The sequence below is a fragment of the Pseudomonas sp. 2822-15 genome (assembly GCF_002742515.1).
GTDB lineage: Bacteria > Pseudomonadota > Gammaproteobacteria > Pseudomonadales > Pseudomonadaceae > Aquipseudomonas > Aquipseudomonas salomonii.
Genome location: NZ_LJRY01000156.1, coordinates 394,673 through 449,215 on the forward strand (window position 1 = coordinate 394,673; position 54,543 = coordinate 449,215).

Consider the following 54,543-nt stretch of genomic DNA (forward strand, 5'->3'; position numbering starts at 1 on the left):
GACCGCCAGTGCCGACCTGCAGGCCAAGGCCAGCGGCCTGCTGGTGTTTACCCAGGACTGGAAGATTCTGCGCAAGTTGACCGCCGATGCCGCCAAGATCGAGCAGGAATACGTGGTGGAGGTCGAGGGCGACATGGTTGCCCATGGCCTCAACCGTCTGAACCACGGCCTGACCTACAAAGGCAAAGAGCTGCCGGCCGTCAAAGCCAGCTGGCAGAACGAAAACCGCCTGCGCTTTGCGCTGAAAAACCCGCAGCCGGGCGTAATCGCCCTGTTTTGCGAGGCGGTCGGCCTGAAAGTCATCGCCATCCGTCGCATCCGCATTGGCGGCGTGTCCATCGGCAAAGTGCCGGTCGGCCAATGGCGTTACCTGTCCGGCAAAGAAAAGTTCTAAGCCGCTCCCCTTTTCCCGGCACCGGCAACTTTGCGCGGTGCCCTCAGTTGAATACCAGGATTGCCCACCATGATTCACAACGACGTATTGCGCAGCGTGCGCTACATGCTCGACATCAGCGACAACAAGATGGTCGAGATCATCAAGCTCGGCGGCATGGACGTCACCAAGGAAGACCTGCTGACCTACCTCAAGAAAGACGAGGAAGAAGGTTTTGTGTTCTGCCCGGACGACGTCATGGCGCACTTCCTTGATGGCCTGGTGATCTTCAAGCGTGGCAAGGACGACAGCCGTCCGCCGCAGCCGATCGAAACTCCGGTGACCAACAACATCATCCTCAAGAAGCTGCGCGTGGCCTTCGAACTCAAGGAAGACGACATGCACGCCATCCTCAAGGCGGCTGAGTTCCCGGTGTCCAAGCCTGAGCTGAGCGCGCTGTTCCGCAAGTTCGGCCACACCAACTACCGCACCTGTGGCGACCAGTTGCTGCGCAATTTCCTCAAGGGCCTGACTCTGCGGGTTCGTGCGTAAGCCATGAGCTACTCGGTCTCGCCTGTCGGCTTCGTGCGTTCCTGCTTCAAGGAGAAGTTCGCCATCCCGCGCCAGCCGCAGTTGGCGCCGGCCGCCCGTGGCGTGCTGGAGCTGGTGGCGCCGTTCGACCAGGGCGAGGCGGTGCAGGGCCTGGAGCAGGTCAGCCACGTGTGGCTGCTGTTTTTGTTCCACCAGGCCCTGGAAGACAAGCCGCGCCTCAAAGTGCGGCCGCCGCGCCTGGGCGGCAACGCCTCAATGGGTGTGTTTGCCACTCGCGCTACACACCGGCCCAATGGTATTGGCCAGTCGGTGGTGAAGCTGGACAAGGTCGAGCCAGGCCGCTTGTGGGTGTCCGGGATCGATTTGCTCGATGGCACGCCGGTGTTGGATATCAAGCCGTATGTGCCCTATGCCGACATCATCGACACCGCTACCAACAGCATCGCCAGCAGTGCGCCGCAACTGATTGCCGTGCAGTGGCTGAAGGCCGCCCTGTTGCAGGCGCAAGGCCATGCGCAGCGCCTTGAGGAGCCGCTGGTGGCGTTGATCGAGCAGTGTTTGGCCCAGGACCCGCGGCCGGCGTATCAGACGCCAGGGCCTGAGCGTGAATACGGCGCGCAGTTCTGGGATGTGGATGTGCGCTGGCACTATCCAGAGGCGGGCCTGATTTGTGTGCTTGAAGTGGTTCCAGCCAGGTAAACGCCGAAAACAACTGTGGGAGCCGCTCATGTGGGAGCTGGCTTGCCTGCGATGCAGACACCTCGGTCGTTCAGTTGAACTGAGGTGATGCTTTCGCAGGCAAGCCAGCTCCCACACAAGCCGGCTCCCACATTTTTTTGAGCAGTGTTTACTTCTCGACGAACGCACGCTCGATCAAATAATCACCCGGCTCGCGCATGCGTGGCGAAACTTTCAGGCCGAAGCTGTTCAGCACTTCGCTGGTCTCGTCCAACATGCTCGGGCTGCCGCACAGCATGGCGCGGTCGTCCTCGGGGTTGATCGGCGGCAGGCCGATGTCGCTGAACAGCTTGCCGCTGCGCATCAGGTCAGTCAGGCGGCCTTCGTTTTCGAACGGCTCGCGGGTCACGGTCGGGTAGTAGATCAACTTGTCACGCAGCGCCTCGCCGAAGAATTCGTTCTGCGGCAGGTGCTCGGTGATGAATTCGCGGTAAGCGACTTCGTTGACGTAACGCACGCCGTGGCACAGGATCACTTTTTCGAAGCGCTCGTAGGTTTCCGGGTCTTGGATCACGCTCATGAACGGCGCCAGACCGGTACCGGTGCTGAGCAGGTACAGATGTTTGCCCGGCTTCAAATCGTCAAGCACCAGGGTGCCTGTCGGTTTTTTGCTGATGATGATCTCGTCGCCTTCCTTCAAGTGCTGCAATTGGGAAGTCAGCGGGCCATCGGGCACCTTGATGCTGAAGAACTCCAGATGCTCTTCCCAGTTCGGGCTGGCAATGGAGTAAGCGCGCATGAGTGGGCGGCCGTTGGGCTGTTGCAGGCCGATCATCACGAACTGACCGTTCTCGAAGCGCAGGCCCGGATCGCGGGTGCACTTGAAGCTGAACAGCGTGTCGTTCCAGTGATGAACACTGAGGACACGTTCGTGGTTCATGTTGCTCATGTACGGGGAACTCCTGGAAATGGGTCTGCGCCAACGATGAGATGCGCAATTGCACAGCATTCTAATGGCGGCGACAATATCTGTTAACTGGATTATTAAGATAAGGGTTATCGGTTATATCGATATGCGATTTACTCTACGTCAACTGCAAGTCTTCGTCGCCGTCGCCCAGCAGGAAAGCGTCTCACGCGCTGCTGGCCTTCTGGCCTTATCTCAATCCGCCGCCAGCACCTCGATCACCGAGCTGGAGCGTCAATCCAGCTGCCAATTATTCGACCGCGCGGGCAAACGCCTGAGCCTCAACGCCCTCGGCCATCAGCTATTGCCCCAGGCCGTGGCCCTGCTCGACCAGGCCAAGGAGATCGAAGACCTGCTCAACGGCAAGTCCGGCTTTGGCTCCCTGGCGGTCGGCGCCACCCTGACCATCGGCAACTACCTGGCGACCCTGCTGATCGGCAGCTTCATGCAGCAGCACCCTGAGAGCCAGGTGAAGCTGCATGTGCAGAATACTGCCAATATCGTGCACCAAGTGGCGCATTACGAAATTGACCTGGGTCTAATCGAAGGTGACTGCAGCCACCCGGACATCGAGGTACAAACCTGGGTCGAGGATGAGCTGGTGGTGTTCTGTGCGCCGCAGCATCCCTTGGCCAAGCGCGGTGTGGCGACCTTGGAAGAGCTGACCCATGAAGCATGGATCCTGCGCGAACAGGGCTCGGGCACGCGCCTGACCTTTGACCAGGCCATGCGCCATCACCGCAGCGCGCTGAATATCCGCCTGGAGCTGGAACACACCGAGGCGATCAAGCGTGCAGTGGAGTCAGGGTTGGGAATTGGCTGTATTTCCCGGCTGGCGCTACGCGATGCGTTCCGGCGTGGCAGTTTGGTGCCGGTGGAAACCCCGGACCTGGACCTGGCCCGGCAGTTTTATTTCATCTGGCATAAACAGAAGTACCAGACCTCGGCGATGCGCGAGTTTCTGGAACTGTGCCGCGCCTTCACCGCCGGGGTTCAGCGCAGCGACGAGATCGTGCTGCCGAACATTGCCTGAGGCTTAGACCAGGATCACGGCCCACACCAGGGTGATCATGGTCAGCGCTACGAATTGCGCGGCGCTGCCCATGTCCTTGGCGTTTTTCGACAGCGGGTGGCGGTCGAGGGAAATCCGGTCGATGGCCGCTTCCACTGCCGAGTTGAGCAACTCAACGATCAAGGCCAGCAAGCAGACCGCGATGAGCAAGGCGCGCTCGACCCGACTGACGTGCAGGAAGAAGCTCAACGGGATCAGGATCACGTTAAGCAACACCAACTGACGGAATGCCGCCTCGCCGGTGAATGCTGCGCGCAGGCCATCCAGGGAATAGCCCCCTGCGTTGAAGATACGTTTGATACCGGTTTGACCCTTGAAAGGCGACATAGATGTAGGCAACTGAACCAAAGAAGTGGGGAAACTAGATCACGCAAAGTCAAAAAAGCGTGAATCGGGCACAGCTTAATGCTGCGAAATTGACTCAAGTTGTTGCAGGAGCAGCGCCGCCTGAGTGCGAGTGCGCACGCCGAGCTTGCGGAAGATCGCCGTCACGTGGGCCTTGATGGTCGCTTCCGACACACTCAACTCATAGGCAATCTGCTTGTTCAACAAGCCTTCGCAGACCATGGTCAACACCCGAAATTGCTGAGGCGTCAGGCTGGCAAGGCCATCACGGGCGGCTTTGGCTTCGTCGGACACGTTGATTTCTTCAAACGCTTGCGGCGGCCACGACACATCGCCGTCCAGCACCTTGCGCACGGCGTTCTGGATATCTTCCATGGCGCTCGACTTGGGAATGAACCCGCTGGCACCAAACTCCTTGGAGCGCACCACCACATCGGCGTCTTCCTGGGCCGAGACCATGACTACCGGGATCTGCGGGTACTGCCCGCGCAACAGCACCAGCCCCGAGAAACCGTAGGCACCCGGCATGTTCAGGTCGAGCAGCACCAGGTCCCAGTCGGACTTTTCGTTGAGGCGGGTTTCCAGTTCGGCAATGCTGGCCACTTCGACCAGGTTCACGTCAGGGCCAAGGCCCAAGGTAACGGCCTGATGCAGCGCACTGCGAAACAGCGGATGGTCATCGGCTATCAGGATTTCGTATGTGGCCATCGATTAAATGATCCTGTTTTTTATGGGAGCCCTGATGGGTTCAGGGTTCGCCAGTACACAAGGCAACAGCCAGGCAGCCATCGCCACAGGGCACACTCAGCATCAAAAACACCTGAAACGACACTGAAAAGTCACGGTTACGCCCCAATCGGCGCCCAGCATGCCCAGCGTAGCCTAGGGGGTCAAGCACTACGCCCGTGGGCATTTTAGCCGGTCGCGGGTTTGCGGTGCCATCATGCAAACGTCGTCTGGTTATACCGCGGGGATATAAGGCGCAAGCCGCGTGTGCACGCTGTCCGCAGGGTCAACCGGCAATTGGAATTTAGCGGCCAGGTAATGCGTGCTGAACACATCGAGGTAGGCATCCAGCACTTCACTGGCCGCTGCGTCGCCGGCCAGTTCCAGGCACAGCGCCGCCACTTCGGCGGTACAGAAATGATCATCGCGCTTGGACCGGCGCAGCTTGTAGCGTGACAGCTGCTCAGGCGCCAGGCTCAACACCGGCAAGTGTTCCAGGTATGGGCTTTTGCGGAACATCTTGCGCGCCTCGCTCCAGGTGCCATCCAGCAGAATGAACAGCGGGCGCTTGCCGTCTTGCACCCTCACCTCACTGCACACTCGCTCAGGCACCACGAATTCGCCCGGAAACACGATATACGGTTGCCATTGCGGGTCGGCTAAAAAGCTCAGCAACTCAGGGGCCACTTCTGTGCGTGACCAGGCGAACGCGGTGGTGTCGTCGATCACATCGGCGATCAGCCAGCCGGTGTTGCTGGGTTTCATCGGTTCCACGTCATGCATCAACAGGCACATGGCCGAGCGGGCCTGCACTGTCGGGCGCCAGGCGCACAGGCAGTACTCGGGAATCACCCGGCAACCGGGGCAACGTTCGGCACGCGAACCCCGGTTGAGAAACGGCCGGACGGCGCGCGCCAGGCGCTGGGTACGCAAGCGGGAGACGGCGTGGCTCATCGGGCGCACCGCGAGCAGAGGTCAATCGACACAGAAAAAACTCGAACAAGACTAAGTGGCCGCAGTTTACCAGCGATACGCCTGGCTGTAGTGGCAAGCGGTCCCCTATAATTGCGCGCCACTGAACGCACAGCGCAGTGGCTGGTCTATGCACCAGTAACCGAATCAGGAGAGTTTCATGCTGCGTTCCATGCTGCGCCTTGTTGCCCCATCCGTCGCGCTTGCGCTGGTCCTGCCCCTGGGCGCCCACGCGGCGTCGTTGCTGGAGGCCCAAATGAACAGGAAGCTGCAAAGCGTCGCGGCCGAGAGCAACAAAGACCTGCCCCGGGAAATCGATGCAAAAACCCTGGAAGTGGCCTACACCGTTGAAGGCATGCAACTGATTGATCACCTCAGTGTGCTACCTGACCGTGCCGAACAGATGCGCGCCAACCCCAAGGCTGTGTATTTCCAGCTGGGTCAGAGCGTATGCCTGAACAAAGGCTATCGCGAGCTGATGGCCAAGGGCGCCGTGATGCGTTATGAAATCACCGAGAACAAGACCAACCGCCCGGTAGCATCGGTCAAGTTTGTGGAAGCCGATTGCCCGGCACCGGCGGCCGCCAAGAAGAAAAAGTAAACCGCTGCTCGATCTCTGTGCGCGACTGTCCGGTGGCGCACACCTCCCCCGCTGCATTTGCCCGGCAACGACTAAACTGCGTGATGAGTGACCAATAAGCGGTTGCCAGCCATGGGTTTTTCGGCTCATCATCAAGCCATCCCGGCAGCCCATCTACTGCGTTTTTCACGCGGTTCTGTAACATTCTCAGGGCAAAAGAGGGTTGCCCTCCTGCGACTTGCAGTGCAAAGGTTTCCAAATCACAAGGAACATACAGAGCCCGTTTTGCCGCCTGGCGAACACCGTGCAACGCCAAGGGCGTGCAGCGACACATGCAGTGTCGTGGCCGCGGACGAATCTCTCGCCGATGGCCCAGGTTCTGTGAAGAAGGAGAAGTTGAATGCCTTACGAACCGAATGACCGCCTGCTCCGGCATTTTGAAGCAAACGGCGCTGACCTCACCCAGCAGGTCGACGCACAACTCCAGCTGGTCGCTCCCAACAGCCCGAACATCCCTCTTTATCGCGATATGATCCTCACCGTGCTGCGCATGGCGCAGGACGACCGCAACCGCTGGAACGCCAAAATCACCTTGCAGGCGATCCGCGAGTTGGAGAATGCCTTCCGCGTACTGGAACAGTTCAAGGGCCGCCGTAAGGTGACCGTATTCGGCTCGGCACGCACGCCGCTCGAAAGCCCGTTATACGCCCTGGCCCGGGAAGTCGGGGCACTGCTGGCACAATCGGACCTGATGGTGATCACCGGCGGCGGCGGCGGCATCATGGCTGCCGCCCACGAAGGGGCTGGCCTGGAGCACAGCCTGGGTTTCAACATCACGCTGCCCTTTGAACAGCACGCCAACCCGACCATTGATGGCACTGACAACCTGCTGTCTTTCCACTTTTTCTTCACTCGCAAGCTGTTCTTCGTCAAGGAAGCCGACGCGCTGGTGCTGTGCCCAGGCGGTTTCGGCACCCTGGATGAAGCGCTGGAAGTCCTGACCCTGATCCAGACCGGCAAGAGCCCGCTGGTGCCGGTGGTGCTGCTGGATGCCCCCGGTGGCGGTTTCTGGCAAGGCGCGCTGGACTTTATCCGCAACCAGCTCGAGGCCAATCGCTATATCCTGCCCACCGACCTCAAGCTGGTTCGCCTGGTCTACAGCGCTGAAGAAGCGGTGGCGGAAATCAACCAGTTCTATGCCAACTTCCACTCCACCCGTTGGTTGAAGCGTGAGTTTGTGGTGCGCATGAACCACCGGCTCAGTGAACGGGCCTTGGCCCACTTGCAGACAGAGTTCGCCAGCCTGCGCCTGAGTGGTGAGTTTCAACAGCTTGCTTACACAGGCGAGGAACACGATGAGCCCAGGTTCAGCCATTTGACCCGCCTGGTGTTCAACTTCAATGGCCGTGATCAGGGCCGCCTGCGGGAATTGGTGGACTACATCAATTTGCCGGAGAACTGGGCCCAGGCTCAGGGGAAGACGCAGCAGCGGGTGGCGCCGGAGCCGGCGTGATTTTTTAGGCAAAAAAAAAGGCCCACTACTGTCGTAGTGGGCCTTTTGTTTTACCGAGGTCTGGCATCTCAGCAGCCAACACAATCCGATGTGGGAGCTGGCTCGCCTGCGATAGCGGTTTGCAAGCTAGCTTATAGGTTGCTGACCCACTGCTATCGCAGGCAAGCCAGCTCCCACATTTAGATTTTTACCAGCCTGAAGACTTAATCGTCCATGTCTCGGCCGCTGAGCAACCGACTGATCATGTCCATCGAAAACCCACGATAACTCAGGAAGCGACCTTGCTTTGCACGCTCCCTGGCATCAATCGGCAAATGGCCGGCAAACTTGCGCCGCCAGGTATCTTCCAACTGCGACTGCCAACTGATACCGCACTCACGCAGGGCAAGGTCGATATCGGCACGTTGCAGGCCACGCTGGCTCAGCTCTTCACGAATTCGCGCTGGGCCGTAGCCGGAGCGCGCGCGGTAGGAGACAAAGCTTTCAAGGTAACGGGCTTCGGAAAGCAGCCCCTCTTCCGTCAAACGGTCCAGGGCTGTTTCGATCATCTCGGGCTCTGCACCGCGCTGACGCAGTTTACGCGTCAGCTCGACTCGACCATGCTCGCGGCGAGCGAGCAGGTCCATCGCGGTGCGCCGAACGGCGACGAGTGTATCCAGTACCACAGTCATCGTTTGCTTCAGATATCAGTGTCAGCTTCTTCCACTTCTTCAACCGGCTCGCGGTTGGCAGCAGCTTTCACGTCCGGCGCTGGGGTCAGCAGCTTGTCGCGAATCTGCTTCTCAAGCGTGGCAGCAATATCCGGGTTGTCCGCCAGGAACTTGGCCGAGTTGGCCTTGCCCTGACCGATCTTGCTGCCGTTGTAGGCATACCAGGCACCGGACTTCTCGACGAAACCGTGCAGTACGCCCAGGTCGATCATCTCGCCGTTCAGGTAGATACCCTTGCCGTAGAGAATCTGGAACTCAGCCTGACGGAATGGCGGAGCCACCTTGTTCTTCACGACTTTAACGCGGGTTTCGCTACCCACCACCTCGTCACCTTCCTTCACCGCGCCGGTACGGCGGATGTCCAGACGGACCGAAGCATAGAACTTCAGCGCGTTACCACCGGTGGTGGTTTCCGGGCTGCCGAACATCACGCCGATCTTCATACGGATCTGGTTGATGAAGATCACCAGGCAGTTGGCGTTCTTGATGTTACCGGTGATTTTACGCAGCGCCTGGGACATCAGACGGGCTTGCAGGCCCACGTGCATGTCGCCCATTTCGCCTTCGATTTCAGCTTTCGGTACCAGGGCAGCCACGGAGTCGACCACGATCACGTCGATGGCGTTGGAGCGCACCAGCATGTCGGTGATTTCCAGGGCTTGCTCACCGGTGTCCGGCTGGGAAACCAGCAGGTCGTCAACGTTGACGCCCAGCTTGCCGGCGTATTCAGGGTCCAGGGCGTGCTCGGCGTCGACGAACGCACAGGTGGCGCCCATTTTTTGCGCCTGGGCAATCACCGACAGGGTCAGGGTGGTTTTACCGGAAGATTCAGGGCCGTAGATTTCAACGATACGGCCTTTTGGCAGGCCGCCAATGCCGAGTGCGATGTCCAGACCCAGAGAGCCAGTGGAAATAGCCGGGATCGCCTGACGGTCGTGATCGCCCATACGCATTACGGCACCCTTGCCGAATTGACGTTCGATCTGACCCAGGGCCGCAGCCAAGGCTTTCTTCTTGTTGTCGTCCATTAAAGTCCTCACGTAATCAATAAGGCCTGACGGCCAACACCTGTATAAGTAGACAGTATTGTTCCACAAAGATCCGGGATCGCCTACCCCTGATTTTCGATTTCTGCTGCAGCTCGTCGCAACAAGCCCTCCAGTGCGGCCTTTACCGTTTGTCGGCGGACCTCGTCGCGGTTACCGGGGAAGTGCGCCAGCTCGGCCGTCACCTCATCGCCCACGCCGAACGCCAGCCATACGGTGCCCACCGGTTTGTCCGGTGAACCGCCGTCTGGCCCCGCGACACCGCTGACCGCCACGGCAAAGCGCGACAGGCTTTTTTCCTGCGCGCCGCGCACCATCGCTTCCACCACTTCCTGGCTGACGGCGCCGACCTTGGCGAACAACGCCTCCGGTACGCCCAACTGCCGGGTCTTCTGCCGATTGGAGTAAGTGACATACCCGGCCTCAAACCACGCCGAACTGCCCGGTATGCGCGTGATGGCTTCGGCGATACCACCACCGGTGCACGACTCGGCAGTGGTGACGTGGGCATTGAGCACCTGCAAACGGCGACCCAGATCAGCGGCCAGTTGAGTGATTTCCTTCACGGTCGTCTCCAGGAATGGGCGGGGGTTTGCCTACCCTACAGGAGCCTATCGGCCATGCAAGTTGCAGAGTGCATCAAGACGCTAACGGCCGACGACGCGCACGCCACCTCAGGAAACGCCCAGCACCGCCTTCGCCCGTGCCCATAGTTGCAAACGCTCGTCCAGCCCGTTCAGCCCGCCATTGATGCGCCGGGTAATGGTGGTGAACTGGTCTTTGTCGGCGAGTTCATTCAAACCATTGCTCTGCCAGAACCAGGCAGCGGACTCACACGCCCATTGCGGCCGCTCCAGCAGTTGCGGTTGCTGCAACAGACGGTCGTCGCCAAACAACGCTTGGCTGCAGGCGAGGTAATTGCGCCGCCCCGTGATCTGGATAAGCCCCCTGCCCCGATACTTCTGGCCATCGCCGTCGGCCTCGGGGGTGTTGCCCAAACGCGCCGCCAGGGTGCCGGTGTCGTATTTGCTCAGGTATTGATCGCTGCCCAGTTCTCGCACATAGAGCAACTGGCCGGATTCGTGGCCGATTTGGGCAAGAAATGCGGCCATGCGCTCAGGTGTGATGATTTGGTGGTGTGACATGGCGGCGTTTAACGCAGAAATGAAAACGCCGGCTTTAAGCCGTGAGCGTGGTAAGACTTTAACTAACTGTTGCTCGGACAGGACCATGTTGCCCTCCTCGGCGCCTAGAAATGAAGATCGAGCTTTGAGTGCCACACGAACTCAGGCGTATTTTTCATTCAGTGCATACAAGATCGCGCAGGTTTCGCAATCCAGCACGCCATCAGGGTTTTCAGGCCGAAAGTGCAGTTGAAAAGCCCGTACCAGCGCACTGAAAAAACCATCGGAAATGGGCGTTTCAATGCCATAGCCATAGCGGGAAAACGCCTGAACCACTTGGTCACGCTCAGGAATTTCGCCACTGAATTGCTGGAGGTATTTGTCTTTGACTGAATCCTCGTACCAGGCGCCGATACCTGCCTGCGCAAGGTCTTTCCAGGGAAGCTTGGGGCCGGGGTCTGATTTGCGACCGACCGCAATATCGGAATGGCCTACCACGTTTTTCGGCGACATGTCCGGGTAACGTTGCAGGATGTTCCTCGCCAATTGCTTGAGGGCTCTGATTTGCGAAGCCTGGTAGTAAGGGAAGTTGAAAACGCCGTCGACATCCGTGGCCTGGTTAACAATCTCGATACCGATAGAGGTGTCGTTCAACCCTGAACGACCGGCCCACTGGCTGACACCTGCGTGCCACGCACGGTCCTCTTCCGCCACCAGACTGAAAATCTTCTGCCCTTTGAAGCCCGCCGCAATGTAGCTCGGATCGATTGGATCCGGGATCAGATAATGCGCACTTGCAGCCCCGGTGGTCAGCGATTTGACCGAGCCAGAAAAGTCCAACGCGGTGTAGTGCAACACCAGGAAACGTACACGTTTGCCGTAAGGTTTAAGCGTGCGATAAGTGTTGTAGTCAATCGTAAACATAGAGCCTCCCTTTTTCCTATCCATCCTTTAGCTATTACGCAGCACACGCGCCTTGAATTAACCGCACGCAAATACTGCGACCTGGCGCTCTCAGAGACGATGAAGTTCAATATAGTGTTCATGTGTATTCACCTATGGAGTCGAATGACTTGTCGCGGAAGATTCCGCTTTCATGTCGCTCAAAGGCGATTGCTCGAGGCTCGCGGGCTTCACATGATTCAACGTCCCGCATCGGGAACATTTGATCTGGAGCTCTGTAACCCCACCCGTGCGGGCGAGAAGTCTTTTGCAGTTACCGCATCTGAATTCTTTCAACACCTGCAAATTCCTTTTGCTGAATTACCCTTTCCGTGGGCAATAAAAAACCCGACACAATCGCCGGGTTTGTTAGCTGATTTTACTCAGTTGTCAGGATGCTCGCTCGCTACTGAATCAGCGGCGTCCACATCCGACATATCCTCTTCGAGAGGTGCATCGTCGTCAGGCGGCAGCGGGATCTTGTCCTCATCACGCCTTGGGTCATGCCCTGTCTCGTTATCAGTGCCGCGTGTGACTTCCTGCTGAGAAATATTGCCTGGCGCATTCTTATCGATGTCCATGCTGACTCTCCTTTTTTATGCTCGGGATATCCGCGCTTGAACATGGGAGGCTGGCACGTCATGGTCAGTGCCAATCAACGGACGAACGGCTTAAGGCAAACGTCCCCGTTCAATGGCGAGGCCTGGAATTAACGATTGATAGGTCCGAAGGTGAGCCCTTTCAGGAACCAGCGCTGCTCTGGTGTAATCGAGTCGGCCTGTTTTGCATTTTCGATTTCGGTAGCACCGATCTGCGCGTAGTAGGCGCATGCAATGCCGTCGACCACCATAAATGGCTTCGCCTCTTCGAGACTTCTGAGCAGCATGCTGAACCTCCAGACACGAAAAGCCCCAGCGAATGCCGAGGCCCTGAATAGGTCCCTCATCAGCGTGACAAGTCAGAGGCTCTGAGGGCTTGGGGAAAATCAGGCAATAAAAAGCCCAGCGCGACGGCTGGGCTCTATTACGCAAGGAGATAGAAGATCATGGAGTCCAGTAAGCAATCTTGCCGCCTGCACCAACAGCGATAAAATTGCCGTTGCCGTAGGCGACGCTCCGGATATCGGTTCCTGCGAAAGTGTTGGCTTGCTGAACCCAGCCGATCCCATCCTCGGAAACGGCTGTCTTGCCGCCGTCGCCGACAGCTACATACTTGCCATTACCGTAAGCAATGTCGCGGATGATGGTTCCACCGAAACTGGTATCTGCAACAGCAGTCCAGTTAAGCCCATCGGGTGAATATGCCATCTTGCCATCCGCACCAACGATAAACATTTTCCCGTTGCAAAGCTTCATGGAAAGGATGGTGCTAGTGCCGAAGGTGCTGGTTACGGTCGAGAATGATTGCGGATTACCCGTCGCCATCTTCACAGCGCTAAGCAGCTTCCCATTCGATCCCGCAACCAACACAAAAACGCCAATGACGTTGACGCAGTACACAGTCTCGTCAGAAGTGAAGGTCGTAGTGCGCTCCACCTGGCCTGACCAATCGCCATAACGGGAAAAGACTTTACCGTTAGACCCAACCAGTATCCAGGTCGCGTCGCTGCCGGAAATTGGCTGATAATACACAATGCCTTGCAAGTCTCCGGACGCGCGAACAGTTGCCGTAATGTTTGTCCAAGCCCTTTCAGGGCGTGCTGTGCTGCCGTAGGCCACATTGCCGGATTGAGAAACGGCTTGAAGCTGTGTCCCAAGACCGTTCCAGTACAGGTCATTGAGGACCTTTGCGCTATCAGAGGTGACGACGTCCTTAAGCTTGGTCCACGCTGTACCAGTTGCGTTTCCGCTGACAAGCTGAGTGGTTGTTGGAAGACCGTTGCCACCAGCCGCATAAAACTTGCCGTCCCCAAAAACCACGCGCCTAAGCATGCCGGTGTTATCCACCGGTTGCACTTGGGTCCAAAGATCTTGCAAGGTTTGAGACGCTGAGTTTGCGTTTTCCATTTTAAACTCCGTTACTGAGCTGATTTAAGTTCAGGCCTCTATATTGGGCGTATGGCGCTCATGGGCGATGGCTCGAGGCGCGTGGCCTTCACATGGTTCAACGTCCCGCAACGGGAACATTTGATCTGGAGTTCTGTAACCTCACCTATTCGAGCAAGGAGTTTTTTGCAGTTTCCGCATCGAAGCTCTCTCAACATAAGTTCCTCCAACATCGGTGAACTGCTGCTTCGAATGACTTACCTGTTCACGCCGACAACCCATTCGCTGTAATCGAACTGCGATACCCAGTCACCGGATCGCCAACATGCACCACCTGTTTCATCGACCACTGGCCCTGCATATACGAAGGCCAGGTTTCATCCAGCACCAGCAAGCCCTCAGCGGCCAGCAGCGGGTTGCCAGGGCAATCGATCACCAGTTTCAAGCCTTCGCGTCCCACACGACGCAGTTCGCCTTCAGCCACGGCACGCGCCTCGGCTTGGTTCTGGCAGCGCTGACGCAAGGTTTTGAACGGGGCCACCCCCACCTCGACTACCTGCTGTTTGCCACCTGCGGCATCCCACCAGGTCACGCGGCTGCCCATGTATTTGGAGCGAGACGTTTCGTCGAGCTTGGCAGTGATGAAGGCCTGGTCACCGGGGCGATTATCCTGGGTCACGGACAGCTTCACCTGCGGTAATAGTTGGCCGGAAAGCGATTTAACCTGCCCCGCCTCGGCCAGCACGTACAGCTCGTTGATTGGTTTGGTGACCGCGCTGTAGCGCTTGGCAAGGCGGGTGATGAACGCCATGTCGCTTTCATTGGACTGGTCGATATGGGCAATCGCAATGCCTTCCAGCGCAGGAGCCACACGCGGTGAAAACCCGTGGCGACTGACCAGTTGGCGAAACAGTGCGCCCAACGTGGTTGGCCCGTAACTGGCCGACCGGCGCTGACGATAACCGCTGGCGTCGAGCATGCTGAAAGGTGCGGCTGTCGCCACGATCATCAAGCGCATGGGAAACAGCACGGGCGTGCGCTGCGTGATCACGAACTCGCCTTTTTCCACCAGCGCTGACTCCTGAAAACCCACGCGCAAACCGATCTTGCCGCTCAGGCTGGGCAAACCTTCCAGCCCCTCGATATTGAGGGTCAACTCCAGCCGGTCAGACTCGATACCTGCGGCGTCGGTATGGCTCCAATGCATCAGGCGTTGATTAAGCAGCGCGGCATTAGCGCCATAAAACTCCACGATCGGCGTAAATCCCTGTGCCATGTCGCCTCCTTAATCCCACGCCAGAACAGGCCGCACAGCAGCCGGCCGCGCTTGCATTTCCGGCACGATGACCCACACGCCAGCCGGCAGCACCGGACCGTATTCGGCCAGTAAGGGGTTCAGACGCCAAAGGGTTTCTTCCGCCGCGTCGTCGCAACGCCCCACCTCGCGGTAGAGCAGCAGGTTGACCGAATCACCGGCAATACTTCGCACTCTACGCATTGACGAATTCCTCTAATTCCAGGGTCCAGGTCATGAGCATGGCGGTGCCGTCGTCGATCACATTGCTCTGGGTTTCCACAACTGAATTGATCCGCCACAGGCCCCAGTTGCGGCCAATGCCATCGACCAAAGGCAGAGGTGCCCGTGCGTTTTGCAGCGCGCGCAGTTCGTCCAATCGTTGCATGCCGACGGCGTACATCGCCGTGCCGCTGAACGTGAGTTTTTCCAGCTTTTGCCCGCTCTGCCGTGACAGAGGTTTGCTGGCAATAATCGCCAGGTCAGCCCAGCCACCGTCGGTACTGCGCAGCAACGAGGAATAGGCAAAGCCTCGGGACAAACCAAAAATAAAGTCGCCGAGGACCATTTGTTGTCGCATCAATCACCTCCTGAAGGGTCAGCCAGCGCCGCGTTGCGCCGAATGCCCAGAGCGTCGGTGACCATCGGCATGCACTGAAATTGCAGGGCCTGGATCACCTGATTGACGACTTGCTGGGCGTCGGCCGGGTTGACGCCGGTGATCTGGATGCTCGGGGCAAGGGTGACTTGCACGTTGTCCGTGCGCGCGGCATTGAGCTCTTTGCTCACCGCACCAGGCGCGGGCAGGCGATCATTTGTGCTGAACAATTTCTCGCCAAGCCAGGTGCCCGCCTCACTGCCGAGCAGGCCGCCAATTGCGCCACCGACGGCGGTGCCGACACCGGGAAAAATCAGCGTGCCGATGGCGGCACCGGCGGAGGCGCCGGCCCAGGCGCCACCGGCCGAGGTAAGGCCTGCACCGACAGCTTTGGCGTCACCGTTACGTACGCCCTGCACCACGTCCATAGCGGTGTCGACGTACCTCAGTGGGCCGAGGCGGCGGGCGGCGGACGACTCCAGCTTTGCCAACGCTCCCGATAACCCGGCCGTCAGGCCTTTGGACGTGCCACGCGCCACGGTCCGTTTTGCCGCAGGCGCCGCATAGGCAGTAAACGAACTCACCGGAGACCGGGTAGAGGCTTGCGCCGCTCGCTTGCTGTCGAACGCAAGCAGTGGTTGACCCATGACATTGACCGGGAGCGGGACCTTGGCAGCAGGGGCGGAACCTTGCGATTTGATATCGGCCGACGTTCTGACCAGGCTGGTTTTAACCTCACGTGATCTGGATTGTCGGGTCTTTTTACGCGCGCCGCGCGGCTTGCTTGCAGTGCCCTTGGGCCGCGCTTTGTCTTTCTTTCTGGTGGTCTCGCCGACGCTTTCAGGCATCTGCGCGGCGGCTGTTTCAAGTGGGCCACGAATATCCGCTGGCAGCGCTCCCGTGCAGCAGCACTCCTTGCCTTTGCCCGCATCCTTGTCTTTGCCTTTGTCTTCTTTAAGCCACTTGGCGGCGGTCGGGAAACGGTCGGCCACCGCATCCAGCGCGCGGCCGGAAATCCTGTCCTTGGCCTTGTCCCACAAACCGCTGAGCACTTCCTTACCGACGAACTTGGCGGCATCCGCGCCTAGCTCAAGGCCTTGGTCGGTCCAGGAGCGGGGAACGGGCTCAGGCTTCACCGGCTCGCCCGTGGCGGTTGCGGTGCTGGCATGGGTGGACTGGGTTGCCAGCGAACTTCCGGTAATAAACAGTGTGCTGGTGAGCGTCTCCAACGCCTCGCGCAAACGGACCTGCTCTTGTGTCAGCGTGTTGATGTCCACACTGACGGTAACCAACGCCGACGTCAGCTCAGGCTGCGGCGCAGGCTGGGGCACCGAATCCAGGCTGACAGGCGCGGCAAGGTCTGCACTAAAAGGTGCCAGCACACTGCCGAGGTCCGCATCGCCAAGCAGCCACAGCTTGTCTTCCTGGGCGAGCCGCGTTCCAAATTGACTCTGTTGCATCCCGCTTACTCCTGTTTAACGCCAAGGCGAGTGATCGCAATGTCGTAGCGGCGCAATGCTTTGCCGGCGTCCCAGTCGAGGATCTCCGCCTCATTGACCGAGTAAATCAGCGGCACCACATCGAGGATTACTTCGATGTCGCGCTGCGAAAGAAGTCCGCCGGTTGATTTAAAAAATCGTCGATGCGCTCCTGCAGTTGCGTCCAGTCGGGCACGGTCAGGCCGGCGAGATCGGGGATCATCAAACCGGTGCAATGCGCGGTGATGAACTCGGCGCGTTCTTTGTTGGTGGCGAGTTTTTTCATCACCTTGGTGGCGCGCAGGGCGGGCATTTCCAGAGACAGTTCGGTCAGGCTGCGACCGGCCGCCTCAAGGGCCAGCAACAGCTGAACAGGCTGGTCGTGGGTCGCTTCTTCAGGCTGATCGAGGAAGAACGACGCAGGGCGTGTCGACATGTCATGTACGTACTGAGCGATGCTCACGTAGTCCGGGCGCTTGAGCTGATCGAGTTCTTTTTCCGACAGGCCGGTGGCGAGTTTCGCCAGTTCAAAAAACTGGTCGTCCTCGTCATCACTGGCCCGGGCCAGCGCGGCTTTTTGCGCGGCGTAGAACAGCGGTTTGAGTTGAATCTGCCGGATCGTCGCGCCAGTGTCGGCGGTGATCGGAGACAGCAGAATGTGCAGCGGTGGCATCCAGGCCATGGGGGCAATTCCTTGTTAAGCATCTTTGAGATACAGCGCAGTCAATGTGGGAGCCGGGCTTGCCCGCGATGCAGGCGACTCGGTATGTCGGGTGCACCGAGGTGATGCCATCGCAGGCAAGCCAGCTCCCACATTGACCGTGCCCGCTTCGCCTTTAAGGCATCAGCACCGCACGGCGCGCATCGCCGAGAATATCGACGCCGTTGAGTACGAACTTCTGGGTGCGCACGTCGATGTCGATCACCGGAATGCCATTTTCCAGGCGGTTGTAGGTGCGGCAGGACAGCTCCAGGGTGGTGGTGACCTTGTCGCCCATCTTCAGCTTCGCCTCGGCCAGGGATTTCAATTTGCCGCCGACGGTGTGGTAGGTGAAGTAGGTTTTGCCGTCCTGGTCTTGTCCGGCTTCACGCACGTTGAGCAGGATGTCGTCACCCAGGCGCACGCCCAGGGCCAACATGATTTCCGGGCCGGCACCTTGCAGCACCAACGTGGCGCCGAGCACCTTGCCGCTCTTGGCCATTTCTTCGGCGATGAAGCGCCCGCCGGACATGGGCTCCATGTCGAACTCGATCTTCGGCGGGGTGAACTCCTCGACCGTCGCGGACAACGGCAGGCCTTGAAGGGTGGCGGCAATGGCCTGTCTTACACGGTTGGTAAACATTAGAGAACGTCCTCCAGGAACTGCTCGATGATTTCATCGCGGGCATTGAGTTGATAAATCATGTGTTCGTTCGGCGCGTAGCGGCCGTAGTCGATGACGATGAACCAGGTGCCGTTCTTGTACTTCTCGACACTGTTCAATTCCGGATGCAGGTACACGCTGCCGCCGGGGATGGTTTCATCGGCGACCAGGGTTTGCAGCCAGTCGTTGATGCGCTTGACCTCCTGGTCCATGAACGACTTGGTGAGGTTCTTGGCCATGGCTTTCTGGCCGGCCTTGACCAGCTTGCGGCTGATGGCATCTTCCAGGCCGACGTAGCTGATGAACTTGCCGGTGATGGAGCGGTTACCCAGCAGCGAAAAACCGCCGAGGATAGTGCGCGCGTAGTAGCTCACGCCGTAACGGTTGAGCAGGTCGCCTTCGGTGGAAGTGTCGAGGATGTTGTACTCGACCACGCGGGAAACGTCCTCGGCGAAGGTCACCTGGTTACCAGGGCTTTCCCATTGCTTGACCTTGGCCAACGCGGCGATGGCCAACGAGGATGGCGCCAGGAACACGTTTTTCTTCGCCGCCTTGGAATACACCGACGGCAGGTTGTGCACCAGCAGGCAACGGTCGAAGCCGAGGTCGGCACCGCCCAGTTCGCCGCTGTAGGTCACCTGGTCAGCGACCGAGACGTCCTTGCCGTCCAGCACCACACGGGCCTTGATGCGCTTGCCGAAAGCCGCGAACTCACCGGCCACGGCCTTGGTGCCGGTGAAGCCTGGCGCGCCGATGATGGTCAGGTCTTCCGGGACGCTGCTCAAAGCCGCCAGGCCCAGCTTGCGGCCGGTGGTTGGCTCGTTGCCGCCGATCACATTGTTGATCGTGTCAGCCGGGGTTGCGCCCTCCTCCACGATCACCACATAAACCGGCACTTTCACCACTTTGAGGATCTGGTACACCGCCTGAAACAGCGTGCCCGACTCGGCACCGGTAGGGTCCAGCAGCGCCTGGGTGGTGAAGCTGTTGATGCGAAACGGCGCGTTTTTCGGAATCGACGCGTGGGCATTCGGCGCGGTGCCGACCAGGCCGATAACGTTGTCGCCCAGGCCACCCATGGCCTCGGGGGATTCGGTGGCATTCACAGTGATGCCGTTGTGCTCGAAGTTCAAAACCTCAGCCATGATCAATCAGCCTTCTTGGGGGTGGAGTTGAGGACGCTGGTCAATTCCAGACGGCCGGCGGTGCGCAGGGCGGATGCTTCGACGTCAAGAAGATCAAGTTCTTCGCCGACGGTGGACCAGTGGCCACCTTCGGTGGGGAATGGGGTGAGGACGGTGTAGGTTTGGCGGTTGTGCACGGGTGGAATTCTCCGAGAGAGAAACGCCAAAGCCCCTGCGTGAGGGGCTTTGGGGAGGCGAAAAAAAACCGCTTTCGCGGTGGGTTATTTCAGAAAGGTGGGCATTACGGGCCAGTCAAGCTTAGAAGGTTCTGCCGCTTGCTCTGGGATGTCACGCAAAGCCTTACGATAGGCCGCTACTTCTGCTCGCTGCGCATCAAGGGCAGGATAGTCCGGCAACTGAGTGAAGTCGGTTGAGCGCAATAGTTGATCCCGACGAGCGCGAATGGCTGCCCATTCAATTTCAGGTGTCGGCACGGCTATACCCACAGATGAACTATCTTTGCTAGATATTTCAGACATGCTCTATCTCCTTAACTAAAAACGACGGTATCTGCCAGCGAAACTTTGGTTTTGAGATCACCCAAATTAAACAGACGACCATTACCCACTCGCATAGTGTCGATACGGACTGTCGTGTAATAAATATTAGGAATCAAAATTCGCATAACAATGTTTCCGTTCGCATCAACGTAAACAGCAGGTGTCATATTGCCAAAGGTTGAAACGTTGTGCAGCGTTCGATTGGGTTGATAGCAGTACCCAACCAACGTCTCATCTATAATTTTTGCCGTCCCGTAGCTGTAACCTTTGATATTAAACCAAAACATTTCTGCGTTAACATTAAGGTTCAACGGAATCTGAAAATGCATATATACATTGGTACTCGCGCCCAAGTCGGTAGACTTGAAATCGCCTATTGCCAATGCTTCATATACACCCCCAGTACCGTAAACATGGCCTTGAAGAATGGTACTGCGAATGGTGCCTGGATAATTCGGATCCCCCTCAACATCCTTTAGGCTGCGCCACTCGTTGAACTGGGACAAGGCCCCAGCCATCGTCGCATTGATACTACCGATCTTTCCATTGACCGCTGCGGTCAAGTTATTCGCCGCTGTCACCAGCGACGTAATAGTTGTTTCTAGACTCACGCTTAAAACTCCTTAACTGTTTATGCCCTAACGGCGAGATTCCAGCGACATCACACGAAACAGCAACTCAGTATGACGCGCCATGTTTTCGATATCTGCCGTCGCCAGCACTGCAATATCCTCCCCCAACAAAATATTGAGGTTGTCACTCCCCACCACAATCGTCACGCTGTCCGCCGGCAACGGCGAAATATCCAGCGTAAACTTTTGCAGCACCCGTGCCGCCGACGCTTTATAAGTCAGCAATTTCCCAGCCACGGAATACACCGCCAGCAAGGTCCCACTGGCGAGGTAAAAACCGAACTCGCCAATTTCATACTCGGCATCGCCGTCAAACAGTGCGGCCATCCTGAGTTGCCGGTCGCCAAGGTCCTCGTAATCCACAATGGCGACCCGTTGGCGCTCATCACGCAAAGCCACTTCTGTGCCGTCTGGGTTGTAGCGGCCGGTGCCAGCCCCGATATGGGTGATTTCGCCTTTCAAGCCTTGGTTCGTTGCCTGCAGCACTTCATCCAAACCCTTGGAGGTGAAGCGCACCAGGCGCGTAATATCATCTGTCATGGCTGCGCCCTGAGGTCGTAGTCGTTAATGGTGAAGTGCCGGGAAAAACCGACACTAGTAAGCCGAGCGGCTAACCCGAATTCAGGTAACACGCATTCCAGCTGCAGCTCGCCATCAGTCAGTGGTGTGTGGGCTGCGCTGCAGAAGGACGCATTGCCGTGTAGCTTCACGTCGGGCAAAGCACCCGGTTGGCTGTCGTCCAGAACACTCAGCCCCGGATCAGCCGCTGCAGCGAGTCGCAACCCCTGCGAGGTTTCATGCACGATGGTGATCGTCGCTCGGTCGCGTTCGCTTTGTGCCGCGTTGATACGGCGAATCAAACGATTGTGATCACCGCTGGACCAACTGCGCCCGATGATCGCCTGCACGTCGAAGGTATAGGGCATCTCCCTTGGTCGCTGCTGATACCAGGCGCTGATGTTGGTGGTGAACCCCAGCGATTCCACTGCATAACTCAACGCCTTGGGCGTACCTGCCTGACGCTGGATCTGCCAGGACAAGGCCACGGTCAGGCGCTTTTCGGTTTCGCTGGCGTCGGCGTCCCATTCACTGACGCCGCGGTCGGCGGCCAGGTAAGGCAGGAATTCGCCCGGGGTTTGCAGTGGGTTCATCAACGCCGGAAACGGTGGCGTGACCCGATCTAGCAATTGCCCAAATCCCAGGTCCAGCGCCTTTTCCAGCGGTGAACTGTTGGCTGGCAACAAACTCGCTTTGTGCTCACTCATAGCGTGCGCACCTCCACCTCGACACCTGTGCAATACGGGGCCTGGAAGGCGTTGCTGATAATGGGTTCGAGCGGTTCAACGATCTGTAACTGCGCGGCACCGGCGCTGTGAATCGCGTAGTCGATCCAACTGGGGTCTACCCGCCCTTCGAGGCGATGACAGGACTCTGCGTAATCTTGCAGCAGTTTCTGCGCCGCTACCTGAGTGAGCCCCGAGTCCGGACCGGCGTTGATCTTGGCGACCACACGGATTTTGTAACGCAGGATTTGCGCAGCTTGCACGCTGACCAGATCGGTCTCCGGCCTTACATCCGGCCGTGCGAAATGGCGGCGAACACCGTCAAGCAAATCCGCGGAGGGCGTGCCGTCGCCTTCGCGAGAAAGCACCGTGACCATCACTTCACCGGGCGCTGTTCGACGCGCGTTGCCGTCCTTGACCTGCGCGGCATAACCGTCGGGATCAAAGGTGTAGCTGACCGTCACCACACCGGGCGTCGCGCTTTGCACCTTCGCCGACGGCCGTTCACCCAGGGTAAAAACCTCTCGCCGATACTGCATGCGCGAGCCGGCTGCCGGGGCATGGGGTGCCAGGTAATAACGCAAGCGAGCGTCGTCGTCACTCTCCAACGTCGGCGGCACCGGCGGAAACGCCGCCGGGTCGCCTGGATCGAGCACTTGGCGTTCCAGGCCCATGTCCGCCAGGCGTGCATCCAGGTTGCTGCCGGTGGCCCACCACGCCAGCATCTGCTTGATACGGGCATTGTATTTGCGTTCGTGGGTTTGCAGCCTTACACAGAAGGCTTCCAGGGCCAGGGTCAGCAACTCGCTTTCGTTGTCGAGGCTGACCTTGAGTTTGGCCGCGCTTTGCGGTGCTCGGGTGGCGACGTAATCGACCACAAACGCCTTGAATTCGGCCAGCAGCGGCTCGAACTCATCCACCGCAATGATGGCCGGTTCCGCCAGTTGGTTCTGGCCGGGGATCAGCATGCTCATGTCACGACCTCGAAGGTTTGTTGGCGGTTTTTCCAGGTGCCGGCGAAGCGCAACAGCAGGCCGGCGCCCTGGCGGGTGGCGACGATGACCTGGGGTTGAAAATCGCCGATGCCGTTGTGGCTGTTGTAGAACGCTTGTGCGGCGTGGCTTTGGGCGAGGATCAGCAGGTCGTCGCCGAGGTTCTGGCCGAGCAGTTGCGGGATCAGCGAGCCATACAGCGGGCGTTTCTGCCGAGTGCCCACGGGGGTGGTGAGCGCTCGGGTAGCGCGCTGCACGAATTGCAGCCAGTCATCGACGGCTGCCCCGGTGTTTCGATCGATGCCGAGCATGGGATGTCCTTATCGTGGGCTGATGACGCGACCTTGGTGGTCCACCAGCGGGCCGCTGAAGTGCGCGCCGCCAGCGTCCAGTACCAGGCGGGTGCCGTCGATTTGCAGGGTGATGTTCTGGGCGTTCATGACCAGGCTGGCGGCGCCGACCTTGACGTCTACCTGTTCGCGCGAACCGCTGAACGTGGTGGGGCCGTTGACCCAATTGAACATGTGGCTGGCGTCGTCATAGTCGCTTTGGGTGCCGTCCTGATGGCGCCTTCGGGTCAATGTGGCAACGCTGGAGACGGGCGGAAATTGACTACTGTTGAGGCCGAACAAGGCCACAGACTGCCCACCGCCTTCGCCGCCGCCGTAGTTGAGCAACAGGCATTGTTCGCCCACGGACGGGATGCGCGTTTCGGTTTGCGAACCCGCGCTGGGGTTGAAAAAACGGATGGCCGGCGTGACTAAATCACCGTGGCTGACCTTGCAGGTATTGCTGGCGGCATCGACCGACTGACACGTGCCAATCCGACAAAAACTCTCGGCGCGTCGATACAGGTCTTCAAGTTGGGTTTCCATCTCCGCCAGGCGTTCGACAATCGGCCCCAGTTGCATGCGTAACAGCGCGTCGAACATGGGCTACTCCGCCAGTGGTTTGTATTGGTCGGGATCGTCGATGTTCGACACTTCCCAGGTGCGGGCAAACAGCGGCTGGCCGGTAGGATCTGTGAGTAACACCGGCCCGATGTAAAGGGTTTGGGTGAAGGAGACAGTCCAGGTGTCGTAGTCCGTTTCAGCGGTTGTTGAAGCAACCGGAGCGGCGACGATATTTATCGGCAAATCACACTGGGCCAAGGGCAGGCCCCAACGGTTATCCAGCACTTGGTCCATTAGCTGGCTGGCCAGGTCGCAGGCATCAAACGGCAGTGCACCCGGCGCCACCATGGCCCTGAGAGAAACGGTCAGGGCGTGCGCCTTGCGCCCTTCGCGAGAGCGAATGCCCGGGCCATTGCCTTCGACCGTGATCAACACGCCGGTTTTATCCAAGGCGCCCTGAAAATCCTGGTGATTGCCGACCTTCAAGTCGGGGAAGGCCGCGTGCAGCGCCGCGCCGATGGCGAGGGGCAGTTGGGAGGGTTTTTCGATAAGGATCATAGTAAGTAGCGTCCTTGCAACGGTTACTGCGGGTCTTGGCCGGAGCCTTGGTTGACCCCGATGCGCTTGGCCGCCCAGCGTTCATAAAGGCCGATGGCGACATCGGCACCGGCCATTGCGGTGAGGCAACCAATCGCGCCGGCGGTCCAGATCGACATGCCGGCGGCGTAGCACAGCATCAAGGCTGAAACCCCGCAGACCATGCACGCCCCGGAGCGCAAAGCCAGGCGGCGGATCAGCGACCAACCACGCGCGCCCTCCTTGTCGGCGCGCCACATTTCGCCGGAGACCCCGCCGATCACTGCCAATACGATGACCAGCCAGATAGGCATTTCCGCTAACGCTTGTTGTTCATTTGTCATGTCACGCCTCCTGGCTGAGCACTTAATAGTCCATTTTTCATTCACACATGCTTCGATAGGTCGGCATTCCAAAAAGCCCGGTTGCCCGGGCTTTTCAGTAATGATGTCCTCGAACGTTCGGCGCTACTGGCGCGGTACGGTTCTTTCCTCAATGTTTTTCCGACCACGATCCCTGTCTGCCGGATAACTGCTTCTGGTGCTTTACGCTGCACACCCGGGTCAGTTGCCAACCCTCTGAACCGTTAAGGCCGGTTCATCGCTGCCTGTTTTTTTAAAGCGGTGTAACTAAAGAGCGTCGGCATCCTTGCCGGTGTTGCCTGGCATCCCTGCCATCGCTTCGATGGCGTCCTTGCCGATGTTGCGTGGCTTCCTTGTCACTTTCCTTGGCAGCATCCTTGCCGCCGCCACCACCTTGCTGGCTGGCTTGAGATGGAGAATATGCATGTATGCATATACAGTCAATGCATAAATGCATTTATTTTCACTAATTGAATGCATCAGTGCATTGAGAGCCTGATGGACCAGGGGTTTACCGGTTTTTTAAGGCCGAAAAAAGCCCGCACGGGGGCGGGCTTTGTCTTACGCGAGGAGGTTAACGGGCGTACATGCCCCACCAGAACACATGGCCGAGGATGCTGATTTGCTCATCCTGAATGTCCTGGAAGCCGTAATCCTCGTCAGGGTGTTCATCGCGATTGAAACTGCGCAGGCGAATCCCGGAAGGCAGGCGATAGAGCTGTTTCACCCGCAATTGGCCATTGTGATTGATGGCATACAAGTCGCCGTCGACGATGTCGCCAATGCCGCTCTTGCCCGCATTCACCCCAACCGTCGCGCCATCGCGCAGCACCGGCAACATACTGTTGCCGCGCACCGTCACGCATTTGGCCTGGTCGAACTGCACCCCGTTGTGGCGAAGGCTGCGCTTGCCGAACCGCAGGCTGGCCTTCTCGCTTTCCTCGATGACGAATCTTCCTGATCCAGCAGCCAATTCAACCTCGCGCAGAAAGGGGATCGACACCTCGTCATCATTAACGGGCGTGTCGTCGTCCCACAGGCTTATGTCCTTGAGTTCCGAATGCATCGGGTCGCGCCCGTCATCGCGCAAAGCCCCCACCGCCGCCCGCCCGCGCAGGTGGTCGGTGCTGACGCGGAAGTACTCGGCGATACGCGAGATGTGCTTGTCCGACGGATCAACGATCTTGCCGCTGAGGATCCGGGAGAGTGTGGATTGAGGCACGCCGGTACGCCGGTGAAGCTCCGTGGGGGAGATCCGGTCGCGGTCCAGCAGCTCTCTTAAGACGGTTGAAACGTTGCGTTTTTGCATAACGGCGATAGTGCCGGGAGTTTTTTGGGTTGGCAAATGCTAAATTGCATAATTTATGCAGAACAAGGATGTGTTAAGTAAAGTTTCGGCCCGTCGCGATGTTTTAACCGAGTGATAGTCTTTGACATACCGCTGGAGCAGATGGGGATGCTTCTGATGGAACACACCGCATTTCACGACACCGACAGGATGACACCCGCAGAAATCGAGACTTCAGAAGAAGCACTGCGTTTTGCGCGCTCAAATAAAAAGTCAATTGCCAGACGCCTGACAGACAAAGCGATCTATCCGTCGGAGGAGTCGCCAGTTTCCGTCTTCATGGCAGGATCGCCCGGCGCGGGAAAAACAGAGGCATCGATTGCTCTTGTAAATCTATTCGCCGACACCCCAATTCTGCGAATCGACCCTGATGAACTTCGCAACGAATTTGCCGCTTACAAGGGGCCAAATTCGTGGCTTTTCCAAAGAGGGGTATCGATTTTGGTCGAAAAAATAATTGATCAAGCGTTGAATCAACGACAGTCCCTCCTACTCGACGGCACCTTTTCGAACCTCAAAGTCGCCAGAAGTAATGTTGAACGCTCATTGAAAAAAGGAAGATTCGTACAGATCTTATACGTATATCAAGACCCCATGCTCGCTTGGGATTTCGTGAAAGCTCGCGAGGAGGCCGAAGGCAGAAGAATTCATAAAGAGCATTTCATCGAGCAATACTTTGCAGCGCGTGACGTAGTGAATGCCCTTAAGCTAGAGTATCGAGGCGACGTTCACGTGGATTTGCTCATCAAGCACATCGACAACTCTGGACGGCTTTACAAAGCGGGCGTGGATAAGATTGACTACCATATCCCCGAGCAGCATACGCGGGCCGATCTAGAGGCCAGGCTCGGGCCACCATAAGGAGCGCATTGATGATTTCGATCAAGCTAGGCTTGTGCAAAGGCGCAAAAAGCTCTTTTGCCGACTTTATTCGTGACGCAAAATCCGATCAGAAAAAGCGCGTTTACAGCGAAGTTCTGACCGAGGCTACCAAGCAGCAGAATCTCGTGATGATGAAAGCAGAGGCGAAAAGAGCCTGATTGCTCCCCAAACCGCTTTCTGAAGCCCGGCACTGTGCTGGGCTTTTTATTGGGCCAACTTATTACTTGGCCTTAGGAGACACGTTCATTATCCATGCCCCAATGTGCTTGTGGACAGCAGCATAGCGAAATCTCCATTTCCTCAGTTGCACCCACCCCACCACCACGCTACCCTCCACCCGTCGCTGCCAACTCAGCGACCGGGCCTGATAACCCGGCAAGATGCAGGCGCCAAAAGCGCCACGCATTCGTTCAACAACGAACGTGGTAGCTCTCAACCGACTATGGGAGTTTTACCGATGACCGCTACAGATCCATCCGCGTTAACCACCCTCGGCGTCACCCCCTTCTCCTTCCATTCCGACCAACCGCTATTTCGCGTCAACAGCGGCGTCTCCCTGCACGAAGCCTTGCACCACGCCTCGGACCTCCTCCTCGTCGCCAAGCAACTCGCCGAAGATGCGGCGATGACCAAGGAGACGGACCGTTACGCCTGGCCGTCGCATTACTTGCAGGAGATGGTCAAGGCGGTGGTTGATGATGTGGTGAAGGTGTTGGATTCGCCCGGCAACCTTCAGTAAATCGGGCGACAGTAAAAATGGGCGGCGCTTATATAAAGGCGCTGCCCTTTTTGTGTTTTACCTGGCCGTTTGCGACCTGCGAAGGGCCGACTTCACGTGTTAACCTTGCGCCCATCGCAACAAATGCTGGGCCAAGCGCCCAATGCCGATCAGTTAAGCGACTACGATTGGGCACGATGTTGAGCTTTAGAACTTCAGCCATGCGCGGGCTGCGGCCTGCAGGCACAGCGCGGCGATCCCTTCGCAGCCTCGCTAAGGCTCGACAGCTCCCACATTCGGCCTGCGTCGTTGCAAAGTACGCGCTCCGCAACTGATCGACACTGGACCAAGCGTGCCCTTTGCCCCATCACTTTCAACGAATTTGCTAACTATCTGATGAGTAAAAACACCTCCGATCTGTCTTCCCACACCCCGATGATGCAGCAGTACTGGCGCCTCAAAAACCAGCACCCTGATCAGTTGATGTTCTATCGCATGGGCGACTTCTACGAGATCTTCTATGAAGACGCGAAGAAGGCCGCCAAGCTGCTGGACATCACCCTGACCGCGCGTGGGCAGTCGGCGGGGCAGTCGATTCCGATGTGTGGGATTCCTTACCACTCGCTGGAAGGCTACCTGGTCAAGCTGGTGAAGCTGGGCGAGTCGGTGGTGATCTGTGAGCAGATCGGCGACCCGGCCACCAGTAAAGGGCCGGTGGAACGTCAGGTAGTGCGCATTATTACGCCGGGCACGGTGAGTGATGAGGCGTTGCTGGATGAGCGTCGTGACAACCTGATCGCGGCGGTGTTGGGCGATGAGCGTTTGTTCGGCCTGTCGGTGCTGGATATCACCAGCGGCAACTTCAGCGTGCTGGAGATCAAGGGTTGGGAGAACCTGCTGGCGGAGTTGGAGCGCATCAATCCGGTGGAGTTGTTGATTCCGGATGATTGGCCCAAGGATTTACCGGCGGAAAAGCGCCGTGGGACCAAGCGTCGTGCGCCGTGGGATTTTGAGCGCGACACGGCGCTGAAAAGTCTGTGCCAGCAGTTCTCGGTGCAGGACCTTAAAGGCTTCGGCTGCGAAACCCTGACCCTGGCCATCGGCGCCGCCGGTTGCTTGCTCAGCTATGCCAAGGAAACCCAGCGCACCGCCCTGCCGCATTTGCGCAGCCTGCGCCATGAACGCCTGGATGACACTGTGGTGCTCGATGGCGCCAGCCGTCGCAACCTGGAGCTGGACACCAACCTGGCCGGTGGCCGTGACAACACGCTGCAGTCGGTGGTCGACCGTTGCCAGACCGCCATGGGCAGCCGCTTGCTGACCCGCTGGTTGAACCGTCCGCTGCGCGACCTGACCGTGCTGCAAGCGCGTCAGACGTCAATTACTTGCCTGCTGGATCGCTATCGTTTTGAGAACCTGCAGCCGCAGCTCAAGGAAATCGGCGATATCGAGCGCATCCTGGCGCGAATTGGCCTGCGCAATGCGCGGCCACGTGACCTGGCGCGCCTGCGCGATGCCTTGAGCGCGCTGCCGCAGCTGCAAATGGCGATGACCGAGCTGGACACGCCGCACCTGCAACAACTCGCCGTCACGGCCGGCACTTACCCGGACCTCGCGGCGCTGCTGGAAAAAGCCATTATCGACAACCCGCCGGCGATCATTCGTGACGGCGGCGTGCTTAAAACCGGTTACGACAGCGAGCTGGACGAGCTGCAATCCCTGAGCGAAAACGCCGGGCAGTTCCTGATTGACCTGGAAGCCCGCGAAAAAGCCCGCACGGGCCTTGCCAACTTGAAGGTCGGCTACAACCGCGTACACGGCTACTTTATCGAGTTGCCGAGCAAACAGGCCGAGTCGGCGCCGATTGATTATCAGCGCCGCCAAACCCTTAAAGGCGCCGAGCGTTTCATTACGCCGGAGCTCAAAGAGTTCGAAGACAAGGCACTGTCGGCCAAAAGCCGTGCCCTGGCGCGGGAAAAAATGCTGTATGAGGCCTTGCTTGAGGACTTGATCAGCCGCCTGGCGCCGCTGCAAGACACCGCCGCCGCCCTGGCGGAACTGGATGTGCTGAGCAACCTGGCCGAGCGCGCGCTGAACCTTGACCTGAACTGCCCGCGTTTTGTCAGTGAGCCGTGCATGCGTATCGTGCAGGGGCGCCACCCGGTGGTGGAGCAGGTGTTGACCACGCCGTTCGTGGCCAACGACCTGTCGCTGGATGACGACACGCGCATGCTGGTGATCACCGGTCCCAACATGGGTGGTAAATCCACCTACATGCGTCAGACCGCCTTGATCGTGTTGCTGGCGCACATCGGCAGCTTTGTGCCGGCAGCCAGTTGCGAGTTGTCACTGGTGGACCGCATCTTCACCCGGATCGGTTCCAGTGATGACCTGGCTGGCGGCCGTTCGACCTTTATGGTGGAGATGAGCGAAACCGCCAACATCCTGCACAACGCCACTGAACGCAGCCTGGTGCTGATGGACGAAGTGGGACGCGGCACCAGTACCTTCGATGGCCTGTCGCTGGCGTGGGCGGCGGCCGAGCGTTTGGCGCATTTGCGCGCCTATACGCTGTTCGCCACGCACTATTTCGAGCTGACGGTATTGCCCGAAAGCGAGCCGCTGGTGGCCAACGTGCATCTCAATGCCACTGAGCACAACGAACGCATCGTGTTCCTGCACCACGTGCTGCCGGGGCCGGCGAGCCAGAGTTACGGCTTGGCCGTGGCGCAGTTGGCGGGGGTGCCCGCGCAAGTCATCACCCGCGCCCGTGAACACTTGAGCCGCCTGGAAGAAACCGCCCTGCCCCACGAGATTCCCGTGGCGAGCCAGGCCAAAGCCAGCAGCAAACCCAGCGCGCCGCACCAGAGTGATATGTTCGCCAGCCTGCCCCATCCGGTGCTGGATGAGCTGGCAAAGCTTGACCTGGACGGCTTGACGCCGCGTAAAGCGCTCGAAATGTTATATGCACTGCAAGTTCGGATATAACGCACAGGCTTGCAAGCTGGTAGACTCTCGCGCGGTTTGGGATGCTGCGGGTTATTAGCCTGGCCTGCAGACTATCGCTCCCGAACCTCGCGAGCCCTGCCACACAGGGTTTCGCTGCCGCCGCCTGAGGAGAAAATTAGAAATGACCTTCGTCGTTACCGACAACTGCATCAAGTGCAAGTACACCGACTGCGTCGAAGTGTGTCCGGTGGACTGCTTCTACGAAGGCCCGAACTTCCTGGTTATCCACCCGGATGAGTGCATTGACTGCGCCCTGTGTGAACCAGAGTGCCCGGCCAATGCGATCTTCTCCGAAGATGAAATCCCGGCGGGTATGGAAAACTTTATCGAATTGAACCAGGAGTTGGCTGACATTTGGCCAAACATCACAGAGCGTAAAGATGCGCTGCCAGACGCTAAAGAGTGGGATGGCAAGCCAGGCAAGATCGCCGATCTGGAACGCTGATCAACTTGCTGCATCGAAAAGGCCCCTTGCGGGCCTTTTTGCGTTTGCGGGTGATCGGTTTCACTTTTCTGCAGGCAAAAAAAGGGGCGGTATGACCCGCCCACATTTTTTCCCTAGTCCCTGTATTCCTTTTCATCATCCTGATGAATCGCTTCCTGCGACGTTCCTTCAACCATCGTTCCTTGATGGCTGTGCCAATCCGTGGACACAGGGCTGATCTTAGAGAGTTCCGAGGGAAGTTCAACGGGATCCAACTGATCGGCTGACAGACTTGAACGCTCATTCAAGTATAAATATTTGTTATTTTTCAAAAGGATAGAAAAGTCTTTCGCCGTTTCGAGATGGACATGCCTGGTAAAAAAACCAAACACTTACGAGAAAGTAAGCAAATGCTTACACGCGCAATTGCGTAAACGCATGATTCGCAACCGTTGACTGATCGGCAGGCATAAAAAAGCCCCGACAATGCCGAGGCTGTTTTCCTTCAGCAGGCTCAGTCGTCGCTGACGGTGATGGTCGGCATTGCCGGTGCTGCGGCTTCCTGCAGGACGATCCGCGCGCCCACATGACGGGCCAGTTCCTGATACACCAGAGCAATTGGCCCATCAGGCTCGGCGGCCACGGTGGGCTTGCCGCCGTCGGCCTGCTCACGAATTTCCATCGCCAGCGGCAACGACGCCAGCAACTCAACCCCATACTGGGTCGCCAACTTCTCGCCGCCGCCCTCGCCGAACAAATGCTCGGCGTGGCCGCAGTTGGAGCAGATGTGTACCGCCATGTTTTCAACAACGCCCAGCACCGGGATGTTGACCTTGCGGAACATCTCCACACCTTTTCTGGCATCCAGCAGCGCCAGGTCCTGCGGCGTGGTCACGATCACCGAACCGGCCACCGGCACCTTTTGCGCCAGGGTCAGCTGGATATCGCCGGTGCCTGGCGGCATGTCGATCACCAGGTAATCGAGGTCGCCCCAAGCGGTCTGGGTAACCAGTTGCAGCAAGGCGCCGGAAACCATCGGCCCGCGCCAGACCATCGGTGTGTTGTCGTCGGTGAGGAACGCCATGGACATGACTTCCACACCCAGCGACTCAATTGGCACAAACCACTTCTGATCCTTGACCTTGGGCCGCGTGCCTTCGGCGATGCCGAACATCACGCCCTGGCTTGGGCCGTAGATATCGGCGTCGAGGATGCCCACGCGTGCACCTTCTCGGGCCAGCGCCAGCGCCAGGTTGGCGGCGGTGGTGGATTTACCCACGCCGCCCTTGCCGGAGGCCACCGCGATAACATTCTTGACGTTGGCCAGGCCCGGGATCTGCGCCTGGGCCTTGTGCGCGGCGATCACGCACTGGATGTCGACCTTGGCCGAACGCACGCCGTCCAGGCCTTCGATGGCCATTTGCAGCATCTGCGCCCAACCGCTCTTGAACAAACCGGCGGCATAGCCCAGTTCCAACTGGACCGACACCTGGTCGCCCTGGACTTCAATGGCACGTACACAGCCGGCGCTGACCGGGTCCTGGTTCAAATAGGGGTCGGTGTACTGGCGAAGAACGGCTTCCACCGCTGCGCGATTGACGGCGCTCATGGGCTACTCCCGAAAAAAGACTGACTGAAACAGGCGGCTATCCTAACCGTTCCGGCCGCCCAGCGGCATGCTTTCGAGGCTTGGGAAGATTCAGAAACAGCACCACGGGGTGAAATATATTTCCCGGCGCTTTATAGTGGCCGACCTCCGTTTCATCAAGTAGCCGAGCCCCATGTCCGAGCCACGCAAGATCCTCGTCACCAGCGCCCTGCCCTATGCCAATGGTTCCATCCATCTTGGCCATATGCTTGAGTACATCCAGACCGATATGTGGGTGCGCTTCCAGAAGCATCGCGGCAACCAATGCATTTATGTCTGCGCGGACGACGCCCACGGTTCGGCCATCATGTTGCGCGCCGAGAAGGAAGGCATCACCCCGGAACAACTGATCGCCAATGTGCAGGCTGAACACAGCGCCGACTTTGCCGAGTTCCTGGTGGACTTCGACAACTTCCACTCGACCCACTCCGAAGAAAACCGCGAGCTGTCGAGCCAGATCTACCTGCGCCTGAAAGAAGCCGGGCACATCGACCAGCGTTCGGTGACCCAGTATTTCGACCCGGAAAAGAAAATGTTCCTGGCCGACCGCTTTATCAAAGGCACCTGCCCTAAATGCGGCACCGAAGACCAGTACGGCGACAACTGTGAAAAATGTGGTGCGACCTATGCACCGACTGACTTGAAGAACCCGAAGTCGGCAATCTCCGGCGCCACCCCGGTGCTCAAGGATTCCCAGCACTTCTTCTTCAAGCTCCCGGATTTCCAGCAGATGCTGCAAACCTGGACCCGCAGCGGCACCTTGCAGGACGCCGTAGCCAATAAACTCTCCGAATGGCTCGACAGCGGCCTGCAGCAGTGGGACATCTCCCGCGATGCGCCGTACTTCGGTTTCGAGATCCCGGGCGAGCCGGGCAAGTACTTCTACGTGTGGCTGGACGCGCCGATTGGCTACATGGCCAGCTTCAAGAACCTCTGCGACCGCACGCCGGAGCTGGACTTCGATGCGTACTGGGCCAAGGATTCCACCGCCGAGCTGTACCACTTCATCGGCAAGGACATCGTCAACTTCCACGCGCTGTTCTGGCCGGCCATGCTCGAAGGCTCGGGCTATCGCAAGCCGACCGGCATCGCCGTGCACGGCTACCTGACGGTCAATGGCCAGAAAATGTCCAAATCCCGTGGCACCTTTATCAAGGCGCGCACTTACCTGGACCACCTGTCGCCGGAATACCTGCGCTACTACTACGCCGCCAAGCTTGGCCGTGGCGTCGACGACCTGGACCTGAACCTGGAAGACTTCGTACAGAAGGTCAACTCAGACCTGGTCGGTAAAGTGGTCAATATCGCCAGCCGTTGCGCCGGGTTTATCCACAAGGGAAATGCCGGTGTGCTGGTGGCTGAAAACGCCGCACCGGAGCTGACCGAAGCCTTCCTGGCCGCCGCGCCCAGCATTGCCGATGCCTATGAAGCCCGCGACTTCGCCCGCGCCATGCGCGAGATCATGGGCCTGGCCGACCGCGCCAACGCCTGGATCGCCGACAAGGCGCCGTGGTCGCTGAACAAGCAGGAAGGCAAGCAGGCGGAGGTCCAGGCGATCTGCGCCACGGGCGTCAACCTGTTCCGTCAGTTGGTGATTTTCCTCAAGCCGGTGCTGCCATTGCTGGCCGCTGATGCCGAGGCGTTCCTCAACGTCGCGCCGCTGACCTGGAACGACCACGCCACCCTGCTCAGCAACCATCAGTTGAACGAGTTCAAGCCGTTGATGACGCGTATCGACCCGGTGAAAGTCCAGGCCATGACCGACGCTTCGAAAGAAGACCTGGTCGCCAGCCAGACCGACACCGGTTCGGCTGCGCCCGCCGGTAACGGTGAGCTGGCCAAGGATCCGATTTCGGTGGAAATCGACTTCGACGCCTTCGCCGCCGTGGATTTGCGCGTTGCGCTGATCGTCAAGGCCGAGGCCGTAGAAGGTGCCGACAAGCTGCTGCGCCTGACCCTGGACCTGGGTGGCGAGCAACGTAACGTGTTCTCCGGCATCAAGAGCGCCTACCCGGACCCGTCCAAGCTCGACGGCCGCCTGACCATGATGATCGCCAACCTCAAGCCACGCAAAATGAAGTTCGGTATCTCCGAAGGCATGGTGATGGCAGCCGGCCCTGGCGGCGAAGAGATCTACCTGTTGAGCCCTGACAGCGGCGCCAAGCCGGGTCAGCGTATCAAGTAAGGCGGCACAGCCCGTCTGCGGTAAGCGGGCATACCGTGGCAGACGGGCTTTATGTAGCAAACGGGCTTTTTGTGGCGAGCGGGCTTGCCCCGCGTTGGGCTGCGCAGCAGCCCCAATAAAGTCGCCACACTATGCCTGTTAAACCGAGTGTCTGTACCAAGGGCCGCTCCGCGCCCCAACGCGGGGCAAGCCCGCTCGCCACAGGAAGCCCGCTCACCACAACAGGCTCACCAGCCACTCCAGCAGGTTCACCACAACAGGCCCTGTTTGTTCAACCGGCATACCAATGATCACCCCATGAACTTGATTCAACGTATCGACGCGCTGCTGCCGCAGACCCAATGCGGCAAATGCGGGCATCCGGGTTGCAAGCCTTACGCCGAGGGCATCGCCCAGGGCGAGGCGATCAACAAGTGCCCGCCCGGTGGGCAGGAAACCATTGCGGGCCTGGCCCACCTGTTGCGCGTGCCGGTGTTGGAACTGGACGCCAGTCGCGGTGAAGCCCCGGCCCAGGTGGCCTACATTCGCGAAGCCGAGTGCATTGGCTGCACCAAGTGCATCCAGGCGTGCCCGGTGGATGCGATTGTCGGCGCGGCCAAGTTGATGCACACCGTGATCATGGATGAATGCACCGGCTGCGACCTGTGTGTTGCGCCCTGCCCCGTGGACTGCATCGAAATGCGCCCGGCGACCGCTGTGCTGGCGATTGTCGGCGGCCTGGCCAGCAATGATCGGCAATATCAGGCACGCGCCCTCAAGCGCGACCGCGCGCGGCGGCGCTTTGAACAACGCAATGCGCGGCTGCAACGCGAGGAGGCGCATAAGCTCGCCGAGCGCCTGGCGCGGGCTAACCGTTCGGCACCGCCGGCTGCCCCCATGGCAGCCGATGACACCCAAGCGGCCCGGGATACAGCGGTCAAGAAAGCCAAAATCGCCGTTGCCATGAGCCGTGCCCAACTGCATAAATCCCTCAAGGCATTTGGACATCCACCGACCTTTGAGCAGCAATCGCAGTTGATCGTGCTGCAACAGCAGTTCGAAGCGGCGGAGCAGGCGCTGGCCGCCCTGGAAGTACATGGCACGCCGGCGCCAGCAGTTGCGCCCAGTAACAGCGCCGACCTCAAGCGCGCTAAAATCCAGCTGGCCATGCGTCGCGCAGAATTGCACAAAGCCCAGAATCTAAACGCCGACCCGGAGCAATTGGCCGAAGCGCAAAGCAAACTCGATGACGCACAACGCCAAGTGGATGCTCATAACAGCGCTTAAACCGAAAATAAACCCTGCTGTGTGTATGGCTACAATCCCGCTGATCGCCTGCAAGGAACCACCCGCCCCATGAATGCCGCAAAACGCCTGGAAATTTTCCGCAGGTTTCACGAAGACAATCCGGAACCCAAGACCGAGCTGGCCTACTCGTCGCCGTTCGAGTTGCTGATTGCGGTGATCCTGTCGGCACAATCCACCGACGTTGGCGTCAATAAGGCTACGGCCAAACTGTACCCGGTGGCCAATACGCCAGCCGCCATTTACGCCCTGGGTGTGGACGGTTTGTCGGAATACATCAAAACCATCGGCCTGTACAACAGCAAGGCCAAGAACGTCATTGAGACCTGCCGCCTGTTGGTTGAATTGCACGGCAGTGAAGTACCGCAAACCCGCGAAGCCCTGGAAGCACTGCCAGGCGTAGGCCGCAAAACCGCTAACGTGGTGCTCAATACCGCGTTCCGGCAACTGACCATGGCAGTGGACACGCATATTTTCCGCGTCAGCAACCGAACCGGCATCGCGCGTGGCAAGAACGTGGTCGAGGTCGAAAAGCAGTTGATGAAGTTTGTACCCAAGCCGTATTTGCTCGACTCCCACCACTGGCTGATCCTGCACGGGCGCTACGTATGCCAGGCCCGCAAGCCTCGCTGCGGAAGTTGCCGGATCGAAGACCTGTGCGAATACAAGGACAAAACCTCGGACGATTGAGGGTTCATTGGTTTTCTCGATCAGTCGATTGAAAAAATCTTTTTTACCCGTTCGTGGATTATCGTTATAAGGAGCGCCAACGGCAGTCTTAGCCTGGAGTTAACCTTATGAGCACTGGCAAAGAACAACTGGATGTAGAAGACGATCTCGTTGAAGTGGCGGATGACGAAGGGGACGCCCCTGTGGCAGAGGTGGCCAAGACCAATTTGAGCAAACGCCGCACTATCGACAACCTGCTGGAAGAGCGACGCTTGCAAAAACAACTGGCCGATTACGACTTCGACCTCTGATCGATGCGCTGACGGCCGGAAGCCTCCCTGACGGAGGCTTTTTTTTGCCGGTTATTCGGGTTTTAGGGCACAACCGCACCCGCGTCTACACGAGGCCGTTGCGCTGGGCCAGCTCGATCAGGTCGACGAGGGAGCGTGCATTGAGCTTGAGTAACAGCCGGGTCTTGTAGGTGCTGACGGTTTTGTTGCTCAGGAACATGCCATCGGCGATTTCCTTGTTGGTTTTGCCTCGGGCCAGTTGCTGCAGCACCATCATCTCGCGACCCGACAGGCGTTCAACCATGTCCGCCTCGCTGGCATTGCCCATGGTCGAGCGTACCGAGTTGAGCGCCTGGTTGGGGAAATAGCTGTAGCCGGAGAGCACCGCCTTGATGGCGCTCAACAACTCGGTCAGGTCCTGTTGCTTGCACACGTAGCCCGCCGCCCCCGCCTGCATGCAGCGCATGGAAAAATGGCCGGGCGCCTGGGACGTCAGCACCAGCACCTTGACGGGCGCGGACTGCTTGGTAGACGCCAGGCGACAGATAACTTCCAGGCCATCGAGCTTGGGTATCCCGATATCCAGTATGACAATGTCCGGCATATGTTCCCGTGCAAGTTGCAACGCATCAACGCCGTTATCAGTCTCGGCAACGACTTCATAACCATGACGTTCCATTAGCATGCGCACAGCAAGACGAATGACGGGATGATCATCCACGATCAGCACTTTATTCATGAGAAAGTCCAATTTCGCTGTTCGAATTATTTAGAGCAAGCACAATAGCCTAGTCGTTTCCTAGTTGGCATAGCGCTCCCCCCCAAGCAACAGCAAGCAGAGACCCAACCCACAACGATATAGGAATTAACCTACAAAAAAACACAAACTCAGGTGCATCCGGTTTTATGGAGCCCTTCAGAACTTTCCGGGGCCGTACATATTTTGAGTGAAATATGCACCGCAGAACGGGTGCAAGGTAAATGTACCGCACATGACTTTCAGGAAATACCCCTTGCTTGTGGTAGTAAGGCCAGTGAGCAGTGGCAAAAAAATCAACTGTTTTAGTTCCATTCAACATAGCTATTTACATCCTTATTTCCTACAGAAGTTTCAGCGGCCTACATACTCGCCTTACTTAGGTAGTGAATTTTCCGTCAGATATAGTTCCTATGCAGGTGTAAAAAATTCATTCGACCGTACGGAAATAAACACACCGGCGCGGAAAAGACCCTGTTCAACTTCAATATTCAACAAACCTTAAACAGCCACGCACCGTTTAAACATCAGCGCGCATTTAAAGTCGTCTATCTTTATAGGCAGGCAAAAAAATGGCCCCTTGAACAAGGGGCCATTTTTTACAACGAAGGCAGCACTCAGAACAGCTTGCGACCCTTGTTGGCGGCGATGCGCATACGCAACGCGTTCAGCTTGATGAAGCCTGCGGCGTCCGCCTGATTGTAAGCACCGCCGTCTTCTTCGAAGGTGGCGATGTTGGCGTCGAACAGCGACTCATCAGACTTGCGACCGGTGACGATCACGTTGCCCTTGTACAGCTTCAGGCGCACAACGCCGTTCACGTGGACCTGGGAGGCGTCGATCATCTGTTGCAGCATCAGACGCTCCGGGCTCCACCAGTAACCGGTGTAGATCAGGCTGGCGTACTTGGGCATCAGCTCGTCTTTGAGGTGAGCCACTTCGCGGTCCAGGGTGATGGACTCAATGGCGCGGTGGGCGCGCAGCATGATGGTGCCACCTGGGGTTTCGTAGCAGCCACGGGACTTCATGCCCACGTAACGGTTCTCGACGATGTCGAGACGGCCGATACCGTGTTCGCCACCGATACGGTTCAGGGTCGCCAGCACGGTGGCCGGGGTCATTTCGACGCCGTCCAGTGCCACGATGTCGCCGTTGCGGTAGGTCAGTTCCAGGTACTGCGCCTTGTCTGGAGCGTTCTCCGGGGAGACGGTCCATTTCCACATGTCTTCTTCGTGCTCGGTCCAGGTGTCTTCCAGCACGCCGCCTTCATAGGAGATGTGCAGCAAGTTGGCGTCCATCGAGTACGGGGACTTCTTCTTGCCGTGACGCTCGATCGGGATTGCATGCTTTTCAGCGTAATCCATCAGCTTTTCACGGGACAGCAGGTCCCATTCACGCCACGGTGCAATCACTTTCACGCCTGGCTTGAGGGCGTAGGCACCCAGTTCGAAACGCACCTGGTCGTTGCCCTTGCCGGTAGCGCCATGGGAAATGGCGTCGGCGCCGGTTTCGTTGGCGATTTCGATCAGGCGTTTGGCGATCAGCGGGCGCGCGATGGAAGTACCCAGCAGGTACTCGCCTTCGTAGACGGTGTTGGCGCGAAACATCGGGAAGACGAAATCGCGGACGAATTCTTCGCGCAGGTCGTCAATGTAGATCTCTTTCACGCCCATGGCTTGCGCCTTGGCACGTGCAGGTTCGACCTCTTCGCCCTGACCCAGGTCAGCGGTGAAGGTCACCACTTCACAGTTATAAGTATCCTGCAGCCACTTGAGGATCACCGAAGTGTCCAGGCCGCCGGAATACGCGAGAACGACCTTGTTTACGTCGGCCATGCCATCACTCCACGGGGTTGTACGGAAAGCCGTCGATTCTACCGACCAAAACCGTGAATTTACAGGGGCGCGACAGCAAATGAAGATAAAGCGACAGATTATGTCGAGCGGGCGACCGATAGTCGCACGTTAAGAGGTGTGTGCCGCGCTGCTCGGGCCAGTGGCCTGGGGCGCCGGTTTCGCAGGGGTAGCCACGCGTTCGAGCTGAATATTCACGCGACGATTGCGGGCGCGGTTGGCGGCATTGGTATTGGGCGCCAGTGGGTAACTTTCACCGTGAAAGCGCATCGTGATCTGCGATTCCTGGATGCCATTGGCCTTGAAGTAGTCCATCACCGCCAGGGCACGACGGCGCGAGACGTCACGGTTGGTCAGGCGGTTGCCGCTGTTGTCGGAATGCCCATTGAGCTCGACGTGATTGACCGTCGGGTCGGCTTTCATGAACGCGAGAATCACATCCAGCTTCTTTTTGGCAGCGGCGTCCAACTCGATACCGCCACCGGGGAAGCCGACTTCAGTCTGTTTGACCTGATCGTAATTCATCGGCAACAGCTTGGTGGTGCACAGTTGATAGTCGTTGAAGGCCTTGTTGAATTTCACCGGCAACAGGCGGACTTCCGAGTAGCCGCCCTCACGCCCGTAATGCCGCACGGTGGGGCTGCGCCCTTCGAGCAAGCCGGTGAACAAACGCCCGGCCTGGGCCTGGGAGCTGTTGAACAGCACATCACCACTGCCGACACGCACCGCACCGAGGTTGATATCGCCACGGCCCGGCTGCCAGGGAGCAGCCGCCGCCAACAAGGTCGCCGAGCCCGCCCCGAGCGCGCCGCTGTAGGCTTTGAGGCGAAATGTGGCCTGCTCGCCGGCCCGGCGCACGAACTCACCCGAGCCGAAATCGGTGATCGGCTGGGTCAGGCGGCACTCGAACTGGTCGCCTTCCACCTTCCACTCAATGTTCTCCAGACGTGTCTGGAATGTGAGTGCCATCGCAGGCAGGCTGGCGAACACACTGAGCAGGGCTAGATAATGCTGGCGCACGGGAGGCTCCACTGGTTTCTACAACACTTCAAAGCGTCATACGTCGTTAAGGCATACCCAGGGATATCGGACACGTGCGGCAAAACTTGATAGCGAGTGCCTGCAAGAGTCTTTTCCGGTAGCATTCCCACCAGATTGACCCGCCTGGAATCCCCAATGTCCGACCGCCTGACCCTGCTGCGTCCCGACGACTGGCATATTCATCTTCGCGATGGTGCTGCGTTACCCCAAACCGTGGCCGATGTAGCGCGCACGTTTGGCCGCGCGATTATCATGCCTAACCTGGTACCTCCGGTGCGTAATGCCGAGCAAGCCGATGCCTATCGCCAGCGTATCCTCGCTGCGCGCCCGGCCGGCAGCCGCTTCGAACCGTTGATGGTGCTCTACCTCACCGACCGCACCCAGCCTGCCGAGATTCGCGAGGCCAAGGCCAGCGGTTTTGTGTACGCCGCCAAGTTGTACCCGGCGGGCGCGACCACCAACTCCGACTCCGGCGTGACCAGTATCGACAAGATCCTGCCGGCGATCGAAGCCATGGCTGAAGTCGGCATGCCGCTGCTGATCCACGGTGAAGTCACCCGTGGCGATGTGGATGTGTTTGATCGTGAAAAGATCTTCATCGACGAGCATATGCGCCGTGTGGTCGAGCTGTTCCCGACCCTCAAGGTCGTGTTCGAACACATCACCACCGCCGACGCCGTGCAGTTCGTCAACGAGGCTTCGGCCAATGTGGGCGCGACCATCACCGCGCATCACCTGCTCTATAACCGCAACCACATGCTGGTGGGCGGGATTCGGCCGCACTTCTATTGCCTGCCGATCCTCAAACGCAACACCCACCAAGTGGCCCTGCTGGACGCCGCTACCAGCGGCAGCCCGAAGTTCTTCCTCGGCACCGACTCGGCGCCCCACGCCCAGCACGCCAAAGAAGCGGCATGCGGCTGTGCCGGTTGCTACACCGCGTATGCCGCCATCGAGCTGTATGCCGAAGCGTTTGAACAGCGCAACGCCCTGGACAAGCTCGAGGCGTTTGCCAGCCTCAACGGCCCGCGTTTCTACGGCCTGCCGGCGAATACCGACCGCATTACCCTGGTTCGTGAAGACTGGACCGCCCCTGCCAGCCTGCCGTTTGGCGAGCTGACTGTTATCCCGCTGCGCGCCGGTGAAACACTGCGCTGGCGCCTGCTGGAGGAAAGCAAGTGAGTGAAGACCATTACGACGACGAACACGAGCACAGTGGTGGCGGCTCCCGCCACCCGATGGCCGAGCGGTTTCGCGGCTATCTGCCGGTTGTCATCGACGTAGAAACCGGTGGTTTCAACTGCGCCACCGACGCGTTGCTGGAAATCGCCGCTACCACCATCGGCATGGACGAGCAGGGTTTTGTGTTCCCGGAACACACCCATTTCTTCCGCGTGGAACCGTTTGAAGGTGCGAATATCGAAGCTGCAGCCCTGGAATTCACCGGGATCAAGCTCGATCACCCGCTGCGCATGGCGGTGAGTGAAGAAGCGGCGCTGACCGATATCTTCCGTGGTGTGCGCAAAGCGTTGAAGGCCAATGGCTGCAAACGCGCGATTCTGGTGGGCCACAACAGCAGCTTCGACCTGGGCTTCCTGAATGCTGCCGTAACGCGCTTGGACATGAAGCGCAACCCGTTTCACCCGTTCTCCAGCTTCGACACCGCTACGCTTGCGGGCCTGGCTTACGGCCAGACCGTGCTGGCGAAGGCCTGCCAGGCAGCCGGTATCGACTTTGACGGTCGTGAGGCCCACTCGGCCCGCTACGACACCGAGAAGACCGCCGAGCTGTTCTGCGGCATCGTCAATCGCTGGAAGCAAATGGGCGGCTGGGAAGACTTCAACGACTGAAGTTGAACCCCGCGCATAAAAAAACCGGCCTTCTCAGGCCGGTTTTTTTTGCTTCGAACCTGGCTTACAGCTTGCCGGCGTTCTCGGTCAGGTAAGCCGCAACGCCTTCTGGCGAAGCGTTCATGCCTTTGTCGCCTTTTTTCCAGTTGGCAGGGCAGACTTCGCCGTGCTCTTCATGGAATTGCAGCGCGTCAACCAGACGGATCAGCTCTTCCATGTTACGGCCCAGCGGCAGGTCGTTGATGATCTGCGAGCGTACAACGCCCTTGTCATCGATCAGGAACGCGCCACGGAACGCCACGCCGCCTTCGGACTCAACGTCGTAGGCCTTGGCAATGTCGTGCTTCATGTCGGCAGCCATGGTGTATTTGACTTTGCCGATGCCGCCATCATTGATGGCGGTGTTGCGCCAGGCGTTGTGGGTGAAATGGGAGTCGATGGAAACGGCGACCACTTCAACGTTGCGCGCCTTGAAATCGTCCATGCGGTGGTCCAGAGCGATCAGCTCCGACGGGCACACGAAGGTGAAGTCCAGCGGGTAGAAGAACACCAGGCCGTATTTGCCTTTGATGGCTTCAGACAGTTTAAAGCTGTCAACGATTTCGCCATTGCCGAGCACGGCAGGTACGTCGAAATCCGGGGCTTGTTTGCCGACGAGTACGCTCATTGGGTATCTCCTGATGTAAGGGTGACGATTGAAGTAAAAGGACCGACCCAAGTCTGGCGCAGTTAAGCGACAGGCCTGTGACGCGGTCACGCTTCGTGAAGACCGACCATCATACACTGAAAAAACCGTTCGTCAGCGCGCCGCAGGGACCTGGCAAAACCCTGCGAATCTACTTTGACAATCATTCTCGTTAACATTAAGATCCATCGCACTTAAGCCTTAAACCCGCGATGGTTCTCCCTTATGTATGTCTGCCTCTGCACTGGCGTCACCGACGGACAAATCCGCGAAGCAATCTATGAAGGTTGCTGCAGCTACAAGGAAGTACGTGAAACCACCGGCGTTGCCAGCCAGTGCGGCAAATGTGCTTGCCTCGCCAAGCAAGTGGTACGGGAAACCCTGACGCAGCTGCAAACAGCCCAGGCCGCGCTCCCCTACTCAGCAGAATTTACACACGCTTAAATAGGCGTGTTTTGAAGAACCGGACTTAGAGTCCGGTTTTTTTATGCCTGTAATTCAATTAGTTAGCGCCAAGACGCGGAACACAAACATTCTTATTCCGATTAATTTTCATTTATTATTCAATAACTTAGGTTTGACACTAGAGATTTCGCCGCTCAAACTCCGATTTATACACAGCTATTACAGGGCAGGACCCCAGTCATGAAAGGCGACATCTCAGTCATCCAGCAACTCAACAAAATCCTTGCCAATGAACTGGTCGCGATCAATCAGTACTTTCTGCATGCGCGCATGTATGACGATTGGGGCCTGGAAAAGCTCGGCAAGCGTGAATACAAAGAATCGATCAAGGCCATGAAGGACGCAGACGCGCTGATCAAGCGCATCCTGTTCCTGGAAGGCCTGCCGAACGTACAGGACCTGGGCAAGCTGAACATCGGCGAGCACACCCAGGAGATGATCAGCAGCGACCTGAAGTTCGAGCAGAAGAGCCACAGCGACCTCAAGGCCGCCATCGCTCACTGCGAAACCAAAGGCGACTTCGGCAGCCGTGAGCTGCTGGAAGATATCCTGGAAGATCAGGAAGAACATATCGACTGGCTGGAAACCCAGCTGGGCTTGATCGTTAAAGTCAGCCTGGAAAACTACCTGCAATCGCAGATGGGTGAATAAGCGCTGAAGATCGTTCCCACTTGAGCATGGTGACGCAGAGCGTCACAGGATGCATTCCCACGCGGAGCGTGGGAACGATCACAAAAAAGCCCCGCTCTCTTTCGAGAAGCGGGGCTTTTTATTGCATTCGGATCAAGCGTCAGTCTTGGCCGCCGCATTTGCCGCTGCGTCTTTGATCAGCGCTTGCAACGAACCATCAGCTGCCATTTCAGTGATGATATCGCTACCGCCGACCAGTTCACCGGCCACCCACAGTTGCGGGAAAGTCGGCCAGTTGGCGTACTTCGGCAGGTTGGCGCGGATTTCCGGGTTTTGCAGGATATCCACGTAAGCGAATTTCTCGCCGCACGCCATGATGGCCTGGGAAGCCTTCGCGGAGAAACCGCACTGAGGAGCGTTCGGGGCGCCCTTCATGTAAAGCAGAATGGTGTTATTGGCAATCTGCTCTTTGATCGTTTCGATGATATCCATGGAACACCTCGGCTGGAACTTTGCGACTCACAGGTCGGCACGGTGGCGCATTGTAACGCAAAATTCCAGCGCGGTGCTCGGGCCTTATGCGGCGGCCACCTGCACCGGGACGCCATTGAGCGCTGCGTTCCCAGACAATTCGTCCAATTGCCGCTCGTCGGTCAGGTCGTTGGCGCTGGCCCCAGGCTGGCTGCTGGCGATGCTCATGCGCACGCCCGGCCGACCGTGCCCCCAGCCGTGAGGCAGGCTGACCACGCCGGGCATCATGTCCAGGCTCGCCACCACTTCCACTTCAATCTCGCCAATACGTGAGCTGACGCGCACCCACTGCCCATCGCTCAATTGTCGGCTGGCCAGGTCGTCGGGGTGCATATGCAGTTGATGGCGCGGCTTGCCCTTCACCAGGCGGTGATAGTTATGCATCCAGGAATTGTTGCTGCGCACATGCCGACGGCCGATCAGTAACAATTCGTTGACCATCGGCACCGGCTGCGCGGCAAACCGCGCCAGGTCCGCCAGGATCACCGCAGGCGCGGCCTGCACGTGGCCGTCGGTGGTTTTCAAACGTGCGGCCAGGTTAGGCTTGAGCGGCCCCAGGTCCACGCCGTGGGGATGATCGGCGAGCATGGCCACCGACAGTTTGTGCTCGGAAGCTTCGCCATAGACCCCGGCGCGCAAGCCAAAGTCGATCATCTGCGCCGGTGCCATGGTCGGCTTGAGCGCAACACCGGTGTGCGCAGCGAAGGCCTTGGCCAAACCGACAAAGATCTCCCAGTCATGCAACGCGCCGGCAGGCTTGGGCAGGATCGCGCGATTAAAACGGGTGACATTACGTACGGCAAACATATTGAACGTGGTGTCGTAGTGATCGTTTTCCAGCGCCGAAGTGGACGGCAAGATCAGGTCGGCATAGCGCGTGGTTTCGTTGATATACAGGTCGACGCTGACCATGAACTCCAAACCGTCCAGGGCCTTCTCCAGTTGGCGACCGTTAGGCGTGGACAGCACCGGGTTGCCCGCCACCGTCACCAGGGCGCGGATCTGCCCCTCGCCTTCAGTGAGCATCTCTTCGGCAAGGGCCGAAACGGGCAACTCACCACCGTACTCCGGACGCCCGGACACCCGGCTTTGCCAGCGATTGAAGTGCCCACCGCCCGTGGAGGCCACCAGGTCCACCGCTGGCGTGGTGCAGAGGGCGCCGCCGACACGGTCGAGGTTGCCCGTGACCAGATTGATCAATTGCACCAGCCAATGGCACAGCGTGCCGAAGGCCTGGGTCGATACGCCCATGCGCCCGTAGCACACGGCCTTGTCCGCCGCCGCAAAGTCCCGCGCCAACTGGCGGATCTGCTCGGCAGGCACTGCACACTGACGGCTCATGGCTTCGGCGGTAAATCCGGCAATCGCCTGGCGCACAGCCTCCAGGCCAGCAATCGGCAAATGGCTGTCGCGGGTCAGGTTTTCGCTGAACAAGGTGTTGAGCAGCCCGAACAACAGCGCGGCGTCGCCACCGGGGCGCACGAACACATGCTGATCGGCAATCGCCGCCGTCTCGCTGCGTCGGGGGTCAACCACCACCACTTTGCCGCCACGCGCCTGGATGGCCTTGAGGCGTTTTTCCACATCGGGCACGGTCATGATGCTGCCGTTGGACGCCAGCGGGTTGCCGCCCAGGATCAGCATGAAGTCGGTGTGGTCGATGTCCGGAATCGGCAGCAACAAGCCATGGCCGTACATCAGGTGGCTGGTGAGGTGATGGGGCAACTGGTCCACCGAGGTGGCGGAATACCGATTGCGCGTCTTCAGCAGGCCAAGGAAGTAGTTGCTGTGGGTCATCAACCCATAGTTATGCACGCTGGGGTTGCCCTGATACACCGCCACCGCGTTCTGCCCGTGCCGGGCCTGAATGCCTGCGAGGCGTTCGGCCACCAGCGCAAAGGCCTCGTCCCATGGGATCGGCTGCCAGTCGCTGCCCACGCGCAGCATGGGCTGGTGCAAACGGTCCGGGTCGTTCTGGATGTCTTGCAGCGCCACGGCTTTTGGGCAAATGTGTCCGCGGCTGAACGTATCCAGCGGGTCGCCCTTGATGGAAGTGATCGCCAGGCTGCCGTCGTCCGCCTGGGTGGTTTCCAGGGTCAGACCACAGATGGCTTCACACAGATGGCAGGCACGGTGGTGGAGAGTCTTGGTCATGGCCAGTCTCTTTATTGGGCTTTGGCCCAACTATGGCCCGACAGCCGGACGCGCACCAGCAACGTTCGCCGCGTGAATCAAAGGGCATAGGCCAGACCGTGAGCAAATGTTTCAAAACTTGCTACAGCAGCGCTGAAACCGACGCAGCCTGGCCCGAGCCCGCACCCACACATTGCAAAAGGTCTCGGCGCCAGTGTACAAATGGGGCGCTGCTGTCAGGAATCAGTCTTCAAAAGCGCTCCGGCGCCCCTCTTGAGCGCCCTTAAAAACCGTAGCCCTATTGGTAACACGCGACATTTAATTATAAGATCGCGCCTTCCCCTATTTCGTCGCCCCGTGCGGCTTTCGCCGCAGGTCTCGCCCGTTGTCACAATAAACAAGGCTTTGAGTATCTGCGGTCTGTTGCAAAAAGGTAGTTAATGATGAGCGCAAGGCACTTTCTCTCCCTGATGGATTGCACGCCCGAAGAGCTGGTCAGTGTGATCCGTCGAGGCATTGAGCTTAAAGACCTGCGTAACCGCGGCGTACTGTTCGAGCCTTTGAAAAACCGTGTGCTCGGGATGATTTTCGAGAAGTCGTCGACCCGCACCCGCGTGTCGTTCGAAGCCGGCATGATCCAGCTGGGTGGCCAAGCCATCTTCCTGTCCTCGCGTGACACCCAACTGGGCCGTGGCGAGCCGATTGCCGACGCCGCCCGCGTGATGTCGCGCATGCTCGATGCGGTGATGATCCGTACTTTTGCCCACAGCACCGTGACCGAATTTTCCGCCAACTCGCGGGTACCGGTGATCAACGGCCTGTCCGATGACCTGCACCCGTGCCAGTTGCTGGCCGACATGCAAACCTTCCTTGAACACCGTGGTTCGATCCAGGGCAAAACCGTGGCCTGGATCGGCGACGGCAACAACATGTGCAACAGCTATATAGAAGCGGCAATCCAGTTCGACTTCCAACTGCGCGTTGCCTGCCCCGAAGGCTACGAGCCGGATGCACGTTTCCTGGCCCAGGCCGGCGATCGCGTGACCCTGGTGCGCGACCCGCGTGACGCGGTCATCGGCGCACACCTGGTGAGCACCGACGTGTGGACCTCCATGGGCCAGGAAGAAGAAACCGCCAAGCGCCTGGCGCTGTTCGCGCCGTTCCAGGTGACCCGTGCCCTGCTCGACCTGGCCGCGCCGGACGTGCTGTTCATGCACTGCCTGCCCGCGCACCGTGGCGAAGAAATCAGCCTCGATCTGCTCGATGATGAGCGTTCGGTGGCGTGGGACCAGGCCGAGAACCGCCTGCACGCGCAAAAGGCGCTGCTCGAATTCCTCGTCCCGCCGTCGTACCACCACGCATGAGCCAGCCATTACTGCTGAACCTGCGCAATCTGGCATGCGGCTATCAAGATCAACGCGTGGTGCAGAACCTCAATCTGCACCTCAACGCCGGTGACATCGGCTGCCTGCTGGGCTCCTCAGGTTGCGGCAAAACCACGACCTTGCGGGCGATTGCCGGGTTTGAGCCGGTGCATGAAGGTGAGATCAGCCTGGCCGGTGAAGTAATCTCCAGCGCCGGGTTCACCCTGGCGCCGGAGAAACGTCGCATTGGCATGGTGTTCCAGGACTACGCGCTGTTTCCGCATTTGAGCGTGGCCGACAACATCGCCTTCGGCATTCGCAAGCACCCGCAAAAAGACCGCGTGGTCGGCGAACTGCTGGAACTGGTCAACCTGAAAAACCTCGGCAAGCGCTTCCCACACGAGCTTTCCGGCGGCCAGCAACAACGCGTCGCCCTCGCCCGCGCGCTGGCGCCGGAGCCGCAACTGTTGCTGCTCGACGAACCCTTCTCCAACCTCGATGGCGAACTGCGGCGCAAGCTCAGCCATGAGGTGCGCGACATTCTCAAGGCGCGTGGCACCAGTGCGATTCTGGTCACCCATGATCAGGAAGAAGCCTTCGCCGTGAGTGATCAGGTGGGGGTATTCAAGGAAGGCCGCCTTGAGCAGTGGGACACGCCCTACAACCTCTACCACGAACCGCAGACGCCTTATGTCGCCAGCTTTATCGGCCAGGGTTACTTTATTCGCGGGCAACTGAGTTCGCCGGAATCGGTGAGTACCGAACTGGGTGACTTGCGTGGCAATCGTGCTTATACCTGGCCAACCGGTGGCGCGGTGGACGTTCTGCTACGCCCGGATGACATTGTTTATGCGCCGGACAGCGCGTTGAAAGCGCGAATTGTCGGTAAGACGTTCCTTGGCGCTTCGACCTTGTACCGCCTGCAACTGCCGACCGGCGCACAGCTGGAGTCGATTTTCCCCAGCCATGCAGACCATCAGGTCGGTGCGCAGGTGGGGATTCGAGTAGCGGCGGAGCATCTGGTGTTGTTTCAAGCGTCCGGCAGCACGGCGGCGCAGATTCCTCAAGTCGAATCCGGCGTTCGCCGCTACAGCCCGGCTCACTAAGCAACTGACGAAACCGGGTAAAAATGTGGGCGCTGGCTTGCCTGCGATGCGGACACCTCGGTCTGTCAGTTGAACCGAGGTGATGCCATCGCAGGCAAGCCAGCTCCCACATTGGATCTCATAATCTTCAAAATATGAATTTCAGCCTCGCCCAATCGGCGCAAATTTGGCCTGGGTATGCTCGGCCAGCACCGCTGCAGCCAGTTCCACTTCCAACCCCCTTCTGCCGGCACTCACATGAATCGTCGCAAACTGTTGCGCGGTCTCATCGATAAAGGTGCGCAAACGCTTCTTCTGCCCCAACGGGCTGATGCCGCCCAACAGGTAGCCGGTAGAACGCTGCGCCGCGACCGGATCGGCCATCTCGGCTTTTTTAACCCCGGCCGCATGGGCCAGCGCCTTCAAGTCCAGACTTCCGACGACCGGCACCACCGCCACCAACAATTCACCTTTCTCACTGCTGGCCAGCAACGTCTTGAACACCTGCGCCGGATCAAGACCCAATTTTTCCGCGGCCTCCAGGCCATAAGACGCGGCCTTGGGGTCGTGCTCGTAACTGTGGATGCGATGTTCGGCGCGAACTTTTTTCAACAAGTCCAGTGCGGGGGTCATGTCTACTCCTGGCGCAGCAAAAAGATCGCCAATTCTAGGCCAAGCCCGCACAAAACGCTCTAGTGCGACCCTCCTGCTGTGAACACTTGCAGCCTCCCCCGTGATCATTCACCAGACCAATAGTTCGAAAATGACCAATGGTTCACTTTCGACCTTTGACAGCGGTCATTCTTGTCTATATTTTTTCGTTTCCGAATGCTGTAGGAATAGTGCTCCAGTGTTCCAGCGGGAAGCCGCAGTCAGGATGGGGATCCTGATTACGGTGAAAATCGCGCAATCGCCCGTTGAGGCTATGCGCCAACAAGAACAACAATCGAGGTTTGCCATGACTACTGCTCTTCAACAGCCTTCACTTTCGAGCCAATGCATGGCCGAGTTCCTGGGGACTGCGCTTCTGATCTTCTTCGGTACAGGATGTGTCGCTGCGCTCAAGGTCGCGGGTGCCAGCTTCGGGCTGTGGGAAATCAGTATTATCTGGGGCATCGGCGTGAGCATGGCGATCTACCTCACCGCCGGTATTTCCGGGGCGCACCTCAACCCGGCCGTGAGTATCGCCCTGTGCATCTTTGCCGATTTTGAAAAACGCAAACTGCCTTTCTATATCCTCGCGCAAATCGCTGGCGCCTTCTGCTCGGCGGCGCTGGTTTACACGCTGTACAGCAACCTCTTTTTCGATTACGAACAAACTCACCACATGATTCGCGGCTCTCAGGCCAGCCTGGAATTGGCGTCGGTGTTCTCCACCTACCCGCACGCGCTGCTGAGCACGGCCCAGGCATTCCTGGTGGAAATGGTCATCACCGCCATCCTGATGGGCGTGATCATGGCCCTGACCGACGATAACAATGGCCTGCCCCGCGGCCCGTTGGCCCCGCTGTTAATCGGCCTGCTGATTGCAGTTATCGGCAGTGCCATGGGCCCGCTGACCGGCTTTGCGATGAACCCGGCGCGGGATTTCGGCCCCAAGCTGATGACCTTTTTCGCCGGCTGGGGTGAAATGGCCTTTACTGGCGGCCGCGATATTCCTTACTTCCTGGTACCGATTTTCGCGCCGATTGTCGGCGCCTGCCTCGGCGCAGCGGCTTATCGCGGGCTGATTGCCCGCCACTTGCCGAGCGCCGCACCTGCTATAGCTGAAGAAACACCTGACACGGCTGTCAACGGCAAGACTCGTATTTCCTGAAAGCGCCGGCCTGGTGCCCCTGCCCTTCGCGGCCCAGGCTGATTTCTGACTTCCTTATTTCGTCCAAGGCAATTGACATGACCGACATTCAGAATAAGAACTACATCATTGCCCTCGATCAGGGCACCACCAGTTCGCGGGCGATCATCTTCGATCGTGACGCCAACGTGGTCTGCACCGCCCAGCGTGAATTCGCTCAGCATTACCCGCAGGCCGGTTGGGTCGAACATGACCCGATGGAAATCTTCGCGACCCAGAGCGCGGTGATGGTCGAGGCCCTGGCACAAGCCGGCCTGCACCATGACCAAGTCGCTGCCATCGGTATTACCAACCAGCGTGAAACCACCGTGGTCTGGGACAAGATCACCGGCCGCCCGATCTACAACGCGATCGTGTGGCAGTGCCGCCGCAGCACCGAGATCTGCCAGCAGCTCAAGCGCGACGGCCACGAGCAATACATCAGCGACACCACCGGCCTGGTCACCGACCCGTACTTCTCCGGCACCAAGCTCAAGTGGATCCTCGACAACGTTGAAGGCAGCCGCGAGCGTGCGCGCAACGGCGAACTGCTGTTCGGTACCGTCGACAGCTGGCTGATCTGGAAATTTACCGGCGGCAAAACCCACGTCACCGACTACACCAACGCCTCGCGCACCATGCTCTTCAACATCCACACCCTGGAGTGGGATGCGAAGATGCTGGAGATCCTCGACGTACCGCGCGAAATGCTGCCGGAAGTTAAGTCTTCCTCGGAAATCTACGGCCGTACCAAAAGCGGCATCGCCATCGGCGGGATTGCCGGTGACCAGCAAGCGGCGCTGTTCGGCCAGATGTGCGTGGAAGCAGGCCAGGCCAAGAACACTTACGGCACCGGTTGCTTCCTGCTGATGAACACCGGCGACAAGGCTGTGAAATCCAAGCACGGCATGCTCACCACCATCGCTTGCGGCCCACGTGGCGAAGTGGCTTACGCCCTCGAAGGCGCGGTCTTCAACGGTGGCTCTACCGTGCAATGGCTGCGTGACGAGCTGAAAATCATCGCCGACGCCACCGACACCGAATACTTCGCCGGCAAGGTCAAGGACAGCAACGGCGTGTACCTGGTGCCCGCCTTCACCGGCCTGGGCGCCCCGTACTGGGACCCGTATGCCCGTGGCGCGCTGTTCGGCCTGACCCGTGGCGTGCGTGTGGACCACATTATTCGTGCCGCCCTGGAGTCGATTGCCTACCAGACCCGCGACGTGCTGGACGCCATGCAACAGGACTCGGGCGAACGCCTCAAAGCCCTGCGTGTGGACGGCGGCGCGGTGGCCAACAACTTCCTGATGCAGTTCCAGGCCGACATCCTCGGCACCCAGGTCGAGCGCCCGCAAATGCGCGAGACCACGGCACTCGGCGCCGCGTACCTGGCAGGCCTGGCCTGCGGTTTCTGGGGCAGCCTGGACGAACTGCGTGGCAAGGCCGTGATCGAGCGCGAATTCGAACCACAGCTTGATGAAGCCGCCAAAGAGAAGCTCTACGCCGGCTGGCAAAAAGCAGTCAGCCGCACACGCGACTGGGAACCGCACGAAGGCGCTGAATAAGCCAACCGCCGGACCCATATCGGGTTGTAACTGGCGGGGAGTCGATTGCTGCGGCATCATGGGCCACTTTTGTATGGCAGCCCAAAGGACGCCCCATGAATCTGCCTCCCCGCCAACAACAAATCCTCGAACTGGTGCGCGAACGCGGCTACGTCAGTATCGAGGAGATGGCGCAGCTATTCGTTGTCACCCCGCAAACCATCCGCCGCGATATCAACCAGCTGGCGGACGCCAATCTGCTGCGCCGCTACCACGGCGGCGCGGCCTATGACTCCAGTGTCGAAAACACCGCGTACGCCATGCGGGCCGACCAGATGCGTGACGAAAAACAACGCATCGGAGAAGCCATTGCCGCGCAAATCCCTGATCACGCCTCGCTGTTTATCAATATCGGCACCACCACCGAGTCCATCGCCCGTGCGCTGCTCAATCACAACCACCTGAAAATCATCACCAACAACCTCAACGTTGCGACCATGCTCAGTGCCAAGGACGACTTCGACGTGCTGTTGACCGGCGGCAACGTGCGCCGTGACGGCGGTGTGGTGGGCCAGGCGAGTGTCGACTTTATCAACCAGTTCAAGGTCGACTTTGCCTTGGTGGGCATCAGCGGCATTGATGAAGATGGCAGCCTGCTGGACTTCGATTATCAGGAAGTCAGGGTTTCCCAGGCGATCATCGCCAATGCACGCCAGGTGATTCTGGCGGCGGACTCAAGCAAATTCGGGCGCAATGCCATGATTCGCTTGGGGCCGATCAGTCTGGTGGACTGCCTGGTGACCGATCAGCAGCCAGTGCCGGCGTTGGTGCAGTTGCTGAATCAGCACAAGGTTCGGCTGGAAGTGGTTTAGCGCCTGCACTGGCGCCATTGCGGGCCAGCCCGCTCCCACAGTTGACCGCATTTTCATGTTGGAACCCGGTCAACTGTGGGAGCCGGGCTTGCCCGCGATAGCGATGGATCCGACACCCCGATCTCTTGAGCCTGCCCTAGGCTCATGTTCACAATTGTTCCTTTCTCCGCCCTTCGATGAGTTTTTTCAATCGAAGTCAGGTGGCTGTGCGCGCGTTTATCAGCTACCATTTTCGCAAATGAACATTAATGTTCGAATTCCAAGACAAAAAGATCGCGAGGCCAGCCGATGAACCTTTCCACCTTGCCTGCTCCACCGCTTGCTGAAGTCTATGACGTCGCCGTAATTGGCGGCGGGATCAATGGCGTCGGCATTGCAGCAGACGCAGCCGGGCGCGGTTTGTCGGTATTCCTTTGCGAAAAGGACGACTTGGCCAGCCACACCTCTTCGGCCAGCAGCAAGCTGATCCACGGTGGCCTGCGCTACCTCGAACATTACGAATTCCGCCTGGTGCGCGAGGCGCTGGCCGAACGTGAAGTGCTGCTGGCCAAGGCCCCGCACATCGTAAAGCAGATGCGCTTTGTCTTGCCGCACCGTCCGCACCTGCGCCCGGCGTGGATGATTCGCGCGGGCCTGTTCCTGTACGACCACTTGGGCAAGCGTGAAAAACTCGCCGGGTCCAAGAGCCTCAAGTTCGGCCC

65 protein-coding genes and 1 pseudogene (2 of these 66 only partly in view) are annotated in these 54,543 nt (G+C 58.8%); 25 read left to right on the top strand and 41 right to left on the bottom strand.

The features are described 5' to 3' along the window. From AOA59_RS03525 to tsaA, 3 genes are all read left to right on the top strand, one after another. Positions 1-394: the 3' portion of an rRNA pseudouridine synthase gene (locus AOA59_RS03525; RefSeq protein WP_065928935.1), read on the top strand. Its footprint begins 317 nt before the window's first position; the window shows 394 of its 711 coding nt (coding positions 318-711); its start codon lies off the left edge, out of view; it ends in the stop codon at positions 392-394. 69 nt (positions 395-463) lie between these two features. Next, a complete protein-coding gene (locus AOA59_RS03530; protein ID WP_056857589.1) occupies positions 464-925 on the top strand; it encodes a DUF1456 family protein in 462 nt (153 codons plus the stop codon). Between the two features lie 3 nt (positions 926-928). Continuing rightward, the gene (gene tsaA / locus AOA59_RS03535) at positions 929-1,624 is read left to right on the top strand and encodes a tRNA (N6-threonylcarbamoyladenosine(37)-N6)-methyltransferase TrmO (protein WP_099485949.1); all 696 of its coding nucleotides are present in this window, start codon (positions 929-931) and stop codon (positions 1,622-1,624) included. A gap of 148 nt (positions 1,625-1,772) precedes the next feature. Here the strand turns inward: tsaA and fpr are convergent, their stop codons facing one another. Continuing rightward, a complete protein-coding gene (fpr, locus tag AOA59_RS03540) occupies positions 1,773-2,552 on the bottom strand; it encodes a ferredoxin-NADP reductase (protein WP_003189055.1) in 780 nt (259 codons plus the stop codon). A gap of 124 nt (positions 2,553-2,676) precedes the next feature. On the opposite strand from fpr, the gene AOA59_RS03545 reads away from it, so the two are divergent. Next, positions 2,677-3,603, top strand: a complete 927-nt coding sequence (locus AOA59_RS03545; RefSeq protein ID WP_178076232.1) for a LysR family transcriptional regulator — start codon at positions 2,677-2,679, stop codon at positions 3,601-3,603. Positions 3,604-3,606: 3 nt separating this feature from the next. Here AOA59_RS03545 and AOA59_RS03550 read toward each other — a convergent pair whose 3' ends face one another. From AOA59_RS03550 to AOA59_RS03560, 3 genes are all read right to left on the bottom strand, one after another. Further along, positions 3,607-3,969, bottom strand: coding sequence for a diacylglycerol kinase (locus tag AOA59_RS03550; RefSeq protein WP_010563454.1), 363 nt, complete (start codon positions 3,967-3,969; stop codon positions 3,607-3,609). A 75-nt stretch (positions 3,970-4,044) separates the two neighbouring features. After that, on the bottom strand, positions 4,045-4,695 hold the full coding sequence (erdR, locus tag AOA59_RS03555) for a response regulator transcription factor ErdR (RefSeq protein ID WP_065928932.1): 651 nt from the start codon (positions 4,693-4,695) through the stop codon (positions 4,045-4,047). Positions 4,696-4,947: 252 nt separating this feature from the next. Beyond that, positions 4,948-5,667 carry a tRNA-uridine aminocarboxypropyltransferase gene (locus tag AOA59_RS03560; protein ID WP_099485952.1) on the bottom strand — a complete coding sequence of 240 codons (720 nt, stop codon included), beginning with the start codon at positions 5,665-5,667 and terminating at the stop codon, positions 4,948-4,950. A gap of 178 nt (positions 5,668-5,845) precedes the next feature. Here AOA59_RS03560 and AOA59_RS03565 point away from each other — a divergent pair, with 178 nt between their 5' ends. Both AOA59_RS03565 and AOA59_RS03570 read left to right on the top strand, forming a co-directional pair. Further along, positions 5,846-6,286 carry a PA3611 family quorum-sensing-regulated virulence factor gene (locus tag AOA59_RS03565; RefSeq protein WP_065928930.1) on the top strand — a complete coding sequence of 147 codons (441 nt, stop codon included), beginning with the start codon at positions 5,846-5,848 and terminating at the stop codon, positions 6,284-6,286. Positions 6,287-6,665: 379 nt separating this feature from the next. Further along, positions 6,666-7,778, top strand: a complete 1,113-nt coding sequence (locus AOA59_RS03570) for a TIGR00730 family Rossman fold protein (RefSeq protein WP_065928929.1) — start codon at positions 6,666-6,668, stop codon at positions 7,776-7,778. Between the two features lie 203 nt (positions 7,779-7,981). Here AOA59_RS03570 and recX read toward each other — a convergent pair whose 3' ends face one another. The 29 genes from recX to AOA59_RS03700 all read right to left on the bottom strand — a co-directional run bounded on the left by recX (position 7,982) and on the right by AOA59_RS03700 (position 26,050). Further along, entirely contained in the window at positions 7,982-8,449 is a 468-nt protein-coding gene (recX, locus tag AOA59_RS03575) for a recombination regulator RecX (protein ID WP_034118389.1), read from the bottom strand. A gap of 8 nt (positions 8,450-8,457) precedes the next feature. Beyond that, on the bottom strand, positions 8,458-9,516 hold the full coding sequence (recA, locus tag AOA59_RS03580; protein WP_048720087.1) for a recombinase RecA: 1,059 nt from the start codon (positions 9,514-9,516) through the stop codon (positions 8,458-8,460). An 83-nt stretch (positions 9,517-9,599) separates the two neighbouring features. Next, positions 9,600-10,100, bottom strand: coding sequence for a CinA family protein (locus tag AOA59_RS03585; protein WP_065928928.1), 501 nt, complete (start codon positions 10,098-10,100; stop codon positions 9,600-9,602). A 108-nt stretch (positions 10,101-10,208) separates the two neighbouring features. Then, on the bottom strand, positions 10,209-10,766 hold the full coding sequence (locus AOA59_RS03590) for a glycoside hydrolase family 19 protein (protein ID WP_099485954.1): 558 nt from the start codon (positions 10,764-10,766) through the stop codon (positions 10,209-10,211). Positions 10,767-10,820: 54 nt separating this feature from the next. After that, complete coding sequence (locus AOA59_RS03595) at positions 10,821-11,582, bottom strand: N-acetylmuramoyl-L-alanine amidase (protein WP_099485956.1); 762 nt, start codon at positions 11,580-11,582, stop codon at positions 10,821-10,823. A 132-nt stretch (positions 11,583-11,714) separates the two neighbouring features. After that, positions 11,715-11,906 carry a Com family DNA-binding transcriptional regulator gene (locus tag AOA59_RS03600; RefSeq protein WP_099485958.1) on the bottom strand — a complete coding sequence of 64 codons (192 nt, stop codon included), beginning with the start codon at positions 11,904-11,906 and terminating at the stop codon, positions 11,715-11,717. A gap of 77 nt (positions 11,907-11,983) precedes the next feature. Further along, positions 11,984-12,181, bottom strand: coding sequence for a hypothetical protein (locus tag AOA59_RS03605; protein ID WP_056857599.1), 198 nt, complete (start codon positions 12,179-12,181; stop codon positions 11,984-11,986). A gap of 128 nt (positions 12,182-12,309) precedes the next feature. Next, a complete protein-coding gene (locus AOA59_RS32365) occupies positions 12,310-12,486 on the bottom strand; it encodes a hypothetical protein (RefSeq protein WP_158235224.1) in 177 nt (58 codons plus the stop codon). A 157-nt stretch (positions 12,487-12,643) separates the two neighbouring features. Further along, entirely contained in the window at positions 12,644-13,606 is a 963-nt protein-coding gene (locus AOA59_RS03610) for a hypothetical protein (RefSeq protein ID WP_065928925.1), read from the bottom strand. Positions 13,607-13,644: 38 nt separating this feature from the next. Continuing rightward, complete coding sequence (locus AOA59_RS03615; protein ID WP_074854399.1) at positions 13,645-13,803, bottom strand: Com family DNA-binding transcriptional regulator; 159 nt, start codon at positions 13,801-13,803, stop codon at positions 13,645-13,647. Between the two features lie 47 nt (positions 13,804-13,850). Further along, positions 13,851-14,861 (bottom strand): contractile injection system protein, VgrG/Pvc8 family, encoded by a 1,011-nt coding sequence (locus tag AOA59_RS03620; protein ID WP_069786213.1) that lies wholly within the window; start codon positions 14,859-14,861, stop codon positions 13,851-13,853. A gap of 9 nt (positions 14,862-14,870) precedes the next feature. Further along, entirely contained in the window at positions 14,871-15,083 is a 213-nt protein-coding gene (locus AOA59_RS03625) for a tail protein X (RefSeq protein ID WP_099485960.1), read from the bottom strand. Then, positions 15,076-15,459, bottom strand: coding sequence for a phage tail protein (locus AOA59_RS03630; RefSeq protein ID WP_099485962.1), 384 nt, complete (start codon positions 15,457-15,459; stop codon positions 15,076-15,078). Before AOA59_RS03630 ends, AOA59_RS03625 begins: the two co-directional genes overlap by 8 nt. Then, positions 15,459-16,937, bottom strand: coding sequence for a tail tape measure protein (locus AOA59_RS03635; protein WP_099485964.1), 1,479 nt, complete (start codon positions 16,935-16,937; stop codon positions 15,459-15,461). Before AOA59_RS03635 ends, AOA59_RS03630 begins: the two co-directional genes overlap by 1 nt. A 127-nt stretch (positions 16,938-17,064) precedes the next feature. Further along, positions 17,065-17,637, bottom strand: coding sequence for a phage tail assembly protein (locus tag AOA59_RS03640; protein WP_099485966.1), 573 nt, complete (start codon positions 17,635-17,637; stop codon positions 17,065-17,067). 154 nt (positions 17,638-17,791) lie between these two features. Continuing rightward, a complete protein-coding gene (locus AOA59_RS03645; protein ID WP_058421630.1) occupies positions 17,792-18,298 on the bottom strand; it encodes a phage major tail tube protein in 507 nt (168 codons plus the stop codon). After that, the gene (locus AOA59_RS03650; RefSeq protein ID WP_058421629.1) at positions 18,298-19,464 is read right to left on the bottom strand and encodes a hypothetical protein; all 1,167 of its coding nucleotides are present in this window, start codon (positions 19,462-19,464) and stop codon (positions 18,298-18,300) included. Before AOA59_RS03650 ends, AOA59_RS03645 begins: the two co-directional genes overlap by 1 nt. Before the next feature lie 2 nt (positions 19,465-19,466). After that, positions 19,467-19,640, bottom strand: a complete 174-nt coding sequence (locus tag AOA59_RS32625; RefSeq protein ID WP_178076233.1) for a hypothetical protein — start codon at positions 19,638-19,640, stop codon at positions 19,467-19,469. Positions 19,641-19,724: 84 nt separating this feature from the next. Further along, positions 19,725-19,982 (bottom strand): tail fiber assembly protein, encoded by a 258-nt coding sequence (locus AOA59_RS03655; protein ID WP_099485968.1) that lies wholly within the window; start codon positions 19,980-19,982, stop codon positions 19,725-19,727. Between the two features lie 11 nt (positions 19,983-19,993). Next, positions 19,994-20,614 (bottom strand): hypothetical protein, encoded by a 621-nt coding sequence (locus tag AOA59_RS03660; protein ID WP_099485970.1) that lies wholly within the window; start codon positions 20,612-20,614, stop codon positions 19,994-19,996. A gap of 27 nt (positions 20,615-20,641) precedes the next feature. Next, complete coding sequence (locus tag AOA59_RS03665) at positions 20,642-21,175, bottom strand: hypothetical protein (protein ID WP_099485972.1); 534 nt, start codon at positions 21,173-21,175, stop codon at positions 20,642-20,644. After that, positions 21,172-21,900, bottom strand: a complete 729-nt coding sequence (locus AOA59_RS03670) for a phage tail protein I (RefSeq protein WP_099485974.1) — start codon at positions 21,898-21,900, stop codon at positions 21,172-21,174. The genes AOA59_RS03665 and AOA59_RS03670 overlap by 4 nt, the downstream gene beginning before the upstream one ends. Further along, the gene (locus AOA59_RS03675; protein ID WP_099485976.1) at positions 21,897-22,892 is read right to left on the bottom strand and encodes a baseplate J/gp47 family protein; all 996 of its coding nucleotides are present in this window, start codon (positions 22,890-22,892) and stop codon (positions 21,897-21,899) included. Before AOA59_RS03675 ends, AOA59_RS03670 begins: the two co-directional genes overlap by 4 nt. Further along, positions 22,889-23,221 (bottom strand): hypothetical protein, encoded by a 333-nt coding sequence (locus tag AOA59_RS03680; protein WP_053254663.1) that lies wholly within the window; start codon positions 23,219-23,221, stop codon positions 22,889-22,891. The genes AOA59_RS03675 and AOA59_RS03680 overlap by 4 nt, the downstream gene beginning before the upstream one ends. A 9-nt stretch (positions 23,222-23,230) precedes the next feature. Next, positions 23,231-23,842, bottom strand: coding sequence for a phage baseplate assembly protein V (locus AOA59_RS03685; RefSeq protein WP_099485978.1), 612 nt, complete (start codon positions 23,840-23,842; stop codon positions 23,231-23,233). 3 nt (positions 23,843-23,845) lie between these two features. After that, entirely contained in the window at positions 23,846-24,361 is a 516-nt protein-coding gene (locus tag AOA59_RS03690) for a hypothetical protein (RefSeq protein WP_099485980.1), read from the bottom strand. Between the two features lie 23 nt (positions 24,362-24,384). Then, entirely contained in the window at positions 24,385-24,723 is a 339-nt protein-coding gene (locus tag AOA59_RS03695) for a phage holin family protein (protein ID WP_053254660.1), read from the bottom strand. 285 nt (positions 24,724-25,008) lie between these two features. Further along, positions 25,009-25,167 (bottom strand): hypothetical protein, encoded by a 159-nt coding sequence (locus AOA59_RS32370; protein ID WP_158235225.1) that lies wholly within the window; start codon positions 25,165-25,167, stop codon positions 25,009-25,011. A 148-nt stretch (positions 25,168-25,315) separates the two neighbouring features. Beyond that, positions 25,316-26,050, bottom strand: a complete 735-nt coding sequence (locus tag AOA59_RS03700; RefSeq protein ID WP_099485983.1) for an XRE family transcriptional regulator — start codon at positions 26,048-26,050, stop codon at positions 25,316-25,318. Positions 26,051-26,239: 189 nt separating this feature from the next. On the opposite strand from AOA59_RS03700, the gene AOA59_RS03705 reads away from it, so the two are divergent. The 5 genes from AOA59_RS03705 (at position 26,240) to fdxA (ending at position 31,143) form a co-directional block, all read left to right on the top strand. Further along, positions 26,240-26,950, top strand: a complete 711-nt coding sequence (locus AOA59_RS03705) for a zeta toxin family protein (RefSeq protein WP_099486307.1) — start codon at positions 26,240-26,242, stop codon at positions 26,948-26,950. Between the two features lie 11 nt (positions 26,951-26,961). Continuing rightward, the gene (locus AOA59_RS32630) at positions 26,962-27,129 is read left to right on the top strand and encodes a hypothetical protein (protein WP_178076234.1); all 168 of its coding nucleotides are present in this window, start codon (positions 26,962-26,964) and stop codon (positions 27,127-27,129) included. A 299-nt stretch (positions 27,130-27,428) separates the two neighbouring features. After that, positions 27,429-27,710, top strand: coding sequence for a DUF3077 domain-containing protein (locus AOA59_RS03710; RefSeq protein ID WP_099485985.1), 282 nt, complete (start codon positions 27,429-27,431; stop codon positions 27,708-27,710). A gap of 375 nt (positions 27,711-28,085) precedes the next feature. Beyond that, on the top strand, positions 28,086-30,677 hold the full coding sequence (gene mutS / locus AOA59_RS03715) for a DNA mismatch repair protein MutS (RefSeq protein ID WP_065928913.1): 2,592 nt from the start codon (positions 28,086-28,088) through the stop codon (positions 30,675-30,677). Positions 30,678-30,819: 142 nt separating this feature from the next. Continuing rightward, positions 30,820-31,143, top strand: a complete 324-nt coding sequence (gene fdxA / locus AOA59_RS03720) for a ferredoxin FdxA (protein WP_065928912.1) — start codon at positions 30,820-30,822, stop codon at positions 31,141-31,143. 493 nt (positions 31,144-31,636) lie between these two features. Here the strand turns inward: fdxA and apbC are convergent, their stop codons facing one another. Further along, entirely contained in the window at positions 31,637-32,731 is a 1,095-nt protein-coding gene (gene apbC, locus AOA59_RS03730) for an iron-sulfur cluster carrier protein ApbC (RefSeq protein ID WP_099485988.1), read from the bottom strand. Positions 32,732-32,903: 172 nt separating this feature from the next. Here apbC and metG point away from each other — a divergent pair, with 172 nt between their 5' ends. From metG to AOA59_RS03750, 4 genes and pseudogenes are all read left to right on the top strand, one after another. Beyond that, a complete protein-coding gene (gene metG / locus AOA59_RS03735; protein WP_099485990.1) occupies positions 32,904-34,955 on the top strand; it encodes a methionine--tRNA ligase in 2,052 nt (683 codons plus the stop codon). 309 nt (positions 34,956-35,264) lie between these two features. Further along, a pseudogene (gene rsxB / locus AOA59_RS33100) lies at positions 35,265-35,639 on the top strand (electron transport complex subunit RsxB); the annotation flags it as partial. A 651-nt stretch (positions 35,640-36,290) separates the two neighbouring features. Beyond that, positions 36,291-36,929: an endonuclease III gene (gene nth / locus AOA59_RS03745; protein ID WP_056857621.1), complete on the top strand. Its 639-nt coding sequence runs from the start codon at positions 36,291-36,293 to the stop codon at positions 36,927-36,929. 107 nt (positions 36,930-37,036) lie between these two features. After that, a complete protein-coding gene (locus tag AOA59_RS03750; RefSeq protein ID WP_056857622.1) occupies positions 37,037-37,219 on the top strand; it encodes a PA3496 family putative envelope integrity protein in 183 nt (60 codons plus the stop codon). Between the two features lie 85 nt (positions 37,220-37,304). Here the strand turns inward: AOA59_RS03750 and AOA59_RS03755 are convergent, their stop codons facing one another. The 3 genes from AOA59_RS03755 to AOA59_RS03765 form a co-directional block, all read right to left on the bottom strand. Then, positions 37,305-37,937, bottom strand: coding sequence for a response regulator transcription factor (locus tag AOA59_RS03755; RefSeq protein ID WP_056857623.1), 633 nt, complete (start codon positions 37,935-37,937; stop codon positions 37,305-37,307). Positions 37,938-38,572: 635 nt separating this feature from the next. Continuing rightward, positions 38,573-39,790: an argininosuccinate synthase gene (locus tag AOA59_RS03760; RefSeq protein WP_003208700.1), complete on the bottom strand. Its 1,218-nt coding sequence runs from the start codon at positions 39,788-39,790 to the stop codon at positions 38,573-38,575. A gap of 129 nt (positions 39,791-39,919) precedes the next feature. After that, a complete protein-coding gene (locus AOA59_RS03765; RefSeq protein WP_065928909.1) occupies positions 39,920-40,828 on the bottom strand; it encodes an OmpA family protein in 909 nt (302 codons plus the stop codon). Positions 40,829-40,984: 156 nt separating this feature from the next. Between AOA59_RS03765 and pyrC the strand changes: the two genes are divergently transcribed. Continuing rightward, a complete protein-coding gene (gene pyrC / locus AOA59_RS03770) occupies positions 40,985-42,031 on the top strand; it encodes a dihydroorotase (RefSeq protein WP_017137042.1) in 1,047 nt (348 codons plus the stop codon). Next, positions 42,028-42,699 (top strand): ribonuclease T, encoded by a 672-nt coding sequence (rnt, locus tag AOA59_RS03775; protein WP_017137041.1) that lies wholly within the window; start codon positions 42,028-42,030, stop codon positions 42,697-42,699. Before pyrC ends, rnt begins: the two co-directional genes overlap by 4 nt. A 64-nt stretch (positions 42,700-42,763) precedes the next feature. Here rnt and AOA59_RS03780 read toward each other — a convergent pair whose 3' ends face one another. Further along, the gene (locus AOA59_RS03780; protein ID WP_003172097.1) at positions 42,764-43,366 is read right to left on the bottom strand and encodes a peroxiredoxin; all 603 of its coding nucleotides are present in this window, start codon (positions 43,364-43,366) and stop codon (positions 42,764-42,766) included. 243 nt (positions 43,367-43,609) lie between these two features. Here AOA59_RS03780 and AOA59_RS03785 point away from each other — a divergent pair, with 243 nt between their 5' ends. Both AOA59_RS03785 and bfr read left to right on the top strand, forming a co-directional pair. After that, positions 43,610-43,828: a bacterioferritin-associated ferredoxin gene (locus tag AOA59_RS03785; protein ID WP_010564137.1), complete on the top strand. Its 219-nt coding sequence runs from the start codon at positions 43,610-43,612 to the stop codon at positions 43,826-43,828. Positions 43,829-44,029: 201 nt separating this feature from the next. Then, positions 44,030-44,500, top strand: a complete 471-nt coding sequence (gene bfr / locus AOA59_RS03790) for a bacterioferritin (protein WP_017137040.1) — start codon at positions 44,030-44,032, stop codon at positions 44,498-44,500. A 132-nt stretch (positions 44,501-44,632) separates the two neighbouring features. Here the strand turns inward: bfr and grxD are convergent, their stop codons facing one another. Together grxD and AOA59_RS03800 are read right to left on the bottom strand one after the other, a co-directional pair. Continuing rightward, positions 44,633-44,971, bottom strand: coding sequence for a Grx4 family monothiol glutaredoxin (gene grxD, locus AOA59_RS03795; protein WP_010212745.1), 339 nt, complete (start codon positions 44,969-44,971; stop codon positions 44,633-44,635). 84 nt (positions 44,972-45,055) lie between these two features. Next, positions 45,056-47,164, bottom strand: a complete 2,109-nt coding sequence (locus tag AOA59_RS03800) for a molybdopterin oxidoreductase family protein (protein ID WP_099485993.1) — start codon at positions 47,162-47,164, stop codon at positions 45,056-45,058. 422 nt (positions 47,165-47,586) lie between these two features. On the opposite strand from AOA59_RS03800, the gene argF reads away from it, so the two are divergent. Further along, positions 47,587-48,507: an ornithine carbamoyltransferase gene (gene argF, locus AOA59_RS03810; RefSeq protein ID WP_056857627.1), complete on the top strand. Its 921-nt coding sequence runs from the start codon at positions 47,587-47,589 to the stop codon at positions 48,505-48,507. Then, entirely contained in the window at positions 48,504-49,613 is a 1,110-nt protein-coding gene (locus AOA59_RS03815; RefSeq protein ID WP_065928906.1) for an ABC transporter ATP-binding protein, read from the top strand. The genes argF and AOA59_RS03815 overlap by 4 nt, the downstream gene beginning before the upstream one ends. Before the next feature lie 141 nt (positions 49,614-49,754). On the opposite strand, the gene ybaK is transcribed toward AOA59_RS03815, so the two are convergent. After that, complete coding sequence (gene ybaK / locus AOA59_RS03825; protein WP_017137036.1) at positions 49,755-50,225, bottom strand: Cys-tRNA(Pro) deacylase; 471 nt, start codon at positions 50,223-50,225, stop codon at positions 49,755-49,757. 325 nt (positions 50,226-50,550) lie between these two features. Between ybaK and AOA59_RS03830 the strand changes: the two genes are divergently transcribed. The 4 genes from AOA59_RS03830 to glpD form a co-directional block, all read left to right on the top strand. Beyond that, positions 50,551-51,408: an MIP/aquaporin family protein gene (locus AOA59_RS03830; protein WP_099486309.1), complete on the top strand. Its 858-nt coding sequence runs from the start codon at positions 50,551-50,553 to the stop codon at positions 51,406-51,408. 77 nt (positions 51,409-51,485) lie between these two features. After that, on the top strand, positions 51,486-52,991 hold the full coding sequence (glpK, locus tag AOA59_RS03835) for a glycerol kinase GlpK (RefSeq protein ID WP_017137034.1): 1,506 nt from the start codon (positions 51,486-51,488) through the stop codon (positions 52,989-52,991). A 95-nt stretch (positions 52,992-53,086) separates the two neighbouring features. Next, positions 53,087-53,842 (top strand): DeoR/GlpR family transcriptional regulator, encoded by a 756-nt coding sequence (locus AOA59_RS03840; RefSeq protein ID WP_010212755.1) that lies wholly within the window; start codon positions 53,087-53,089, stop codon positions 53,840-53,842. Positions 53,843-54,130: 288 nt separating this feature from the next. Beyond that, on the top strand, positions 54,131-54,543 hold the 5' portion of the coding sequence (glpD, locus tag AOA59_RS03845; RefSeq protein ID WP_099485995.1) for a glycerol-3-phosphate dehydrogenase. 1,126 nt of this gene lie beyond the right edge of the window; 413 of the gene's 1,539 nt are visible here — the first part of the coding sequence; the start codon lies at positions 54,131-54,133; its stop codon lies beyond the right edge, outside the window.

What these genes read in the sequence shown, in the direction of transcription:
- AOA59_RS03785 (WP_010564137.1), top strand. Translation starts at nt 43,610, where the DNA reads ATGTATGTCTGCCTCTGCACTGGCGTCACCGACGGACAAATCCGCGAA.
- AOA59_RS03840 (WP_010212755.1), top strand. Translation starts at nt 53,087, where the DNA reads ATGAATCTGCCTCCCCGCCAACAACAAATCCTCGAACTGGTGCGCGAA.
- AOA59_RS03670 (WP_099485974.1), bottom strand. Translation starts at nt 21,900, where the DNA reads ATGAGTGAGCACAAAGCGAGTTTGTTGCCAGCCAACAGTTCACCGCTG.
- nth (WP_056857621.1), top strand. Translation starts at nt 36,291, where the DNA reads ATGAATGCCGCAAAACGCCTGGAAATTTTCCGCAGGTTTCACGAAGAC.
- ybaK (WP_017137036.1), bottom strand. Translation starts at nt 50,225, where the DNA reads ATGACCCCCGCACTGGACTTGTTGAAAAAAGTTCGCGCCGAACATCGC.
- argF (WP_056857627.1), top strand. Translation starts at nt 47,587, where the DNA reads ATGAGCGCAAGGCACTTTCTCTCCCTGATGGATTGCACGCCCGAAGAG.
- fpr (WP_003189055.1), bottom strand. Translation starts at nt 2,552, where the DNA reads ATGAGCAACATGAACCACGAACGTGTCCTCAGTGTTCATCACTGGAAC.
- AOA59_RS03650 (WP_058421629.1), bottom strand. Translation starts at nt 19,464, where the DNA reads ATGGCTGAGGTTTTGAACTTCGAGCACAACGGCATCACTGTGAATGCC.
- tsaA (WP_099485949.1), top strand. Translation starts at nt 929, where the DNA reads ATGAGCTACTCGGTCTCGCCTGTCGGCTTCGTGCGTTCCTGCTTCAAG.
- AOA59_RS03615 (WP_074854399.1), bottom strand. Translation starts at nt 13,803, where the DNA reads ATGTTGAGAGAGCTTCGATGCGGAAACTGCAAAAAACTCCTTGCTCGA.
- bfr (WP_017137040.1), top strand. Translation starts at nt 44,030, where the DNA reads ATGAAAGGCGACATCTCAGTCATCCAGCAACTCAACAAAATCCTTGCC.
- erdR (WP_065928932.1), bottom strand. Translation starts at nt 4,695, where the DNA reads ATGGCCACATACGAAATCCTGATAGCCGATGACCATCCGCTGTTTCGC.
- AOA59_RS03550 (WP_010563454.1), bottom strand. Translation starts at nt 3,969, where the DNA reads ATGTCGCCTTTCAAGGGTCAAACCGGTATCAAACGTATCTTCAACGCA.
- apbC (WP_099485988.1), bottom strand. Translation starts at nt 32,731, where the DNA reads ATGAGCGCCGTCAATCGCGCAGCGGTGGAAGCCGTTCTTCGCCAGTAC.
- AOA59_RS03815 (WP_065928906.1), top strand. Translation starts at nt 48,504, where the DNA reads ATGAGCCAGCCATTACTGCTGAACCTGCGCAATCTGGCATGCGGCTAT.
- AOA59_RS03800 (WP_099485993.1), bottom strand. Translation starts at nt 47,164, where the DNA reads ATGACCAAGACTCTCCACCACCGTGCCTGCCATCTGTGTGAAGCCATC.
- AOA59_RS03760 (WP_003208700.1), bottom strand. Translation starts at nt 39,790, where the DNA reads ATGGCCGACGTAAACAAGGTCGTTCTCGCGTATTCCGGCGGCCTGGAC.
- AOA59_RS03565 (WP_065928930.1), top strand. Translation starts at nt 5,846, where the DNA reads ATGCTGCGTTCCATGCTGCGCCTTGTTGCCCCATCCGTCGCGCTTGCG.
- pyrC (WP_017137042.1), top strand. Translation starts at nt 40,985, where the DNA reads ATGTCCGACCGCCTGACCCTGCTGCGTCCCGACGACTGGCATATTCAT.
- AOA59_RS03595 (WP_099485956.1), bottom strand. Translation starts at nt 11,582, where the DNA reads ATGTTTACGATTGACTACAACACTTATCGCACGCTTAAACCTTACGGC.
- AOA59_RS03830 (WP_099486309.1), top strand. Translation starts at nt 50,551, where the DNA reads ATGACTACTGCTCTTCAACAGCCTTCACTTTCGAGCCAATGCATGGCC.
- AOA59_RS03640 (WP_099485966.1), bottom strand. Translation starts at nt 17,637, where the DNA reads ATGGCCTGGATGCCACCGCTGCACATTCTGCTGTCTCCGATCACCGCC.
- AOA59_RS03630 (WP_099485962.1), bottom strand. Translation starts at nt 15,459, where the DNA reads ATGCGACAACAAATGGTCCTCGGCGACTTTATTTTTGGTTTGTCCCGA.
- AOA59_RS03545 (WP_178076232.1), top strand. Translation starts at nt 2,677, where the DNA reads ATGCGATTTACTCTACGTCAACTGCAAGTCTTCGTCGCCGTCGCCCAG.
- mutS (WP_065928913.1), top strand. Translation starts at nt 28,086, where the DNA reads ATGAGTAAAAACACCTCCGATCTGTCTTCCCACACCCCGATGATGCAG.
- AOA59_RS03625 (WP_099485960.1), bottom strand. Translation starts at nt 15,083, where the DNA reads ATGCGTAGAGTGCGAAGTATTGCCGGTGATTCGGTCAACCTGCTGCTC.
- glpK (WP_017137034.1), top strand. Translation starts at nt 51,486, where the DNA reads ATGACCGACATTCAGAATAAGAACTACATCATTGCCCTCGATCAGGGC.
- recA (WP_048720087.1), bottom strand. Translation starts at nt 9,516, where the DNA reads ATGGACGACAACAAGAAGAAAGCCTTGGCTGCGGCCCTGGGTCAGATC.
- AOA59_RS03610 (WP_065928925.1), bottom strand. Translation starts at nt 13,606, where the DNA reads ATGGAAAACGCAAACTCAGCGTCTCAAACCTTGCAAGATCTTTGGACC.
- AOA59_RS03780 (WP_003172097.1), bottom strand. Translation starts at nt 43,366, where the DNA reads ATGAGCGTACTCGTCGGCAAACAAGCCCCGGATTTCGACGTACCTGCC.
- fdxA (WP_065928912.1), top strand. Translation starts at nt 30,820, where the DNA reads ATGACCTTCGTCGTTACCGACAACTGCATCAAGTGCAAGTACACCGAC.
- AOA59_RS03690 (WP_099485980.1), bottom strand. Translation starts at nt 24,361, where the DNA reads ATGATCCTTATCGAAAAACCCTCCCAACTGCCCCTCGCCATCGGCGCG.
- AOA59_RS03705 (WP_099486307.1), top strand. Translation starts at nt 26,240, where the DNA reads ATGACACCCGCAGAAATCGAGACTTCAGAAGAAGCACTGCGTTTTGCG.
- AOA59_RS03530 (WP_056857589.1), top strand. Translation starts at nt 464, where the DNA reads ATGATTCACAACGACGTATTGCGCAGCGTGCGCTACATGCTCGACATC.
- AOA59_RS03675 (WP_099485976.1), bottom strand. Translation starts at nt 22,892, where the DNA reads ATGAGCATGCTGATCCCCGGCCAGAACCAACTGGCGGAACCGGCCATC.
- AOA59_RS03680 (WP_053254663.1), bottom strand. Translation starts at nt 23,221, where the DNA reads ATGCTCGGCATCGATCGAAACACCGGGGCAGCCGTCGATGACTGGCTG.
- AOA59_RS03605 (WP_056857599.1), bottom strand. Translation starts at nt 12,181, where the DNA reads ATGGACATCGATAAGAATGCGCCAGGCAATATTTCTCAGCAGGAAGTC.
- AOA59_RS03695 (WP_053254660.1), bottom strand. Translation starts at nt 24,723, where the DNA reads ATGACAAATGAACAACAAGCGTTAGCGGAAATGCCTATCTGGCTGGTC.
- AOA59_RS03635 (WP_099485964.1), bottom strand. Translation starts at nt 16,937, where the DNA reads ATGCAACAGAGTCAATTTGGAACGCGGCTCGCCCAGGAAGACAAGCTG.
- AOA59_RS03645 (WP_058421630.1), bottom strand. Translation starts at nt 18,298, where the DNA reads ATGTTTACCAACCGTGTAAGACAGGCCATTGCCGCCACCCTTCAAGGC.
- AOA59_RS03700 (WP_099485983.1), bottom strand. Translation starts at nt 26,050, where the DNA reads ATGCAAAAACGCAACGTTTCAACCGTCTTAAGAGAGCTGCTGGACCGC.
- AOA59_RS03750 (WP_056857622.1), top strand. Translation starts at nt 37,037, where the DNA reads ATGAGCACTGGCAAAGAACAACTGGATGTAGAAGACGATCTCGTTGAA.
- AOA59_RS03590 (WP_099485954.1), bottom strand. Translation starts at nt 10,766, where the DNA reads ATGGTCCTGTCCGAGCAACAGTTAGTTAAAGTCTTACCACGCTCACGG.
- AOA59_RS03755 (WP_056857623.1), bottom strand. Translation starts at nt 37,937, where the DNA reads ATGAATAAAGTGCTGATCGTGGATGATCATCCCGTCATTCGTCTTGCT.
- metG (WP_099485990.1), top strand. Translation starts at nt 32,904, where the DNA reads ATGTCCGAGCCACGCAAGATCCTCGTCACCAGCGCCCTGCCCTATGCC.
- recX (WP_034118389.1), bottom strand. Translation starts at nt 8,449, where the DNA reads ATGACTGTGGTACTGGATACACTCGTCGCCGTTCGGCGCACCGCGATG.
- AOA59_RS03710 (WP_099485985.1), top strand. Translation starts at nt 27,429, where the DNA reads ATGACCGCTACAGATCCATCCGCGTTAACCACCCTCGGCGTCACCCCC.
- AOA59_RS32630 (WP_178076234.1), top strand. Translation starts at nt 26,962, where the DNA reads ATGATTTCGATCAAGCTAGGCTTGTGCAAAGGCGCAAAAAGCTCTTTT.
- AOA59_RS03560 (WP_099485952.1), bottom strand. Translation starts at nt 5,667, where the DNA reads ATGAGCCACGCCGTCTCCCGCTTGCGTACCCAGCGCCTGGCGCGCGCC.
- grxD (WP_010212745.1), bottom strand. Translation starts at nt 44,971, where the DNA reads ATGGATATCATCGAAACGATCAAAGAGCAGATTGCCAATAACACCATT.
- AOA59_RS03570 (WP_065928929.1), top strand. Translation starts at nt 6,666, where the DNA reads ATGCCTTACGAACCGAATGACCGCCTGCTCCGGCATTTTGAAGCAAAC.
- AOA59_RS32365 (WP_158235224.1), bottom strand. Translation starts at nt 12,486, where the DNA reads ATGCTGCTCAGAAGTCTCGAAGAGGCGAAGCCATTTATGGTGGTCGAC.
- AOA59_RS03655 (WP_099485968.1), bottom strand. Translation starts at nt 19,982, where the DNA reads ATGTCTGAAATATCTAGCAAAGATAGTTCATCTGTGGGTATAGCCGTG.
- AOA59_RS03620 (WP_069786213.1), bottom strand. Translation starts at nt 14,861, where the DNA reads ATGGCACAGGGATTTACGCCGATCGTGGAGTTTTATGGCGCTAATGCC.
- AOA59_RS03665 (WP_099485972.1), bottom strand. Translation starts at nt 21,175, where the DNA reads ATGACAGATGATATTACGCGCCTGGTGCGCTTCACCTCCAAGGGTTTG.
- AOA59_RS32370 (WP_158235225.1), bottom strand. Translation starts at nt 25,167, where the DNA reads ATGCATATTCTCCATCTCAAGCCAGCCAGCAAGGTGGTGGCGGCGGCA.
- AOA59_RS03685 (WP_099485978.1), bottom strand. Translation starts at nt 23,842, where the DNA reads ATGTTCGACGCGCTGTTACGCATGCAACTGGGGCCGATTGTCGAACGC.